Annotated in this window: 39 protein-coding genes and 1 other RNA gene; 25 read left to right on the top strand and 15 right to left on the bottom strand. The window is 44.5% G+C overall.

Features of this window, described 5'->3' with window-relative positions:
- Both JHD69_RS09170 and ffs read right to left on the bottom strand, forming a co-directional pair.
- Window positions 1-603, bottom strand: a 603-nt coding sequence (locus JHD69_RS09170) for a transaldolase family protein (protein ID WP_233165808.1), incomplete at its 3' end; no start/stop codon positions are given.
- 83 nt (window positions 604-686) lie between these two features.
- An RNA gene (ffs, locus tag JHD69_RS09175) (signal recognition particle sRNA small type) lies at window positions 687-786 on the bottom strand.
- A gap of 335 nt (window positions 787-1,121) precedes the next feature.
- On the opposite strand from ffs, the gene gltB reads away from it, so the two are divergent.
- The 6 genes from gltB to JHD69_RS09205 all read left to right on the top strand — a co-directional run bounded on the left by gltB (window position 1,122) and on the right by JHD69_RS09205 (window position 11,717).
- Entirely contained in the window at window positions 1,122-5,630 is a 4,509-nt protein-coding gene (gene gltB / locus JHD69_RS09180) for a glutamate synthase large subunit (RefSeq protein ID WP_199139561.1), read from the top strand.
- Between the two features lie 2 nt (window positions 5,631-5,632).
- Window positions 5,633-7,099 (top strand): glutamate synthase subunit beta, encoded by a 1,467-nt coding sequence (locus tag JHD69_RS09185; protein WP_199139563.1) that lies wholly within the window; start codon window positions 5,633-5,635, stop codon window positions 7,097-7,099.
- 140 nt (window positions 7,100-7,239) lie between these two features.
- Window positions 7,240-7,875, top strand: a complete 636-nt coding sequence (locus tag JHD69_RS09190; RefSeq protein WP_199139565.1) for a hypothetical protein — start codon at window positions 7,240-7,242, stop codon at window positions 7,873-7,875.
- A gap of 113 nt (window positions 7,876-7,988) precedes the next feature.
- Window positions 7,989-8,609, top strand: coding sequence for a (2Fe-2S)-binding protein (locus JHD69_RS09195; RefSeq protein WP_199139567.1), 621 nt, complete (start codon window positions 7,989-7,991; stop codon window positions 8,607-8,609).
- Window positions 8,606-9,589: an FAD binding domain-containing protein gene (locus JHD69_RS09200; RefSeq protein ID WP_199139569.1), complete on the top strand. Its 984-nt coding sequence runs from the start codon at window positions 8,606-8,608 to the stop codon at window positions 9,587-9,589. Before JHD69_RS09195 ends, JHD69_RS09200 begins: the two co-directional genes overlap by 4 nt.
- Before the next feature lies 1 nt (window position 9,590).
- Window positions 9,591-11,717 (top strand): xanthine dehydrogenase family protein molybdopterin-binding subunit, encoded by a 2,127-nt coding sequence (locus tag JHD69_RS09205; RefSeq protein WP_199139571.1) that lies wholly within the window; start codon window positions 9,591-9,593, stop codon window positions 11,715-11,717.
- A 126-nt stretch (window positions 11,718-11,843) separates the two neighbouring features.
- Here JHD69_RS09205 and JHD69_RS09210 read toward each other — a convergent pair whose 3' ends face one another.
- The 4 genes from JHD69_RS09210 to JHD69_RS09225 all read right to left on the bottom strand — a co-directional run bounded on the left by JHD69_RS09210 (window position 11,844) and on the right by JHD69_RS09225 (window position 15,793).
- Complete coding sequence (locus JHD69_RS09210; RefSeq protein WP_199139573.1) at window positions 11,844-13,175, bottom strand: OmpA family protein; 1,332 nt, start codon at window positions 13,173-13,175, stop codon at window positions 11,844-11,846.
- Window positions 13,176-13,375: 200 nt separating this feature from the next.
- The gene (locus JHD69_RS09215; protein WP_199139575.1) at window positions 13,376-14,041 is read right to left on the bottom strand and encodes a YdeI/OmpD-associated family protein; all 666 of its coding nucleotides are present in this window, start codon (window positions 14,039-14,041) and stop codon (window positions 13,376-13,378) included.
- A 3-nt stretch (window positions 14,042-14,044) separates the two neighbouring features.
- A complete protein-coding gene (locus JHD69_RS09220) occupies window positions 14,045-14,575 on the bottom strand; it encodes an RNA methyltransferase (protein ID WP_199139577.1) in 531 nt (176 codons plus the stop codon).
- A gap of 48 nt (window positions 14,576-14,623) precedes the next feature.
- A complete protein-coding gene (locus tag JHD69_RS09225; protein ID WP_199139579.1) occupies window positions 14,624-15,793 on the bottom strand; it encodes a galactokinase in 1,170 nt (389 codons plus the stop codon).
- Between the two features lie 64 nt (window positions 15,794-15,857).
- Between JHD69_RS09225 and JHD69_RS09230 the strand changes: the two genes are divergently transcribed.
- The 5 genes from JHD69_RS09230 (at window position 15,858) to JHD69_RS09250 (ending at window position 20,408) form a co-directional block, all read left to right on the top strand.
- Entirely contained in the window at window positions 15,858-16,901 is a 1,044-nt protein-coding gene (locus tag JHD69_RS09230; RefSeq protein WP_199139581.1) for an aldose epimerase family protein, read from the top strand.
- Window positions 16,902-16,993: 92 nt separating this feature from the next.
- Window positions 16,994-17,383: a DUF1398 domain-containing protein gene (locus JHD69_RS09235; RefSeq protein WP_199139582.1), complete on the top strand. Its 390-nt coding sequence runs from the start codon at window positions 16,994-16,996 to the stop codon at window positions 17,381-17,383.
- Between the two features lie 103 nt (window positions 17,384-17,486).
- Window positions 17,487-18,695 (top strand): glycosyltransferase family 87 protein, encoded by a 1,209-nt coding sequence (locus JHD69_RS09240; protein ID WP_199139584.1) that lies wholly within the window; start codon window positions 17,487-17,489, stop codon window positions 18,693-18,695.
- Window positions 18,688-19,623 carry a glycosyltransferase family 2 protein gene (locus JHD69_RS09245; protein WP_199139586.1) on the top strand — a complete coding sequence of 312 codons (936 nt, stop codon included), beginning with the start codon at window positions 18,688-18,690 and terminating at the stop codon, window positions 19,621-19,623. Before JHD69_RS09240 ends, JHD69_RS09245 begins: the two co-directional genes overlap by 8 nt.
- Window positions 19,623-20,408, top strand: coding sequence for a polysaccharide deacetylase family protein (locus JHD69_RS09250; RefSeq protein ID WP_199139588.1), 786 nt, complete (start codon window positions 19,623-19,625; stop codon window positions 20,406-20,408). Before JHD69_RS09245 ends, JHD69_RS09250 begins: the two co-directional genes overlap by 1 nt.
- On the opposite strand, the gene JHD69_RS09255 is transcribed toward JHD69_RS09250, so the two are convergent.
- From JHD69_RS09255 to ribD, 5 genes are all read right to left on the bottom strand, one after another.
- Window positions 20,392-20,883, bottom strand: a complete 492-nt coding sequence (locus JHD69_RS09255) for a GtrA family protein (protein WP_199139590.1) — start codon at window positions 20,881-20,883, stop codon at window positions 20,392-20,394. The genes JHD69_RS09250 and JHD69_RS09255 overlap by 17 nt on opposite strands.
- Window positions 20,884-21,750: a nucleoside phosphorylase gene (locus JHD69_RS09260; RefSeq protein ID WP_199139593.1), complete on the bottom strand. Its 867-nt coding sequence runs from the start codon at window positions 21,748-21,750 to the stop codon at window positions 20,884-20,886. It lies immediately after the preceding gene.
- A 109-nt stretch (window positions 21,751-21,859) separates the two neighbouring features.
- On the bottom strand, window positions 21,860-22,474 hold the full coding sequence (locus tag JHD69_RS09265) for an IMPACT family protein (protein ID WP_199139595.1): 615 nt from the start codon (window positions 22,472-22,474) through the stop codon (window positions 21,860-21,862).
- Window positions 22,464-23,330, bottom strand: a complete 867-nt coding sequence (locus JHD69_RS09270) for a DMT family transporter (RefSeq protein ID WP_199139597.1) — start codon at window positions 23,328-23,330, stop codon at window positions 22,464-22,466. Before JHD69_RS09270 ends, JHD69_RS09265 begins: the two co-directional genes overlap by 11 nt.
- Before the next feature lie 3 nt (window positions 23,331-23,333).
- On the bottom strand, window positions 23,334-24,380 hold the full coding sequence (gene ribD, locus JHD69_RS09275) for a bifunctional diaminohydroxyphosphoribosylaminopyrimidine deaminase/5-amino-6-(5-phosphoribosylamino)uracil reductase RibD (RefSeq protein ID WP_199139599.1): 1,047 nt from the start codon (window positions 24,378-24,380) through the stop codon (window positions 23,334-23,336).
- A 95-nt stretch (window positions 24,381-24,475) separates the two neighbouring features.
- Here ribD and prmC point away from each other — a divergent pair, with 95 nt between their 5' ends.
- Window positions 24,476-25,339 (top strand): peptide chain release factor N(5)-glutamine methyltransferase, encoded by an 864-nt coding sequence (gene prmC / locus JHD69_RS09280; RefSeq protein WP_199139601.1) that lies wholly within the window; start codon window positions 24,476-24,478, stop codon window positions 25,337-25,339.
- Between the two features lie 9 nt (window positions 25,340-25,348).
- Here the strand turns inward: prmC and xerD are convergent, their stop codons facing one another.
- Window positions 25,349-26,248: a site-specific tyrosine recombinase XerD gene (gene xerD / locus JHD69_RS09285; RefSeq protein ID WP_199139603.1), complete on the bottom strand. Its 900-nt coding sequence runs from the start codon at window positions 26,246-26,248 to the stop codon at window positions 25,349-25,351.
- A gap of 51 nt (window positions 26,249-26,299) precedes the next feature.
- Here xerD and aroQ point away from each other — a divergent pair, with 51 nt between their 5' ends.
- Window positions 26,300-26,716, top strand: a complete 417-nt coding sequence (gene aroQ / locus JHD69_RS09290) for a type II 3-dehydroquinate dehydratase (RefSeq protein WP_199139605.1) — start codon at window positions 26,300-26,302, stop codon at window positions 26,714-26,716.
- 6 nt (window positions 26,717-26,722) lie between these two features.
- The gene (locus JHD69_RS09295; protein WP_199139607.1) at window positions 26,723-27,445 is read left to right on the top strand and encodes a TlpA family protein disulfide reductase; all 723 of its coding nucleotides are present in this window, start codon (window positions 26,723-26,725) and stop codon (window positions 27,443-27,445) included.
- On the opposite strand, the gene JHD69_RS09300 is transcribed toward JHD69_RS09295, so the two are convergent.
- Window positions 27,442-28,473, bottom strand: a complete 1,032-nt coding sequence (locus JHD69_RS09300; protein ID WP_199139609.1) for a glycosyltransferase family 2 protein — start codon at window positions 28,471-28,473, stop codon at window positions 27,442-27,444. The two genes, JHD69_RS09295 and JHD69_RS09300, sit on opposite strands and share 4 nt — an antisense overlap.
- Before the next feature lie 104 nt (window positions 28,474-28,577).
- On the opposite strand from JHD69_RS09300, the gene JHD69_RS09305 reads away from it, so the two are divergent.
- The 11 genes from JHD69_RS09305 (at window position 28,578) to JHD69_RS09355 (ending at window position 44,625) form a co-directional block, all read left to right on the top strand.
- Window positions 28,578-29,186, top strand: coding sequence for a WbqC family protein (locus JHD69_RS09305; RefSeq protein ID WP_199139611.1), 609 nt, complete (start codon window positions 28,578-28,580; stop codon window positions 29,184-29,186).
- Window positions 29,187-29,189: 3 nt separating this feature from the next.
- On the top strand, window positions 29,190-30,311 hold the full coding sequence (gene corA / locus JHD69_RS09310; protein ID WP_199139613.1) for a magnesium/cobalt transporter CorA: 1,122 nt from the start codon (window positions 29,190-29,192) through the stop codon (window positions 30,309-30,311).
- A 364-nt stretch (window positions 30,312-30,675) separates the two neighbouring features.
- Window positions 30,676-32,025, top strand: a complete 1,350-nt coding sequence (gene mgtE, locus JHD69_RS09315) for a magnesium transporter (protein WP_199139615.1) — start codon at window positions 30,676-30,678, stop codon at window positions 32,023-32,025.
- A 13-nt stretch (window positions 32,026-32,038) separates the two neighbouring features.
- On the top strand, window positions 32,039-33,040 hold the full coding sequence (gene bioB, locus JHD69_RS09320; protein ID WP_199139618.1) for a biotin synthase BioB: 1,002 nt from the start codon (window positions 32,039-32,041) through the stop codon (window positions 33,038-33,040).
- 291 nt (window positions 33,041-33,331) lie between these two features.
- A complete protein-coding gene (locus JHD69_RS09325) occupies window positions 33,332-33,886 on the top strand; it encodes an RNA polymerase sigma factor (protein WP_199139620.1) in 555 nt (184 codons plus the stop codon).
- Window positions 33,887-33,981: 95 nt separating this feature from the next.
- Window positions 33,982-35,043 carry a FecR family protein gene (locus JHD69_RS09330; protein WP_199139622.1) on the top strand — a complete coding sequence of 354 codons (1,062 nt, stop codon included), beginning with the start codon at window positions 33,982-33,984 and terminating at the stop codon, window positions 35,041-35,043.
- A 185-nt stretch (window positions 35,044-35,228) separates the two neighbouring features.
- The gene (locus JHD69_RS09335) at window positions 35,229-38,504 is read left to right on the top strand and encodes a SusC/RagA family TonB-linked outer membrane protein (protein WP_233165813.1); all 3,276 of its coding nucleotides are present in this window, start codon (window positions 35,229-35,231) and stop codon (window positions 38,502-38,504) included.
- Between the two features lie 19 nt (window positions 38,505-38,523).
- Entirely contained in the window at window positions 38,524-40,113 is a 1,590-nt protein-coding gene (locus JHD69_RS09340; protein ID WP_233165815.1) for a SusD/RagB family nutrient-binding outer membrane lipoprotein, read from the top strand.
- A 162-nt stretch (window positions 40,114-40,275) separates the two neighbouring features.
- Complete coding sequence (locus tag JHD69_RS09345; RefSeq protein ID WP_199139628.1) at window positions 40,276-42,459, top strand: leucine-rich repeat domain-containing protein; 2,184 nt, start codon at window positions 40,276-40,278, stop codon at window positions 42,457-42,459.
- A complete protein-coding gene (locus JHD69_RS09350) occupies window positions 42,456-43,814 on the top strand; it encodes a hypothetical protein (RefSeq protein WP_199139630.1) in 1,359 nt (452 codons plus the stop codon). Before JHD69_RS09345 ends, JHD69_RS09350 begins: the two co-directional genes overlap by 4 nt.
- The gene (locus tag JHD69_RS09355; protein ID WP_199139632.1) at window positions 43,801-44,625 is read left to right on the top strand and encodes a hypothetical protein; all 825 of its coding nucleotides are present in this window, start codon (window positions 43,801-43,803) and stop codon (window positions 44,623-44,625) included. The genes JHD69_RS09350 and JHD69_RS09355 overlap by 14 nt, the downstream gene beginning before the upstream one ends.
- 1 nt (window position 44,626) lies before the next feature.
- Here the strand turns inward: JHD69_RS09355 and JHD69_RS09360 are convergent, their stop codons facing one another.
- Both JHD69_RS09360 and JHD69_RS09365 read right to left on the bottom strand, forming a co-directional pair.
- A complete protein-coding gene (locus JHD69_RS09360) occupies window positions 44,627-45,037 on the bottom strand; it encodes an organic hydroperoxide resistance protein (RefSeq protein WP_199139634.1) in 411 nt (136 codons plus the stop codon).
- A gap of 67 nt (window positions 45,038-45,104) precedes the next feature.
- A complete protein-coding gene (locus tag JHD69_RS09365; RefSeq protein WP_199139636.1) occupies window positions 45,105-47,261 on the bottom strand; it encodes an FUSC family protein in 2,157 nt (718 codons plus the stop codon).
- Between the last annotated feature and the right edge of the window lie 265 nt (window positions 47,262-47,526).

Below are 47,526 nucleotides of genomic sequence, written 5' to 3' on the forward strand. Positions count from 1 at the left end.
CCCCCCCCCCCCCCCCCCCCCCCCCCCCCCCCCCCCCCCCCCCCCCCCCCCCCCCCCCCCCCCCCCCCCCCCCCCCCCCCCCCCCCCCCCCCCCCCCCCCCCCCCCCCCCCCCCCCCCCCCACCACCCCATGTCGTGGTTCGTCGGCAGCGTCAGATGTGTATAAGAGACAGCCATCGGTAGAAATATCATCTAAACGGCCCAAGAATGGAGAAACATACGTTGCACCGGCTTTAGCCGCCAATAAGGCCTGGCCTGGAGAGAAAATCAAGGTACAGTTGGTTCTGATACCTTTGCCCGAAAAATATTTAATGGCTTTGATACCGTCTTTGATCATCGGTACCTTCACTACGATTTTTGGGTTCAGGGCAGCTAAAGCTTCGCCTTCCTTTACAATGCCTTCAAAATCGGTTGCAATAACTTCGGCGCTTACATTGTCGTCAACAATGTCGCAAATGGTTTTATAGTGCGCAATGACGTTGTCATCGCCAGAAATGCCTTCCTTGGCCATTAAGCTAGGGTTGGTGGTTACACCGTCTAAAATGCCTAAATCCTGTGCTTCTTTAATCTGGTCTAAATTGGCGGTATCGATAAAAAATTTCATAGTACCTGAATCCTGAATAGGAAAAATTTATGATGAGAAGAACCCTGATTTGTGTCGCCCCTTCAGGGGGTTAGGGGTAAAAAAAAGGGCAAGCAACTTTTATCGCACCGCTACAACCTTCTACCCTTGCTTTGTTCCCAACCTGGGGGAGTTCAAAGGGAGCTGATCGTAAAAGACTTGCCCGGCACAAAGGTAGTAAATACAGTCGTTTTTCAAAAAGGAAATGCGTTTATTTTTAAGAAAACAGGTATCTGATTGATTAGTAGTAATTTGAATTTAACGATTTTTTGAAGTCGCTGCCAAAATGTTGTATAGCTACGTATTGCAATTTTATTATGCATAAATATTAAATATGTTATTGCAAATTTGATAAATGAAAACGATTTCGTTAATCAATTTGATAATTAAAACACAATAAATTGAATAATATATATGTAATTCCTAAAAATATTGCTGATAAATTAATTTGATGATGGTTTTTGCTATCTTAGTGTTTCGTATACACTAACTAAAACCAGATGAAAAACTTGAATGAACCACAAGGATTGTATCGTGAAAGCTTTGAGCACGATGCCTGCGGCATAGGCTTCGTTGCCCACGTGAAAGGGCGTAAATCTCATCAGATTATTTCGGATGCGATTACCATTCTTGAAAACCTAGACCACAGGGGTGCTTGCGGCGCCGAACCCAATACGGGCGACGGTGCCGGAATCATGATTCAAGTTCCGCACGAATTCCTTTTCGACGAATGTTTAAAAACCGGCTTCAGCCTGCCGGCCTATGGCGATTACGGCGTAGGGATGCTCTTTTTGCCCAAAGAAATCAGGGCCCGCGAAGAATGCAGAGAAATCATTTACCGCACCGCCGAAAAACTGGGCCTCGAAGTGCTCGGCTTTAGAAAAGTACAGGTAGACACCACCGATATCGGCAACATGGCCCTTTCGGTCGAACCCGAAATTGAACAGGTGTTTGTAGCGCGGCCATACCAAATTGCAGAGGGTGCCGATTTCGAACGCAAGCTGTTTGTGCTCAAAACCTATTTAACCAAAACCATTTACAGTACCGTAGCGGGCAGCAAGCAGGATTTCTATATCGCCTCTTTCTCATCGCGTACCATTATCTATAAAGGTCAGCTTACCTCCTTACAGGTTCGCACGTATTTTACCGAGTTGAGCGATAAGCGCATGGTATCGGCTTTTGGCCTGGTGCATTCGCGCTTTGCCACCAATACTTTCCCATCGTGGCGCTTGGCCCAGCCCTTCAGGTTCATTGCCCACAACGGCGAAATCAATACCTTGCAAGGCAATCTGAACTGGTTCAGGTCGAGCGTAAAATCGTTTACCTCGCCATATTTTACACCAGAAGAACTGAACATGATTTTGCCGGTTATCGACGAAACCCAGTCGGATTCGGGCTGTTTAGACAATGTGGTGGAACTTTTGTTGCACGCAGGCCGTTCGTTGCCACACGTGTTGATGATGCTCATTCCGGAAGCTTGGGATGGCAACGAAGACATGGATCCGATTAAAAAGGCTTTCTACCAGTTCCATGCTTCATTGATGGAGCCCTGGGATGGTCCGGCAGCTATTGCCTTTACCGATGGCAACCTGATTGGCGCTACTTTAGACCGTAACGGCCTACGTCCATCGCGCTATGCCTTAACCAACGACGACCGTGTCATTATGGCTTCTGAGTCTGGAGCTTTAGCCATCGATCAAAGTACCATCATCGAAAAGGGACGTTTAACGCCGGGCAAGATGTTCGTGGTGGATATGCAGCAAGGCCGCATCATCAGCGACGAAGAAATCAAGAAACAGGTATGTGGCCGCAGACCTTATGCCGATTGGATTAACCAATACCAAATCAAATTAGAGGAATTGCCAGAGCCAAGACTCATGTTTACCAATCTATCGCAGGATTCGATTTTCAAGTATCAACAGGTTTTTGGCTATACCCGCGAAGACATCGATCTGCTGCTCAAACCTATGGCTATTGAAGGCAAAGAGGCAATTGGCTCGATGGGTACCGATACGCCTTTGGCCATCTTATCAAAACAGCCTCAGCATCTTTCTTCATATTTCAAGCAGTTGTTTGCTCAAGTAACCAATCCGCCAATAGATCCGATCCGCGAAAAAGTAGTGATGAGCTTGGCCGGGTTTATGGGCAACAATGGCAATTTATTGGAAGAAAACCAGATGCAGTGCCATTGTGTAGGCATCAAGCACCCGATTTTGACCAACTTGGAACTCGAAAAACTCAGGAGTATCGATACCGGATTGTTCCAATCCAAAACCCTCCAAACCTATTTCAGGGCTAACGACAAGCCAGGGTCTATGGCCAAAGCCTTAGATCGCTTGTGCCGTTATGCAGTTGATGCCGTAGAAGATGGCTTCCAGGTAATCGTGCTTTCCGATCGTGCCATTGATTCGGAGCATGCGGCTATTCCATCGTTATTGGCAGTTTCGGCAGTGCACCATCATCTCATCAGAAAAGGCTACCGTGGTGCCGTAGGCATTGTGGTAGAGGCTGGCGACGTTTGGGAAGTTCATCATTTTGCTACCCTGATTGGTTTTGGCGCAACGGCGGTAAATCCGTATCTGGCGTTGGAAACCATCAGCCATTTTGATCAAGAAAGCGGCCTGAAGCCAGAAAAACTGATTTCGAATTATATCTATGCCGTAAATAATGGCCTATTGAAGATTTTCTCTAAAATGGGAATATCAACCTTGCAGTCGTATCACGGTGCACAGATTTTCGAAATATTGGGCATCAACGAGCAAGTCGTGAACACGCATTTTACAGGTGCTGTATCGCGTATTGGCGGTTTAGGTCTGGATGAAATTGCTTACGAGACATTAATCAAACACCGCCGCAGCTTTGGGCCGCAAACCCAGGCCGCAAATTTGCTTTCGGCAGGCGGTACCTACAAATGGAGAAGAAGGGGCGAAAAACACTTGTTCAATCCTGAAACGATCCACTTGTTACAGAACTCGACCCGTAGAAAAGACTACGAAACCTTTAAGAAATACTCCAAACTCATTAACGACCAAACGGCACAGGCTTATACCATCCGTGGTTTGCTGGAATTCAATTACAACCGCTCGTCTGTCCCGTTGGATGAAGTAGAACCAGTAGAATCGATTTTAAAGCGTTTTGCCACAGGAGCGATGTCGTTCGGATCGATTTCCCACGAGGCACACTCAACTTTGGCCATTGCCATGAACCGGATTGGCGGCAAGAGCAATACCGGCGAAGGTGGCGAGGACGAAATTCGTTACCAACGGCTAGAAAACGGCGATTCGATGCGATCGGCCATCAAACAGATTGCTTCCGCACGTTTCGGCGTAACCAGTTATTACTTAACCAATGCCGACGAGTTGCAGATTAAAATGGCGCAAGGTGCCAAACCTGGCGAAGGCGGCCAATTGCCTGGGCATAAAGTAGACGACTGGATTGCAAAAGTTCGTCACGCTACACCTGGGGTAGGTTTGATTTCGCCACCGCCACATCACGATATTTATTCGATTGAAGATTTGGCCCAGCTGATTTTCGACCTGAAAAATGCCAACCGCGCAGCGAGGATCAATGTTAAATTGGTTTCAAAAGCGGGTGTAGGCACCATTGCCGCCGGTGTGGCCAAAGCACATGCCGATGTAATTTTGGTGTCTGGCTACGATGGCGGCACCGGCGCATCGCCTCTAACCTCTATCCAGCACGCGGGTTTGCCTTGGGAGCTTGGCTTGGCCGAAGCCCACCAAACCTTGGTTAAAAACCGCTTGAGAAGCAGGGTCGTATTACAAACCGATGGCCAGTTGAAGACCGGTCGCGATATCGCCATAGCCGCTTTATTGGGCGCTGAAGAATGGGGTGTAGCTACCGCGGCCTTGGTTACATCGGGCTGTATCATGATGCGCAAATGCCACTTGAATACTTGTCCGGTAGGCGTGGCCACACAAGATCCGGATTTGAGGAAATTATTTACCGGCGATCCAGACCATGTAGTCAATTTATTCTATTTTCTGGCCGAAGAACTGCGCGAAATCATGGCCGAATTGGGTTTTAGAACGGTAAACGAAATGATTGGTCAGTCTGATGCCTTACGCATGAGGCCAATTGACAACGCCGATTGGAAGCTGAAATATGTAAACCTGGCGCCAATCCTGTATCAAGAGCCAAATCACGGCGAACCTTTGTACCAAACCGAGCTCCAAGACCATGGCTTAGACCATGTATTGGATCATCAACTGATCGAAAAGGCTCAGCCTGCCATCTTGAACAACGAACCTGTATTTGCCAATTTTGAGGTTAAAAATACCGATAGGGCTATTGGTACCATGCTTTCGAACGAGATTTCGAAAGTGCATCAAAGCGCTGGGCTGGCTCCTGATACCATCAACTTTAAATGTGTAGGTTCTGCCGGACAAAGCTTCGGTGCATTCGCCACTAAGGGCTTAACCTTATTTTTAGAAGGCGAGGGTAACGACTACGTAGGCAAGGGTTTATCGGGTGCCAAATTGGTCATCTATCCATTTGGCAACATCAACTATGTGCCGGAGCAGAACATCATTATCGGAAACGTTGCCTTATATGGCGCAACTTCGGGCGAACTGTATGTGCGTGGGAAAGCGGGCGAGCGTTTTGCGGTTCGCAACTCGGGCGCTACGGCAGTGGTAGAGGGTGTAGGTGATCATGGTTGCGAGTACATGACCGGTGGCGAGGTGTTGGTTATTGGAGATACCGGCAGCAATTTTGCCGCAGGTATGAGCGGGGGCATTGCCTGGATTTACGATACCGCCGGAACTTTCGCCAAGAAATGCAATCCCGAAATGGTCGACTTAGATCCATTGCAAGCGGAGGATGAAGAAAGAATCATCACTTTACTTAAAAATCATATCCGATTAACTAACAGTAGAGTTGCAGAATTTATATTAAGCGATTGGGAAGCGCAGTCGGCACATTTTGTCAAGGTATTTCCTAAAGAGTACAAAGCAGTTTTATTACAACGTCAACAAGTTAAAATCAACTAACCATGGGAAAAGTGACAGGATTTCTTGAATTCGAAAGAGTTTCGCCTTCAAGACAGGAACCGGAGGCACGTATCAAACATTACGATGAGTTTTTGCATGCTTTGCCACCCGAACAGTTGAACAAGCAGGCCGCGCGTTGCATGGATTGTGGAGTGCCTTTTTGCCAATCGGGTTGTCCCTTGGGCAATGTGATACCAGAGTTTAACGATGCCGTTTACCGTGGCGATTGGCTGAATGCGACTGAGATTTTGCTCAGCACCAACAACTTCCCTGAATTTACAGGCAGGATTTGTCCGGCACCTTGCGAAAGCGCTTGCGTATTGGGCATCAATAAACCACCGGTAGCTATCGAGGAAATTGAAAAGCATATTATTGAAATTGCTTTCGAGAAAGGCTACATCAAAGCCAATGCCCCATTAATCAGGACCGGAAAACGCGTAGCTGTTATCGGTTCAGGTCCGGCCGGCTTAGCCGCTGCTGCGCAGCTCAATAAGGTTGGACACGAAGTAGTGGTTTTTGAGCGCGATGATGTACCTGGTGGCTTGCTTCGCTATGGTATCCCTGATTTCAAGTTGCAAAAAGATGTAGTAGAAAGAAGGATCAAGTTGATGGAAGAAGAAGGCATTAGCTTTAAATGCAACGCCAATGTAGGCGAAAACGTAGAACTGAGTACGTTATTGAGAGATTACCAGGCCCTTGTATTGGCTGGTGGCTCTACCATTCCGCGCGATTTGAATTTGCCCGGCAGGGAATTAGAGGGCATTCATTTCGCCATGGATTTTCTCAAACAGCAAAACAAGCGCGTTGGTGGTCGTGAAGTGAACGAAAAGCCACTAATGGCAACTGGAAAAAACGTAATTGTAATTGGTGGTGGCGATACAGGTTCAGATTGTATCGGTACTTCTAACCGTCATGGTGCCAAATCGGTAACCCAATTCGAGATCATGCCTATGCCACCGCAAAGCAGAACCGAACACATGCCTTGGCCACAATATCCGATGCTGTTAAAGGTTACTTCTTCGCATGAGGAGGGGGCCAGCAGGAATTGGGCGGTAAACACCAAAAAGTTCATTGCCGACGAGCAAGGCAGGCTCAAAGCATTGAGCGTGGTGGAAGTAGAGTGGGAGATCGATGCGCTGGGCCGACCAGTAAGCTTTAAGGAAATTGCGGGTACCGAAAAAGAATATCCATGCGAACTGGTTTTATTGGCCATGGGCTTTTTACATCCCCAAAAACAGGGCTTACTCGAAAAACTGGGTGTAGAACTCGATTCCAGGGGCAATGTAAAAGCCGTAGAAGGGCAATACCAAACCAATATTCCGAAGGTTTTTGCTGCAGGCGATATGCGTAGAGGCCAATCTTTAGTGGTTTGGGCCATTTCTGAAGGTCGTGAAACCGCCCGAAAGGTCGACGAATACCTGATGGGGTACAGCAAACTGCCCTCGAAAGATGCGATTGCCTACGCCTAATCAAGAATAGTTTTTCCCAAATTATAATTTTGACCACAGCCAACAGTTTTACTGTAGCTGTGGTTTTTGTTTTTGAAATAGCTTTGGATTGGATTTTATGGAATTTGCGGTTTTAAGTCATCATTTTATTAAACTCAAAAATGCATCTGAAAAAACTACTTTTCTTATTGTTGCTATGCTATTCCCATAGCTTGCTGGGCCAAACCAATTGGCACCAAATAGAAATCGCATTAAGCAAGCAGCGAGATGAACAGCAAATATCCAGCGATGAATATTATGCAAGACTTAAAAGCGAAGCTGGAATTCTTAATGAACTGAATCTGTGGATAAAATCCGAAGATACGGTTGCTACGAAATCTGATACGAGAAAACTTAGCCTTTATTTTCCTGAAAAATTCCAAATTGTCATGCCCAATGGTAATAAGTATGCTCAGGTCTACCTGCAAAACAACACTTCCGATCCACTCAATATCGCCAGGATAGACGCTACCATTGATAAGGTTAGGGAATATTTTTTCATCAACAAAAAATGGGTGCCTTTTAGAAAAAACGGAACATCCACTTGCGGAAATAGCTATTTTGAGAGTAAACTGGCACCTAACAGGCAATTAACCCTGTATTTGGATAATGAAGCATTAACAAAGGGCAAAAATAAAATCAAGTATAAGATTCGGATCAATTTGGGTGATCAGGTCATTGAGTCAAATGTAATTACCCTGCATTTGTACGATAGCCAACTTAAACGCATTACAGAAAGCACCTTAAAAACGAAGTAAGTCGCGGTTTTAGTCCTGTTAAACCTTTAGATTGCTTCTAAATAAGTGCTGTCCATTTTAAACCAAAGTTCTTATTCCGATATTAGGTAATTATCCTTAAACGCTATTCCCTTATGTCAAAAGCAGCTGAGAGCCAAACCGGCGATAGCCGACGCGATTTCTTGAAGAAAACTTCTTTAGCCGCGGCCCTGTCCTTAACGCCAATCACCATTCTTAAGGCCGCCGACCATAAAGTTGACGAACATTTTGCCGAGCTTTTTGAAAAAATACCTTTAAACTTAAAAGTGAACAATAAAGCTTATAACCTCAAGGTCGAACCCAGGGTTACTTTATTAGACCTGTTGAGAGAACAATTGCACCTCACTGGCACCAAAAAAGGTTGCGACCATGGCCAATGTGGTGCCTGCACCGTACACGTGGATGGGCAAAGGATAAATTCGTGCCTCAGTTTGGCAGTAATGAACGAAGGCAAAACCGTAACCACCATCGAAGGCTTGGCTAATGGTGATGAGCTGCATCCCATGCAGGCTGCTTTTATTAAGCACGATGGCTTTCAATGCGGCTATTGTACGCCCGGACAAATCATGAGCGCAGTAGCCTGTGTACGTGAAGGCCACGCCAATTCTAAAGATGAGATCAGAGAGTACATGAGCGGCAACATCTGCCGCTGTGGCGCTTATCCGAATATTGTAGATGCCATACAAGAAGTAAAAGAGAAAGGAGTTAAAGTATGATCAACTTCCAATACCTTCGAACTTCGGTAGTTAAAACGGCTCTGAGCCTGATCAATAAGGATTCGAAAGCTGTTTTTATTGCTGGTGGCACCAACTTGGTCGATTTGATGAAAAGGGGCGTAACGGCGCCCGAAAAGCTCATCGATATTAATCATTTGCCCCTCAAACAAATCAGTTTCACTAATAATTTATTACAAATAGGCGCCTTAACCAGCAATACAGCCTTGGCCGAAGCGCCCATTGTAAAGGAAAAATTCCCTTTGCTAAGTATGGCTCTACAGGCAGGTGCTTCCGCGCAATTGCGCAATGTAGCTACGGTTGGCGGCAATATGATGCAACGTACCCGTTGTGGTTATTTTTATGATACCACCATGCCCTGCAATAAGCGCGAACCTGGAAGCGGTTGTGGTGCCATAGGAGGCTATAATAGAATGCATGCCATCTTTGGCACTTCAGAGCATTGCATCGCTGTACACCCCAGCGATATGTGCGTTGGCTTGGTAGCCTTAGATGCGCAAGTAGTTTTGGCAAGTACAAAAGGAGAGCGAAAAATAAAGTTTGCCGATTTTCACAAACTCGCAGGTAATACCCCAGAAAAAGACAACAACCTCCAAAAAGGAGAGTTAATTCTACGCGTAGAAATCCCTGCCAATAATTTCAACAAGAATTTCCACTACCTCAAAGTGCGCGATCGCTCTTCCTATGCCTTTGCACTGGTTTCTGTAGCCGCCGCATTAGAGATAAAAAACGGCCTTATTAATGAAGCCCGCTTGGCCATGGGCGGTGTAGCGCACAAACCTTGGCGCTTGGCAACAGCAGAAAACTTTCTCAAAGGCAAAGCTGCCAACAAAGCCAATTTCGAACAGGCATCCAAAATAGCCATGGATGGTGCGAAGAGCTTTGGAGAAAACGATTTTAAGCTCACTTTGGCCCCAAATACAATTGTAGAAGCATTAACCTTAGCCCTAGCCAAAGCCTAACATGGAAGATTTATTTTTTATTGACGAAAACGATCGCGTTGACGGCATCGAAAAGGTAACTGGAAAAGCCAAGTACTTTGCCGAATATCAATTGCCTGGCCTGGTTTATGGCGTTTTGGTTACAAGCACCATCACCAAGGGTAAAATTATAGGCATTGAGGCCAAGGCAGCCAACAATGCGCCCGGCGTTTTAGCGGTTTTATCCCATTTGAATAAACCTTCGGTGCCTGCCTATGAGCAAGAGGGTGGTTCGCCGATGAAGATTTTTTATACCGATCAGATCTTTTTCAATGGTCAGCCTATAGCACTTGTCGTTGCCGATACTTTCGAAAGAGCAACCTATGCCGCTTCATTGGTAAAGGTAAGCTATGAAAAAACGCCTTTCAATACCGATTTTGAAGGAAGTATTAAAGACACCAAAGCCAAGAAGCTGCAAGGCCAGGCACCGTATAAACGGGGCGTAGAAAACGCCTACAAAACTGCTGAAGTACAGGTAGAGGCGGTTTATACTTTGCCTGTAGAAACCCATAACCCCATGGAGCTGCACGGCATTATCGCCGATTGGGGCGTTAACGACAACGTAACGGTTTATGCCAAGACGCAGGGCGTAAAATCCACGCAGAATACCATTGCCGGCACTTTTAAAATTCCTGTAGAAAATGTACAGGTCAACTCCCAATTTGTAGGCGGAGGTTTTGGCATGGCACTCAGAACCTGGCCTTTGGAAATTGCGGCCGTGATGGCTTCCAAGCAACTGAAAAAACCTGTAAAACTGGTGATTACCCGCGATCAGATGTTTACTATGGTAGGCAACAGACCCGCTTCTTACCAGAAAATAGGCTTAGGCGCCAACAAAGACGGCAAAATTACCGGCATCACCCATACCGCTTTTGGCCAAGGTGCCACTTATGAGAACTTTACCGAAGGCGTGGTGAACATGACCAAGTTCATGTATGCTTCAGAAAATGTAAATACCAATTATTATGTAGTGCCACTCGATATGGGCGTTCCGATTTGGATGCGGGGTCCGGGCGAAGCTACGGGCGCTTTCGCCTTAGAAAGTGCCATTGATGAAATGGCGTATGCCTTGGACATGGATCCCTTGGATTTCAGGACAAAAAACGATCCCGAAACAGACCCTGCCCAAAATAGGCCATTTTCGAGTAAATATGTAAAGGAGGCTTATAAATTAGGCGCAGCCAAAATTGGCTGGGGCAACCGAAAAAACAAACCGGCAAGCCTAAACGATGGCCCATGGCAAATAGGCTATGGCGTTAGCGTAGGCGTATTTAATGCCTCCAGGGGGCGTGCAAGCGTAAAGGGCATATTGAAAGCCGATGGAACCTTGGTGCTGCAAAGTGCTACCAGCGATATTGGTCCGGGTACCGGAACCGGCATGACTTTAATAGCCAGCAGGCTGATGAGCCTTCCGGTAGATAAAATTACTTTCGAGCTGGGCGATTCGTCGTTGCCACCTGCACCCAGCCAAGGCGGTTCGGCTACGCTTTCTACAGTTGGTGCCGCGGTAAATGACGTATGCGTTTCCTTAAAATCAACGATAGCCGAATTGGCGGCTAATTCAGGCATGGCTGCCACTTCAAACTTTGTAGATGTGCTCAAAAAGAACAATCTGCCAATGATTGAAGTCACCAAACAATCGCAGGGAAGCCCTGAGGCCAAGAACTACTCGATGTATTCTTTCTCTATCCACTTTGTGCAGGTCAAAGTACATCAGGCTACCGGTGTGGTTAAAGTGAGCAAGATCGTTTCGGTTGGCGATTCGGGTAAAATCGTAAGCCCTAAAACAGCCCGAAGCCAAATGGTGGGCGGTGCCGTTGGAGGTATAGGGATGGCTTTAACCGAAGAAGCCATTTTAGATAATCGTTACGGGCGTTACGTAAACAACAACTTTGCCGATTACCATGTGCCGGTCAATGCCGATGTGCCAGATATTGACGTGATTTTTATCGACAAACCCGACCCAATCATCAACCCGATGGGGGCAAAAGGCATGGGCGAAATTGCCTTGATCGGCTTTTCGGCCGCGGTAGCCAATGCCGTGTTCAATGCCACTGGCAAGAGGATCAGAAGCTTGCCCATAACACCTGACAAAATTCTTGCTAGCTAATTCGTTTCCTTAAGAGGGTAGCCTCATCCAAGTTTATCGGAAGGGTTGGAGCGGAAGAAAAGAAAATCCAAAAAAAATCCCGCTAGAAATACCTAGCGGGATTTTATTATTTCAGACTATCTGTGCTTAGTACAAAGTGAACTCAACACGACGGTTGGCTTGACGGCCAGCTGCAGTCTTGTTGGTGGCAATAGGTTGGTCAGGACCATAACCGGTAGCTTCGATACGTGAAGCATTGGCACCTTGACCTACCAAGTAAGCTTTAACAGCTTCTGCTCTGTCTTTAGATAAACGCAAGTTTAGTGCTCTTGAACCGGTATTGTCGGTGTGACCAGCTAATTTCAAGCTGAAATCTTTACTCATTAACAAAGCGGCAACATCGTTTAAGCTTGCATATGATTTTTGACGGATGGTAGATTTACCCAAATCAAATTCCAAGTTTTTAATCGCCTCGGCAACTACTTTACGGTCGGCTTCGGTTACTACAACTTTGGTTTCTTTAATGATTTGAGGTTTTGGAGTGGCCAATGGACAACCAGAACCATCAACAACAGTGCCTGCAGGAGTACCTGGGCATTTATCGAATTTGTTGGCTACGCCATCGCCGTCATCATCGCCCATATCTTTCGCATATTGCTCTCTGTCTCTTTGTGCATTTTGCTCGGCAGTAGACAAAGCTCTTCTCAACTCATCGCTTTCTTCTTTGCTTTGGATGCGTACGCTAGCCAAAGAGCTGTAGTTTTGCAATTGTGGTTTCTCTTTTTTACCCAATGCAAATTCTAAACCGGCGTGGGCATAAGTAAATTTATCGTTTCTTAAACCATTGCTTCCATCGAATTTACCTGATTTTACAAAGTTTACATCATAGCCTAAGTCAAGGTTGATACCTTTGGCTACGCCCACTTTGAAACCGATTCCGGTTGGAATAAACCAGTTTTCCATGTAGCTCTGGTTGTTTTGTACGGCGCCATTGTAGTAATCTGCACCCGACGACATGTAACCAGCACCAGCTTTAACATAAGGGATCAATACAGCATTTTCATCATTGATGTTGATGTTGGCAATGTTATAAACCGCTGTTAAGGCTCCAGACCACTGGATATGCGTTTTGAAGCCAGAGTTGGCAATGTAGGTCGGGTCGCCATTGGCATCAACGCCAAGTTGGCTTCTTAAGCCCTGTACCTTACCAGCCAAGAACTCGGCTTGAATACCCAACGAAGGCAAAATTTGTTTTTTGATGTAACCACCATAACCAATATTTTCTTTTGCAGTTTGGAAATCACGGAATTTTCCATCAAATAGTGTTCTTGGTGTCAATACACCACCATGAACTCCAACAGACCAAGTACGGAAACTTTGGGTGGAGAAGCGATCTGCCGTTGGTGTTTGTGCAAATGCCTGGGTAGATAAGCCAAGCGCTGCAACTAGCATTGTCGATTTGATAATTTTTGTGTTCATGTTTTTCTGTTTTTGTATGTGTTCTTAAAAGTAACTCAACAAGTTTGTTACATCCACTACAGAGAAAAAACCCTGCCAAAAAGCTACAGAACGACATCAACTCGCATGGGTTCAATAAGTTAGGTGGCTTGGTTTGAAATGACTTGCAAACCGCGTTTAGCGTAAAAAAAGATAAATATTGTATACTTTACTAGACAAAGTTAGTTTTTGGCACTGGGATTCTTCAAGCCGATTTCTAGTTTTTCCAAGGCTTTTTCTATGCGCTCTAGCCTGGTTTTTTCCTGCTTGGCCGTTAATATCCAAAGCACGTATTCTTTTTGGTTGGAATAGGAGAGCTGCTCATAAAAAGCCAAGGCTTTCGTGCTTTTTTCCAGTGCATTCTGAAGATCGGCAGGAAGCTTCACCTTTTTATTGGCTACGTCAATGTATTCGCCAAAGGCATTGCCTGTAATTTCCTGATTACCAACACCCGATTTCCTTTGGGCATCGGCAGGTTTGATCCTTAAGGCCGTCCAGGTTTCATTAACAGCGGCCGAAGCGCAGGGGGCCAGGTTAAATACCTTTAAATCATCCCACGATTGCATCAGGTTTAAATCGGTAGCCAAGCCTGATTTGGCTTTGGGATACAAAATCCAGCAGATGGTTTTAGCGCCAATCGCAGCTGCATTTGCCTTTAAAGAATCCATCAGGGCGGTTTTGGTTTGTGCAAAGATCAAGATAGCGTCAAAATCGGCTTGCGGGGCAAAAGATATTTCGATAGCGGCAGGTATAGGATCGAAAATGGCACCGGCATTAGCCGGAGCATTGATAATACTGAGCTTAAATCCTGCTTTTACCTGCAGTTTTTTGAAAAGTGCGTGTTCCATGAGCTACAATCTGAGTTTGGCAAAAAAATCCCAAAGCACTATGCCGGCAGAAATCACAATATTAAAAGAGTGCTTTGTGCCAAATTGTGGTATTTCTATGCAAGAATCAATTTTTTTCATAGCTTCGTCACTTACGCCATTGACTTCGTTCCCAAAAATCAATGCATATTTTTTATTCACATCAGGTTTAAAAACATTGAGCATGGTGCTGTTTTCTGCCTGTTCGATGGCTATAATTTCATAACCATGTGCCTTTAAGCTGCCAATGGCCGTTAAGGTATCTGCAAAATGGATCCAATCGACAGAATCGGTGGCGCCCAAGGCCGTTTTTTCGATTTCGCGATGCGGAGGTTGTGCCGTAATGCCACATAATACTACCTTTTCGATGGCAAAGCCATCTGCCGTTCTGAATACCGAGCCTACGTTGTGCATGCTTCGCACATTATCCAATACTACTACTACAGGCAGTTTTTCCTGTTCCTTGAATTCCTGTACGCCTACACGGTTCAATTCGTCGAGTTTCAGTTTTCGCATGTACAAACTTAGAAAAACCTAGTTGTTTTGAAGAGAATCTACTGGAAATTAATTAACCGGAACAGCCAGGGTTTTTACGCCATCGCCAATGGCATGCACATAAATTGCAGCCGGATAGCCAATTTTAGTGACGTAATCTTCGGTTAAGTGTTTTGCGAAATCCTCTTCATAACCTTTTTTAAGCAAAGCAATGGCACAGCCGCCAAATCCGGCACCGGTCATGCGTGCGCCAATCACATGCTCGTAGGTTTTGCAAAAATCAACCACGGCATCCAGTTCTTTTCCGGTAACTTCATACAGCTCTTTTAGCGATTGGTGCGAAGCATACATCAGGCGGCCAAACTCTTCAAGTTCGCCTGCATTGAGCGCCTTGGCCGCCGAGTGCACACGATCATTTTCCCTGACCACGTGGGTTGCTCTTTTCAATACGGTATCATTCGCAATCAGGTGGCTATGCAAGGCAAATTTTTCGGCATTGAGTTCACACAGGTAATTGATGTTGATTTCTTGCTGCAGTGCCTTCAAAGCTTCCTGGCATTCGGCAACGCGCTCGTTGTATTTCGATTCAGAAAGTTCGCGGGTTTTATTGGTGTTGATGATGGCTAAAATATAGTCGCCAAGCTGACAATCTACTACTTTGTATTTTAAGGTATCGCAATTCAGCACCAAAGCCTTGTTGGCTTCGCCAAAGGCAATGGCAAACTGGTCCATAATACCAGAATTAACGCCTATAAATTCGTTTTCTACTTTTTTGGAAAGCTTAACCAGTTCGAGTTTATCATGGCCCAATTGGTAATAATCGTTCAGGGCATAGGCGGTAAGTACCTCGATAGAAGCCGACGACGAAAGGCCAGAGCCGATAGGAATATTGCCATAATAAAGCAGATCGAGGCCTGTAGTCAGCTTCCAATCCTGATCTTGAAGCTCGTTAATAATTCCTAAAGGATAATTGTACCATTCTCCACCCGTTTTTTCATAGCTGTTTTGCAGGGGAAAGCTGCTTTCGTCTTTAAAGTTTACGCTTTTAAAACGGATCATGCCCTCGTTGTTTGGTGCCAGGAGCAACCAGGTTCCGGCCGTAATGGCACAAGGCATCACCAGGCCTCCGTTATAGTCGATATGTTCGCCAATTAAGTTCACCCGGCCAGGGGCAAAATACGCAGCAGCTGGATCTTGTTGATAATGTTGGTTAAATACTTCGGTTAATTGGTTTTTCATGTTTTAGTTCTTGGTAGAGTTATATTTTAAATTGTATTTTAGCTGAGCACCTAAGATACAACTTATGAAAATAAAGCAAATACACACGGGTAAAATTATTGATGAAAAAGAAGTGATTGCAGTTGAACTGTACAATGACAAAGGCACCCTGGTGAGCATCTATAATTATGGCACCATCATCAGCAAATTTATAGTACAGAACGCCAAAGGCGAAATGCAGGATATTGTGTTGGGCTTTGACCATTTTGACCAGTACGTAAATGACGAATATTTGGCAAACTACCCTTATTTGGGGGCTATTATCGGGCGTTATGCCAATCGCATCAAAAACGGAAAATTCAATATCGATGGTGTCGATTACCAATTGGCCAAAACCAATGGCGAAGATTGCCTGCATGGTGGCTTCAAGGGCTTCGACAAAAAGGTATGGGATATTGTTTCTACGAGCGAAGAACCGAATGCCAGCGTTACATTCCAGTATTTCAGCTTAGATGGCGAAGAGAATTTTCCCGGCGATTTGGCCGTTCAGCTTACTTTCGAATTGACCAACAACAACGAACTGATCTTGACCTACCAGGCCGATACAGACGAAGCTACACCGATTAACCTGACCCATCATAGCTATTTCAACTTGTCGCCCACTTTAGGGCAAGTTACGGAGCACCTGCACCAAATGAATGCCTCCAACTATTTGGAACAAGACAGCAACTATGTAGTAACCGGCAAATTGATACCGGTTGAGGGCACTTATCACGATTTTAGAAAAGGCAAAATCATAGGGCAGAACTGGAATGCCGAAGAAGGCTATGACCAGACTTATGTGTTGGATAAAACCTATGGCGAACTGACATTAGCCAGCAAAACCAGCGAAGCCAACAGCGGACTTACCTTAAGCATTTATACCACCGAACCTGTAGCACATTTGTATACAGCCAAATACCTTAATGTAAAAAACGGAAAAGGAAATCAGGATTATAAGGAGTTTGATGCTTTTTGCGTGGAAACACAGCACCACCCAAATGGCATTAACCTGCCACAGTTTCCTTCAACCTTGCTGAGGCCGGATGAAGTTTATAGCCAAGTTACCATTTATAAAGTTGGTACTTAAATCAAACCATTCGCGTTTTTTGTTGTTGCCTAACTATACTGGCCTTCATGCCGTAATGAATTAACCCCAATTTAACCTCAACCTTTATAAAGATGTTTACCTTAGATGCCATTGAGCAGGCAGCCAGCAAAGTGGCTACCGGCGCCGATTTCCCTCAATTTGCAAAAGCCCTCAAAGCAATGGGCGTACGGAGAAACGATGTTTATGTAATGAATGGCATGGCTATTTATTTTGGCGAAGGAGAGGAGAGCATTGAAAGTGGCCCAGCTTATGAAAACCTGCTGATTGAAGAAGAATCAGACAAAGAAGCCTTGCAGCAAGCTCTGAAAACACATCAGCAAGGCCAAAGCGATTACCAGACCTTCTGCAGGCAAGCTGCTTCAGCCGGTGTAGAAAAGTGGATTATCGACCTGAACGTTGGTACGGTAACGTATTTAGATACGAGTGGCAAGGAACTGGTTACCGAAGAAATCGCGCTTTAAGTAAGTGTTTAAAAATATTTATTGTTTTGTAACAGCAATGTTATTTAAGTTATATATTTGTTAAAATAATGAACAATTATTAACACACCAAATATAACCTATTGTGACGAAATCGCTGATGCAAAGCAATTTGCGCTTAAAGGCAAGTTTATGCAATTTATTCAACAACCAGAACTTTATATTTGCCATCTGGGTAGCATTGGCGTTGGCCGTATCAATCAAACAAGCATTTCAGCCTACCAACAACAACTACCTGATTTTTAAATATGTTTACCTGCATGCGGTAGAAAGATTACCATTATACGATTTCTATTTTAATCAGTACCAGGATTCGAACCATTACGGACCTTTTTTCAGCTTGGTTATTGCTCCTTTTGCACAATTGCCCGACTATTTGGGCATGTTGCTTTGGCAATTGGCCAATATTGGCTTTTTGTTTTTCGCCATTTCGCAACTGCCCATAGGCAAAAACAAGGTGAATTTGGTTTTTTGGATCATTACCCACGAGCTCTTGACAGCCATGTTCGGCCTGCAGTTCAATATTTCCATTACGGCCATTATTGTGCTGGCTTATGTATTTATTGTTCAGGGCAAGAATTTTTGGGCGGCTTTTGTGATTATGCTGGGCACTTTCGTAAAGCTTTACGGCATTGTGGGCTTAGCCTTCTTCTTTTTTGCCAAACAAAAACCCAAATTTATATTGTACTGTATCTTTTGGGCCATAGTGATGTTTGTAGCGCCTATGCTGTTTTTTTCGCCGGCTTACATTCTGCAATGCTACCACGACTGGTTCGTTTCGCTGAGCGAAAAACAACACCTCAACGCCTCGCTCAATTCTATGCAGGATATTTCCGTAATGGGTATGGCTCGTCGGATCAGCGGCCATGCCAGCTTGCCCAACTTGCCTTTTATCTTAGGGGGGCTTTTCCTCTTTGGCCTGCCTTATCTGCGCATCAAATATTATAAAAATGAAGTATTTAGGCTCCTGATTTTAGCCTCTACACTCATTTTTGCGGTCATCTTCAGCAATTCTTCAGAATCACCTACCTATATTGTAGCCTTTACCGGAGTTGCGGTTTGGTTTGTAATACAAGAAAGGCCACTCAAACCGATTGTTATTATTCTATTCATATTTGCCTTTGTATTAACCAGTTTATCACCATCCGATTTGTTTCCAAGGTACCTGAAAGAGACTTACGTAAAGCCGTATTCTCTAAAGGCGTTGCCTTGCATACTCATCTGGCTGGCTATCATCTACCAACTGATAGTAGAGAAATTTAAGTTAAAACCCATACAACACACACATGAATAAACTTGTTTCAATCGTTATCCCGGCCCACAATGAGGAAGAGAACATCATCGTTATTGTAGACAGGATAGAGAAAGTATTCGACACCTTGCCCTACAGGTTCGAAATCCTGGTAGTAGACGACGGGGGTACGGATAAGACACTGGAAGTGATCGAAAACCTGGCTAAGGCAAAAGACAATTTCTTTTACGTTGAGTTTTCGAGAAATTTTGGACATCAGCCCGCATTAAAGGCTGGTTTGGACTATGCCAATGGCGACTGCGTAATTTCGTTGGATGCAGATCTGCAACACCCGCCGGAATTGTTCAGGCAAATGCTCCAAAAGTGGGAAGAAGGCTACGACATTGTATACACCCGCCGAAAGGAAGACAAGACACTGCCGTTTAAGAAGCGTAAAACCTCTTATTATTTCTACAGGCTGCTCAATTCGCTTTCCGACATCGAAATTGAGCCTGGTACGGCCGATTTTAGGCTGTTAGACAAAAAGGCCGTCAAAATTTTCAGGGATTTTAAAGAGAATGATTTGTTTATCAGGGGATTGGTTAAATGGTTAGGATTTAGACAATGTCCGATAGATTATATTCCGGAAGCCCGTTTTGCCGGAGCCAGCAAATACAACGTCAGCAAAATGCGTAAGCTGGCTATACAAGGCGTAACCTCGCTCAGCACCAAGCCTTTGCATACAGCCGCCTATCTGGGATTCTTTTTCTCGCTCATGTCGGTACTTTACGTTCCGTATGTTCTTTATGCATTTTACGTGGGCAAACCAGTTAGTGGCTGGGCATCGCTCATCATGACTGTTGCCTTTTTTGGCGGATTGCAGCTCATCATCCTGGGTATTATCGGCATTTACATTGGCAAAATGTTTATGCAGACCAAAAACAGGCCGAATTACATTATCCGTTCAACTAATATAGAAGGGATACTCTAGTGTTTTTGATCAGTTTTGACATCGAAGAGTTCGATATGGCTTTCGAATATGGAAAATCCATAGCTTTCGAAGCGCAAATCAGTATTTCGGTTGAGGGCTCGCACCAAATCCTCGATCTTTTAAAGAAGCATCAGGTAACGGCTACTTTCTTCTCAACGGCCGTATTTGCTCTACATGCACCCGAAATTATCGAACGTATTAAAAGGGAGGGCCATGAATTGGCCTCCCATAGTTATTACCATTCTAAGTTTGCCACCGAAGACCTGGCCTTGGCCAAACAGCAATTGGAAGAACTCTCGGGCTTGCCTATAGCAGGCTTCCGGATGCCCAGGATGATGCCGGTTGACGAGCAGGAAATTGCCAAAGCGGGCTATTTGTACAACAGTTCCATCAATCCCACTTATTTGCCGGGAAGGTACAATAACTTGGGTGTTTCGAGGACTTATTTTGAGAAAGAAGGCGTATGGCAGCTGCCGGCATCAGTTAGCCCGATGTTTCGTATTCCGCTGTTTTGGCTGTCTTTTCATAATTTCCCGCTTTGGCTATACAAGCATTTGTTGCGCAGGGCCTATCAGAAAGATGGTTATGTAAACATCTACTTTCATCCATGGGAATTTACGTCGTTAAACGATAAGCAGAAATTTGGATTTCCTGGCTATGTAAGTAAAAATTCAGGTCCGCAAATGATTGCAAGAATGGATAAATTATTAGCCTGGGTAAACAAAAAAGGCTATAAAAGTAGTACCATAGCCGATTTTGTCAAGAAAATCAAGCCTCTTTCCTGACCGTTTTGAACGAAAAATAGGTTTGGCAAAAATAGCTGAACAAAGAAAGCACCACGATGATGATTGCCTGTGATGGCGTTGCCCAAAATCCGAAGTAACCTACCAATAAGTGCAAGAGGAAATAATCGAGAAAGATATTGGTTACCGTGAGGCTGGCATAGCGTACAAACTGTACGTGTCCCAATAGGTTGGAGGATTGAAACACTACATATTTATTGAGGCAAAAACCTATTGGAAAGCTAATGGAAAGAGCCAGCAGATAGGCTGCGATGTACCTCGATATGGCAAAGCCCAGTACATAGATCACTTTATCTGTAAAGAGAAAATTGTAGCTGACCGAGAAAACCAGCAGGTTGAGCAGGGCATTGCTGCCACCACAAAAGGCATATCTGAACGTTTGAATCCCAATCAGCCTCCTGAATGGCGGATAAAAGAAGTCGATAAAGCTTAAAATAAAGTCTCTGACCCGTTGCATTTAGGCTAGTCTTTCTAAAACGGTTTTAATGGCTTTCTCTACGATTTTTTCGGGCTGGCTGCTAAACTCAAACTTTACGCGACTAGCCAGAATGGCATTGACCGACAATGCTTGATGTCCGAGTGTTTTGGCCAAGGCATAAATACCTGCTGTTTCCATTTCGAGGTTGGTGATGCGGTGTTTGCCCTGTGCAAAGCTGTTGAGCTGACTGATGAAATCGGGCACTGCATTTTTGGCCCTGACCTGCCTGCCTTGGGGCGCATAAAAGCCTGGAGCGGTAATGGTAATGCCCTGTACCATGTCTTTTCCAATGGTTTGCAGCAGGGTGTCGTTGGCTGCAGTGAGGTAAGGATGAATGCTTCTGATATGCGAAAAATGCGTTTTGATACTTTCCAATAAGCTGTGTTCTTCGCCTGATACCTGATGGATGTAATAATTCATCAAAGCATCGAAACCCAAACCGTATGACGAGACCAGTATGGTGCCCATTGGGATATCGGGCTGGATAGCTCCAGAAGTACCGATCCGGATAATATCCAGTGATTTTAATTCGTCTTTGATGGTTCTGGTTGCAAAATCGATATTAACCAGGGCATCCAATTCGTTAAAAACAATATCGATATTATCGGTTCCGATGCCCGTAGAGATTACCGTTATGCGTTTTTTGCCAATATAACCGGTATGGGTAATAAATTCTCTTTTGCCTTTTTTAAGCTCTATCGAATCAAAATGCTTGCTGATTTCGGGTACACGGTCCAAATCGCCAACGGTAATTACCGTATCGGCAATATCTTCGGGCAATAAATTCAAATGATAAATGCTGCCGTCGGGATTAATGATCAAATCGGCCTCTGATAGTTTTTGCATGTGTTCAATTGTTTATATCGTTCGATTGCAGTATTGCTTGATTTGCGCATGGCTGGTGCTTCGCTTCACCATCATAAACAATATAGCAATTTAACCATAATTTGAAATATTAAATCGTATAGAGATATTTTACTTTTAATCCGTTTACCTTTTCCAGCTTGCCCAGTACCAAATTAAGGTTGGTTTTTCGCACTTCGAAGCGCAATACGCATTTCAGGTCGAAGTTTTGCGCCAATAGTTGCAGTTCTTCTTCTTTCATGATGCGCATCACCGGGTTCATTTCGAGGTAGTCGAATTCGGCTTCGTAAATGTCGTTTACGGTTTGGGTAACGATCTCACTGGCCTGCAAGGCTTCAACCGAGGCCGATTTGTAGGCATTGATCAGGCCAGGAACACCCAATAAAGTGCCCCCAAAATAGCGGACTACTACCATGAGGATATTGGTTACATCGGCCGAAAGCAACGAATTGAGGATCGGACGGCCTGCTGTACCCGAAGGTTCGCCATCATCGTTTAGCTTAAATACATTACGGTCTTGGCCCAAACGAAAAGCCCAACAAAAATGCCTGGCCTTGGCATGCTCGGCCCTCAACTTGCTTAACACGGGCTTCAGCTCGGCTTCGTTTTTAAAAGGGTAGGCATAGGCGATGAATTTGCTGCCTTTGTCGCGAAAAATTCCTTCGGCGGGGCCCTTTATGGTTTGGTAGGTATCATCAAACAGCATGCAGCTTGGATAAAGTAATCAGAATAATAGCGGCCAATGCTAAAACCAGTCCCAGGTAATTGAGCTTGGTTAATCTTTCCTTAAACAATACAATGCCAATAAAGCTTCCGGCTATAATGACACCCATATTCATGGTAGCAAAAACCGTAGATGGATTTGCCGACATGGCTTGATGGGCTTTCAGGTAGAAAAGGATATTGCCAAAATTGAAAAAGCCAAGCACGCAGCCACAAATAAAGTTGACCAGTTGCAGCTTGGTCTTTTTAATCGATGCCAAATACAGGATATAAGCCAAAGACAATACAAAGCAGATGCAGAATATCACAAAAAGCGAAGTGGTAAAGGGCATTACCGTAATTTGGCTTACCAGTTTCAGCAACACGTCTATTACGCCAAAACCCACAAAAACGAGCAACAGGTACAGCCACGATTTTTTCGACGAAACACCTTCAGATTTGCGGTACATGGTAAAGACAATAGCCACAAAGCCGAAAATAAGGCCCACGTATTTCAAGCGGTCAAAACTATCGTTGAATAGGAAATAAGCCGCGCATAGCGAAATAAACAGCGACAAACGCTGGGCAATATCAGTACGGGCCAAGCCGGCCTGCCTAACGGCAATACCTTGAAACAAAAAAATGGAAGGCAGTAAAATACCCAAGGCCGGGAATACCCACGAAATGTGGGCCAAGCTCACATCGCCCAAATTCGGCTTGAAAAATACAGCACTGAGCACAATGGCAAATAAGTAGTTCCAGGTTACGGCCTGCATGACATTAATTTCGTAACGTTTAGCCATTTTGAGCAATACGCCCACGGTAACACTGCAAATAATGCTTAGCGCTAAATAAATCATGTTTTATGAAAGTGTGTAAATTTTAAGTACGTCGGTTCCCATAGCTGTTTCCGAAACCAGTGTTCCGGCAATAGCAGGTGCTAATATACCATTTGGCCACGTGGTTTGCGAAGTAAATATTCTGGCTTCGTCCCAAAGATTGGCTGCGATGAACTGGTTTAGGATCTGTGCGCCCCCCTCGATAATGACCGATTGGATATCCATCAGGTAAAGCTGGAAGGCTATTTTTTGTGCCAAATAAAACGACATATCTTCCATTTGTACAAAATGGACATTGTTTTGCACATCAGTTTTTACCTCGTTAAAAATAATGGCTTTAGAGGCCTCGTCATAAAGATGGTGTGAATTTGGCACCTCCAGGTTTCTATCGATGAGGATACGCACCGGATTTTTGCCAGATACATTTCTGGCCGTTAAACGTGGGTTATCGTTCAGCGCAGTTTGCTTGCCCACCAAAATGGCATCTTCTTCGGTACGCCATACATGGTTTAGCTGGTTGGCCAATGGCCCCGAGATCCAGGCTTGTCCGCCATTTGCTGGCGCGAAATAGCCATTGGCAGTCTGGGCCCATTTGAGGATGATAAACGGACGCTGTGCTTTTATCCTAGTCAAAAAACGACGGTTCAGCTGCTTGCATTGCGCCTCTAAAACACCGGTTTGTACCTGTACACCACCAGCTTTTAGCTTTTCAATCCCCTTGCCGTTTACCCCTGCAAAAGGATCGGCACTGCCAATCACTACTTTTTTGAGCTGATGCTTAACCAAAAGGTCGGCACAGGGTGGCGTTTTGCCAAAATGCGCACAAGGCTCGAGGCTGACATAGGCCGTAGCATTTTTGAGCAGGAGCGGAGCCGAATCGGCGTGGCGCTTAAATACGTCGTTAATGGCATTAACTTCGGCATGGGCTTCGCCAAATTTCTGGTGATAGCCTTCGCCAATGATTTGGTTTTGATGAACAATCACACAGCCCACCATAGGATTAGGACTAACCTGTCCCATACCCATAACAGCCAATTCCAAGCAACGCTGCATGTAAAATTCGTCGTTCATCACTGCAAAAATAGTCGATTGGCCGACAAATCAGTCATTGTTGCCTAATTTATTCTGATTGTATTTTGTAATAACGTTTAGCTATTTTTGCCCGAATGAAGCTTAAAGAACTGGCAATCAAATTTAATTCGGAACTAAGTGCCTTGTACGATGACGCGGAAAGCCAGGCTCTTTTCCTGATGGCTTTAGCGCAATTACTGCACATCAAACACCATGCTTACCTGCTTAGGAAGGAAGAAACATTAACTACCAGCGATTTGGCAAAGTTTGAAGGCTTGTTAGCCGAATTGGTTACTGGCAAGCCCATTCAATACATTTTTGGCGAGGCCCATTTCTTTGGGCTTTCTTTTAAAGTAAATCCTGAAGTGCTTATTCCGAGGCCGGAAACCGAAGAGTTGGTAGATTGGGTTATTCAAACCGTCCATAATTCGCCGTTGGCCAGTGGCCATAAACGCCTGCTCGATATTGGAACCGGAAGTGGCTGCATCGCCATAGCTTTGAAAAAGCACTTGCCTCAATTTGATGTTACGGGATTGGACATGGCGGCATCAAGCTTGGCTATAGCACAGGAAAATGCAGAATTGAACAGGGTTGAAGTGGAGTTTAAGTGGCAAGACATTCTCCAAATGCAGCATACCAAACTGCAGGAGCCTTATGCCATTATTGTAAGCAATCCGCCTTACATTACCCAAACCGAAAAAGAAGGCATGCATCAAAACGTGCTGGCCAATGAGCCGCATCGCGCACTGTTTGTGAGCAACGAAAAACCATTGGTTTTTTACGAAGCCATCGCCAATTTTGCCTTATTGAATTTAGGGCAGGGAGGGTTGCTGTTTTTCGAGATCAATGAGCATTTAGGTCAAGAAACAGTTGATTTACTAAATCATAAAGGATTTAAAAACATTGAATTAAGAAAAGATATGCAAGGCAAGGATCGAATGGTTTGCAGCAGGCTTTAGCTTTTTAATTTACGATCTCGGATGAAACTGCGTGATGACGGTTTTCAGGTAATCGCGGTCTAAGTGGGTATAGATTTCGGTGGTGGTGATGCTGGCATGGCCCAACATTTCTTGTACCGCCCTTAAATCGGCGCCCCCTTCAATTAAATGCGTAGCAAAAGAATGTCTCAGGGTATGCGGACTGATATTTTTACGGATATTGGCCGCCACTGCCAGCGATTTGAGCAACTTGAATACAGAAATCCGCGATAAGCTGCTACCCGAACGGTTCAGGAATACAAAATCCTCATTTCCCTTTTTGATATCCAAATGAACACGGCATTCGTTAATGTAAATTTCCAATAACTTTAAGGCTGTTGACCCAATAGGAACCAAGCGCTCTTTGTCGCCTTTTCCAAGCACCTTGATAAACTCCGTCTGCGGAAAGATATTCGAAATCCGAAGTGAAGTTAACTCGCTCACCCTTAAGCCACAACCATATAGGAGTTCAATAATCGCTTTGCTTCGTATCCCCTCAGGTTTGGAGGCATCTATGCAACCGATCAACTTATTGATTTCGTGTATATTGAGCGTGTCGGGCAGCTTTCTGCTCAGTTTGGGAGCCTCTATCAGTACCGAGGGATCTTCGACGATGATTTCTTCCTGCAGTAGATAGCCAAAAAAAGACTTGATACCCGATATAACCCTGGCCTGGGTAGTGGCTTGCATGCCTAAATCGTTAAGCCAGGTGATAAAGTTCCTCAAATCATCCAGCTGCACTTCTTTTAACAGCAATTCTCGACCAATGGCATCGTAATATTGGCAAAGCTTCTGGATGTCGCCCTGATAGGCTTCTATAGAATTTGCAGCAAGCGAACGCTCTAACCTTAAATAATCGTTAAAACCTTTGAGATAGGGCTGTATGCTCATTCAGATTATGGAGTTTTTTTTATAACATTGCAATGTTACATAATATTAGGCATGAAGATACAAATTATTAATGGCCCCAACCTTAACCTGCTGGGCCTGCGTGAACCAGGAATTTATGGCAGCCAGTCGTTTGACGAATATTTGGAACAGTTGCGCGAGCAATACAGCATCATCGAGATTGCCTATTACCAAAGCAATGTGGAAGGGGAATTGATCAACAAACTGCACGAAGTTGGCTTTTCTTACGATGGCATTATCATTAACGGTGGGGCCTATACCCACACTTCGGTAGCCATTGCCGACGCCATTGCCGGTATTAAAACACCAGTTGTAGAGGTTCATATTTCCAATATCTATGCCCGCGAAGAGTTTCGACATGTTTCTTTAACCGGCAAAAACTGTAAGGGTGTGTTAACCGGTTTTGGTTTAGATGGCTACCGCTTGGCGTTAGAAAGCTTTTTAAAATAACTGCTGATGAAAAAATATTTAATGCTTTTGCTTTTAGGCCTGTCGCTTAAAGGCTTCACACAAGCTCCAAGTCACACAACGAGCAACCGAATTGACCAAAATACGATAGTTAAAGATGGTTCAGGGACAATTTTGCCTTATAAAATCTGGCAAAAACTTGTGCAGAGCGGAGAATACTCATTAAGGCCTGCTAAAAGTGGCAGCCAGGAATATTTAGTGTACCAAATGACTGAAGATGAAAAGGCCAAAGCCTTGGAGCGTCGCAAAGCAATGGCCACCAGTATGGGCAAGCCCAGGGCCAGCGATAGCTTTAACGAAGGGGAGAAATTCAGAGGCGAAAAAATAACTGATATAAACGGCAACAAATTCGATCTGAGAAAGATAGAAGGCAAAATTTATGTCATTAATTTTTGGTTCATCAACTGTCCGCCCTGCAAACAGGAAATACCCGAACTGAACGAATTGGTGAAGCAATACCAAGACAATAAAGACATTGTTTTTTTGGCGATTGCCCTCGATGACAAATACAGTTTGAAACAATTCCTAAAAACTTCGCCTTTCAATTATAACGTAGTTGACGATGGCAGGTACTATGCCACCAAATACGGTGTAACCGCTTATCCAACCCACGTGATTATAGGCAAAGACGGTCTTGTTAAGTTCAGTACCGTCGGTTTGGCGCCCAATACCATACATTGGATCGAAAAAACCATTAAAGAACAGCTTTAAAGTGATGAGTTCTTTAAGTTGAGTTCGCTAAATTTTCTCACTTTGTGCACAAAATAAGCCCAAACGATACTGCCCTTGTAAACCCCTTGATGCTGTTTCAGACCTAATTGCTTAGCACCCCTCTTGCGTGCCGTTTGGCCGAGTTGCCTAAAGAAATGAAAATGGGCCTTGCTAATGGCCAGGGTAAATTTGGGCTTTCCCTTCAAGAGAAACTGTAGCCAAGCAGCTAAATCGTACCATAAACGTATAAAAATACGTCGGTAGGCTTCGGCTTTGGGCAGGTTCTTCTGCATGATCATGAGATTGTTCCTGAAATTGAGATAGGTTTTGAAAGGATTGTTGGCGCTGAGCGTACCGCCTCCCAAATGGTAAACCTCGGCACCGGCACAGCACATTACCTTGTAGCCCAGGTTTTTCAGTCGCCAGCAAAGATCTATTTCTTCCATGTGGGCAAAGAGGTCTACATCCAAGCCGCCTGCTTCTTGCCATACCGATTTTTTGATAAAAAAGGCGGCGCCACTGGCCCAAAAAACTTCAAGATTTTCATCATATTGGCCATGATCTGTTTCTACTTGGTCAAAAATACGACCCCGGCAAAACGGAAATACATGGGCGTCTACAAAGCCGCCTGCCGCACCGGCATATTCGAACTGATCTTTTTGCGTGGCCCATTTGATTTTTGGCTGTGCAGCGCCAATGGTTTGGTCGCTTTGCATGAGGTCTATTACGGGTTTGATCCAGTTTTGAGGTACTTCAACATCCGAATTGAGCAGCACATAGTAATCGGCATTTACGCGCGAAAGGATACGATTATAGCCACCGGCAAAGCCATGGTTCTGCTCGTTGGTGAGCACGGAAACCTGTGGATAATGCTCGCGCACAAAAGCCACCGAATCATCGGTAGAGGCATTGTCGCCAACAATAAGCTGTAAATTGGGGTATTCGGTCTGAACCACACTGGGCAAAAAACGTTCTAAAAGCGCTCGGCCATTCCAGTTAAGAATCACCACAGCTACACTTGGTTCCATATGCTTCAATCTTCTTATCTTGTCTCCAAAAGAACAGGCCGTATGCAAAAAGCCTTTTATAATTGTAAATTTGGGGATTCTAGAATGCAAACATAAATTATCAGATGCAAAGTTCAGCTATATTTCCGCTATTTTATCTTCCCCCGGTTGGTTATTTTTCTGCCTTAAAAGCGCATGATTTCAATTTTGTGCTCGAAAAACAGGAACATTTTCCAAAGCAGACCTATCGCAACAGAGCCAGTATCGCATCGCCTGATGGTACTTTAGACCTTATTATTCCGGTTGTTAAAGGCGCAAAGGTACATACTGCCTTAAAGGACGTAAAAATAAGTTACGATACGCGCTGGCAACGCCTGCACTGGCTCAGTTTGCAAAACTGTTACCGCAGTTCGGCTTATTTCGAGTTTTATGAAGATGGCTTACGTCCATTTTACGAGCGCAAATTTGATTTTTTGTACGATTATAATCTTGAGCTGCTGCAGTGGCTGTGCAAACAACTGAAAATAGAGGCGGCCATTACTGAAAGCCAAAGCTATGAAAAGGAGTGGCCTGGATTGATCGACTACAGGAACCGGATGTCTAAAAAAGAGGTGCCTCTGCAGGAAACAAAAAGCTATTTTCAGGTGTTTAGCGACAGGAACGAATTTATGCCTAACTTGAGCATGGTAGACCTGTTGTTTAGTCAGGGGCCACAAAGCAAGACCTATTTTTAGCCAATGGGAAGAAATACAAAACACAAGTCGCGCAAAAAAAGCCATTACGCCTTGCCAACTCCAGGTTCGAGTCCGGGTTTGATTTACATAGATGAGAATTCGCTTAAGCCTAAAATCTTGCTTTATACCTATAACCAACAAACCTATAAGGTAGAAGAGCTGCACAGCCTCAACGGCATAAAGGCACGTACCGATAACAAGGATTTCAATTTTTGGATCGAAGTGAAAGGTTTCAATTCGGTTGAGCTTTTCGAAACCTTGGCTAGGGAGCTGAACATTAACAAACTGATTTTAGAGGATATTACGCGTACCTACCAAAGGCCGAAATTTGAAGAGTATGATGATTATATTTTTTCGATCAGTCGGATGCTTTGTTTGGATACCGAAGGCGCATTGGAAAATGAACAGGTTTCTTTTATCTTGACCAAAAATGCACTTTTCACTTTCCAAGACCGCTACGAGGATTGCTTAGACCCGGTGCGCAAACGCCTCGACCTGGGCAAAGGAAATATCAGGATAGGAGGCAGCAGCTACTTGATGTATGCGCTGATGGACATGATTGTTGACAATTACTTTTCGGTACTCGGCGTATGGAACGAGGAACTGGATGCGATTGAAGACCGTTTGCTCGACAAGCCCGACAAAACCATCATGTACGATACGCAGCTTATCAAGCGTAACCTCATTACCTTGCGGCGCGTGGTCTGGCCAGAACGTGATAAAATGAACGATATTTTGCGTACCGATAGCCAGTATATAGACGAGCAGATCAAAATGTATTTCCGCGATGCCTACGATCATTGCATCCAGATTATAGACATGGTTGAATCGATGAAGGAGATTGCGGCGAGTAACATCGACATGTACCTTTCCATCATCAGCAACCGCATGAATGAAATTATGAAGGTGTTGACGATCATTTCGTCCATCTTTATTCCTTTGACCTTTATTGCAGGTATCTATGGCATGAACTTTTCTCGTGAAGATCCGGTTACGGGCAAGGTGATGCCGTTAAACATGCCTGAACTTTATTCGGCACATGGCTATGTGTGGGCACTAGTGGTCATGGTAGTGATTGCTATACTGCAAATCATCTATTTCTGGCGAAAGGGTTGGTTCAAGTAATCGATAGTGGATTTACCTTAACTACCACCTAAGATTAACGTTACTATTCCCGGGCGGACTAAGGTGCCTAAGCGATAAAAAGCATGGCAATATAATAAGCTACCTTTGACTAACCACCTAAGAACGCTAAGAGCGCCTGAGTATTAACCTTACTATTTTTAGGCGAAATAAGGTGTCTTGGGCGGTAAAAAATGGCTATTTAATAAATTATAAAGTAACTTAAGATTAAGTCGTACCATTCTTAAATGGTAAAACAAGCTTGATAAGTAAAATTACAGCAATAGATCAATGCGCTTTAAAAGCATGCTAAATGCCCCTTGTCTGCTTTGCAGAAACAAATTATTGCCTATCTTTAAACCCTAGTATGCAATCATTTGAATTGGACAAAACCGACGTTTCCAAGCTCAAGCAGGCTATAGGTGGTGATAACGAGCTGCTTAAGGCTACGCTTGCAGAATACCACGCGTCTGAAATTGCCATTCTATTTGAAAGCATCAGCAAAGAAGACCGCCAAAGGATCATCAATTTGCTCGATGTAGAAACCGCTTCGGAGGTGATTGCAGAAATGCACGAAGAGTCGCACCCCGAGGAGCTTTTGCTGCAGCTGCATCCCGAAAAAAGGATCGAAATTGTAGAGGAGCTTGATTACGACGATGCTACCGACATTATTTCGCAGCTCGAAGAGCACGAACAAAAGGAAATTCTCGAAGACCTAAGCGAGCACGATGCTTCGAGCATCAGGACCTTATTGAGCTACGACGAAGAAACCGCGGGTGGTTTGATGAACACCCAGGTTATTCGCATTAACCTCAACCTGACCAAAAAAGACGCGATTGACGAAATTATCCGCCAAAGCGAAGAAATGGAAGAGTTTTATACCGTAAACGTGGTAGACGATGAAAATACCTTTAAGGGCGTAGTTTCGCTAAAAGACATCATCAAGGCCAAGGGCAATGCCAAGATTACCGAAATGGTCAATGCAGATGCCGTTTATGTAAAAGCAGAAACTGACCAGGAGGAGGTAGCGAGGCTGATTTCACAGTACAACCTAACCAGCATTCCCGTAGTAGACGATCACATGAAGCTTTTGGGTCGCGTAACCTTCGACGATGTAATCGATGTTTTGGAAGATGAGAATACCGAAGACATCTTGAAGATTTCGGGTGTATCTGAAGATGAGGAACTGAGCGGTAACTGGATCGAGGCCGTAAAATCGCGTCTGCCTTGGCTCATCATCAATTTAGGTACCGCCTTTTTGGCATCGGCGGTAATCAGGCATTTTGATCCTACCATCGACCTCATTCCGCTTTTATCAGCCTACATGACCATTATTGCCGGTATGGGCGGCAATGCCGCTACACAGGCGCTTGCAGTAACCGTAAGGCGTATTTCGCTTTACGACCTGACCGATAACCAAGCCTATCGTGCTGTTTTAAAAGAGTTTACCGTTGGTTTGATCAATGGAGCGGTTAACGGATTGATTGTATTGGTTTTTGCCTATTTCTTTGATCACAGCTTGATGCTGGGTGTCGTGATTTTCTTGGCCATGACAGGAAATATGATCATTGCCGGAATCACCGGCTCGGGCATTCCCTTAATTTTAAAACGCATTGGAATCGATCCAGCCATTGCCTCTTCAATAATTATTACGACTTTTACCGATGTTTTCGGATTTTTACTTTTATTAGGATTAGCAAGCAAATTATTACTCTAAATATTACCTATATATGCAAGGATTAAGACACGATTGGACGAAAGAAGAAATAGCTGAGATTTATCATAAACCTTTTTTAGACCTGGTTTTCGAAGCGGCCAGCGTCCACCGTCAGAATAAAGACTACTCGGAAGTGCAAATCAGCTCGCTGATCTCTATCAAAACCGGAGGTTGTGCCGAAGACTGCTCTTATTGCCCACAGGCAGCCAGATACAACACAGGTGTGGATGTACATGCCCTGATGAAACTTACGGATGTGGTAACGGCCGCGGTTAAGGCCAAAGAAGGGGGCGCCTCGCGCTTATGTATGGGCGCAGCCTGGCGCGAAGTAAGGGACAACCGCGATTTCGACCGTGTAATAGAAATGGTGAAAGCCGTAAACGACATGGACATGGAGGTTTGCTGTACCTTGGGCATGCTTACCGAAAGTCAGGCTCAACGCTTGGCCGACGCAGGTTTATATGCCTACAACCATAATTTAGACACCTCGGAAGAGGATTATAAACGCATCATCTCTACCAGAACTTACGATGATCGTTTAAACACCATTAAAAACGTACGCAAAGCCAAATTAACGGTATGCAGCGGTGGTATTATTGGTTTAGGCGAAACTACCGAAGACCGTATTGCCATGTTGCAAACTTTGGCCAATATGGAAAAACATCCAGAATCGGTGCCGGTTAACGCTTTGGTACCCGTAAAAGGAACCCCATTAGAAGATCAGCCGCGCGTACCAATCTGGGATATGGTGAGGATGATTGCCACCGCACGCATCGTGATGCCAAAATCGGTTGTTCGCCTTTCGGCTGGAAGGAACGAGATGAGCATTTTAGAACAGGCTTTCTGTTTTATGGCTGGCGCCAATTCAATTTTTGCCGGTGATAAATTGTTAACTACGCCAAATCCGGCTTTTAACGAGGATATGGCCATGTTCGAATTGTTAGGATTAAAAACCAGAGAGGCCTTTAAAAACGGCCGACCAGACAATACCCAGAAAAAAGAAGTATTTGCGTAATTCCTAACTTTTTAATCGAGAACAAAAAGCCAGTTTAACCACTGGCTTTTTTGGTGAATAAGAGTTAAACATTTGATTCCAGTAAAGCCTTTCCTTAATTCGTTAATGCTTCAACCAATGCTTTAACATGGAGGCTTTTAGGGCCATTAAGATCAAGTGAACGCTTGCATTTCTGAATGTTTAACAAGTAAAGCAGTCATTTTGCTGGCATAGAAGTATTTAGCCCCAAGCAATTTTTATGTTACTAATCTTGCCGATTTTAGTTAATATTGTGTTAACTAAATCAGCCCGATGGACAATAAATTAGCGCATCACCTGTTATGGGAACGGTTACGTTCTGGCGATAAAGATGCCTTTTTTGACTTGTACAAAGCACTGTATTATCCATTGGTCAATTTCGGCATTCGTGTATGTGCCGATGCGGATATGGCGGGAGAAGCCACGGATATGGTTTTTACCACAATTTGGGAAAAGCACGCTTCCCTAAGTCGCGTAGACAATATAGAGGCCTATTTGCGTACTTTTTTAAAACGCAAATTGCTGCGCATCATGGAACGCAAGCGTAAAATTAACGATGCCTTATTCAATGCTGGCGAAGATGGCGATTGGATGGAAATGAGCTATGAAGAGTTTATCGTAAAAGTGCAGACCGACGAACTTATCAAGCACCAGTTGAAAAATGCATTGGCCAAACTTACTTTCAGGCAAAAACAACTGATCCATCTTAAATTTTTTGATGGCCTGAGCTACGAAGACATTGCCACCCAAAGCAACCAGACCGTTAAAACAGCCTATAATACCATTTATGATGCGCTTAAAATCCTGCGAAAAGAGCTAAAAGCGTAGAGAAAGACCTGCGAATTTTCCTCATGTTAAAAAAGTTAAATTTCTCTTAGGAAAAAACACCACTTTTCGGCACTGTTATATAAACGACGATAACAATGATCGATAGAAGTCAATTCAATGCAGAAGATTTTCTTGTAGACAGCACTTTTCAGCAATATTGTGCCGGAACAGACAAGCTTTGCATCGAATATTGGGAAAAATACACCAAAGCCCACCCGGCCCAAGCCCAAACCATTGCCGAAGCCAAGAGGCTTTATGTTATTCTGAGCGGTAACAAACGTGCGCTGAATCAACAAGTAGAGGCTTTGGAAACTCAAATTAACCCAGAAATTAAACCAGTTAAGCTCAGGAAATTGCTTTGGCTCAAGGTAGCTGCTGCCATTGTGCTGATTGCTGGCGGCAGCTATTTTTACCTTAGGCCAAGCTCAGGTTCCCTAAACAAGCAAACCGCAACGGCCAGGATTTTCACCACCTGCAGTGGCGAACGCAAAAAAATTACCTTGCCCGATGGTTCTACCGTGTTGCTCAATGCCAAAAGTTCTTTGTCTATTGGTGCCGAGTTTAACCAGAAATACCGTGAAGTGGTTTTGAAAGGCGAAGCGTATTTTGATGTGATACACAACAAAAACAAGCCTTTTAAAGTGTATACCACCGATTTCAACATCAACGTGTTGGGTACAGCCTTCAATGTCAAAGCTTACCCCGACGAAATCAGCTCTGAAGCTACGCTTATCCGTGGCCTCATCACGATGGAAGCCTTAAATGGACAGGGTGGCATCATTACTTTAAAGCCGAGCCAAAAAGTAACCGTTTACAGAACCCTTCCAGCAAAAGAAAAAGCAAAGGTGCTGAAACCGATGGCGCCACACCCCGAAATTACCATCAATCATTATACATTGATTAAAGACAGCACCATTGTTGAAACCGCCTGGACCCAAAACCGCATCGAAATTTACGATCAGGATTTTGACCAAATCAAGGCTGTGCTCGAAAAATGGTACAATATCGAAATCAGGTTTAAGAGCCCAGAAGTAGAAAAATACCGCTTTACGGCAACATTTAGTCACGAAACATTGAACCAAGCCCTAGAGGCTTTACAAAAAGTAGAATATTTTAAATATGAAATCAAGGGAAACCAGGTAATCATTTCCAAATAGAATAAAAAAAGGACGGTGTTGGCGCACCGCCCTTATGAATTCTTTTTGATTAAATCGATGGCAGTTTATGCGGAAACAGATCGCTGCCAAAAACTTATGCAACCAAAAAAAACAAAAATATGATTATTTATTACTTACCGCAAGAGCGTTCCCGCTATAAAGCGCTCCTTAAATTCATTATGCTAATGAAATTAACCTGTATAGTGGTTTTCATTACTTGCCTTAATGTTTCTGCATCGGTTTTTTCGCAAGAGAAAATAACGCTCGATGTAAAGAAGACAAAGCTGGCCAAGGTATTACAGATCATCGAACAGCAGAGCAACTACCATTTTGTGTACAGCTCGTCGTACGTGCCTGTGAACAGGATGATCAGTATTACCGTAACCAATACGCCGGTAACCGATGTATTGGCCACGGTTTTAGGCAAAACGAATTTAAAATATTCCATCTCGGCAGGTGGCTTGGTCATCATTAGCCGAAACAAGGACATCCCCATAACCGGAACCGTAAAAGATGCCAATGGCGGTGCGTTGCCAGGGGCATCGGTAAGGGTAAAAGGAACCACTACGGGGGTTTCTACCGATGTGAACGGCAAATTTGCACTGAATGTTCCCGAAAATGCCACCTTGGTCGTTTCGTATGCCGGTTTCCAATCAAAGGAAATCGTGCTGGGCACACAAACCAACATCGACGTGGTATTGGCAGAAGATACCAAGCAATTGGCCGAAGTGGTAGTAACTGCATTGGGCATTAAAAGAGAGCGTAGGGCCTTGGGCTATTCGGTAACTCAAATTGGTGGCGAAACCTTAACCCAAGCCCGAGAAAACAACGTGGCCAATTCGCTGGTAGGCAAAGTGGCTGGTTTAGACATCAGTTCTAGTACCGGTGGTGCGGGTTCGGCCACCAGTGTAACCATCAGGGGTGTTTCCAGCCTAAACCAAACTAGTCAGCCTTTGTACGTAATTAACGGTGTACCGATGGAAAACAAGCCGGTTGGGATCAACAATCTTAATCCTTCGGGTAACAATGGTACGCAATACGACAATTCTCCCGATTTGGGCGATGCGATTGGAAACTTAAACCCCGACGACATCGAAAGTATTTCGGTACTCAAAGGAGCTGCAGCTTCTGCATTGTATGGCTATAGAGCCAAAGCAGGGGTCATCCTGATTACTACCAAAAGTGGCAAGGGCAATAACATCGAGTTTAACAGCAATTACGTGGCCGAGCAAGTAATGGACCGCACCAATTGGCAATATGTATATGGGCAGGGCGCCAACGGTGTAAAACCGTCGACCCAATTGGATGCTGGTACCACTGGCGGTTCGAGTTGGGGCGCAAGGCTCGATGGCAGCAGTGTGATCCAGTTTGATGGGGTAAGCCGACCTTACGTTGCCCAAAAAGATAACGTGAGCAATTTTTATCGCACGGGAGGCAGTTTTACCAATACCTTGGCTTTCAACAAGTCGTTTACTGGAGGCGTAATGCGTATTTCGGCCAGTAACCTCAACAATAATTCTGTAGTGCCCAATTCTGGCTTAAACAGGCAGAGTTTTAACTTGGCCGGAACAGTTGATGCCATTAAAAACCTGACGATTGACGCACGCTTCAACTATATTCTCGAACAAGCCAAAAACAGGCCCATGGTTTCTGACGGAGCTGGCAATGCCAACTACAATGCTACTTTTTTGCCCACAAGTGTTGATATCAACAACTTAAAGCCCGGCAAAAAGCCCGATGGCAACGAACTTTCTTACAACACCAGCAACAATTATGCAACCAACCCCTGGTTTGCCGCCTACGAGTTCATCCATAACACCAAAAGAGAACGTTTATTGAGCTCTTTTAATGCCAGATACACTTTTGACAACGGATTGTTCCTGCAAGGCCGGGTAGGTCGCGATGCTTATAACGACCAGTATACTGCGGTTACGCCTTCAGGTACGGCTTATAACCCTTTGGGAGGCATGACCGAGCAACAAACCAAATTTGCCGACGTGAATGCCGACGCCTTGATAGGCAAAAGCTTTAAGGTAAACGATTTCTCGATTACGCCAAACGTAGGCGCCAGCTTTAGGCGTACCAAAATTACGCAAACCACCAATCAGGGTGGGGAATTTGCCATATTTGGTGTTTACAAACTCACCAATACCAAAACCAAGGCGCTCAACTATACCCAAAGCGACCAGGAAGTACAATCAGTTTACGGCACCTTGGAGCTGGCTTACAAAGATATCCTGTATCTAACCGGAAGTGGCCGTAGCGACTGGTTCTCTACTTTGGCTACGCCCGGAAAAGACAATAAGCTGAGCGTATTCTATCCATCGGTAAGCGGTTCGTTTGTATTTACCGAGCTTTGGAAACCATCGTTTTTAAGCTTCGGTAAAATAAGGGCTGGCTATGCTATTGTTGGCCAGGCCACAGACCCTTTCCAAACTCAGCTTTACTACAATTTGCGTAGCGAAACCATCAATGGTAAACCAATTGGCAATATTGTAAATCCTTACATTCCGAATTCAAGCTTAAAGGCTTCTAAGGCCAACGAATTGGAAATAGGTACCGAAATGCGTTTCTTGAACGACCGTTTGAACCTCGATGTTACCTGGTACAACAAAAAATCCAAAGACGAAATCATCAATGTAACCACATCAACGGTTACAGGTTATAGCGGTGCGGTTCTAAACTCTGGCGAGTTGAGGAACAGGGGTATTGAAGCATTGGTATCGGGTGTAGTTTTAAAGAACAAGGATTTCAGCTGGACTTCCACTTTAAACGGCTCGTATAACGACAACAAAGTACTTACCTTAGCTCCTGGAACTGTATCGCAGCCTATTGCTACTTCGAGAACCGGGGTGGGTTTCTTGCAAAACCTGGCTGGCAAAGCCGCTGCCCAAGTAATGGCCTACGACTTTAAGTACGATGCCAGTGGCAATATTGTTAAAGACGTAAACGGTGCACCAGAAAGGGGCGATCTCAAGGCTTACGGTTCCGCCTTTAACAAGTACACCGCAGGCTGGAACAACGAATTCGCGTATAAAAGATTTAACCTTTCGTTTTTAATAGATGGCAAATGGGGTGGCAAAATATTCTCGGCCACCGATTACTATGGCTATGTTTTTGGCTTGCATCAGGCTACACTCGAAAACCGGGATGCCTTGGGCGTAAATGCGGCTACTTATTATAGTACCTATGCCAACAACGTTTCTAAACAGTTTGTACAGGACGCCAGTTTCATCAAGTTTAGGCAACTGATGATCGGCTATAGCTTTCCAGCCAAAATGTTCAACAATAAAATTAAAGGCTTAAACCTAAGTTTTGTAGGGCGTAACCTGTTTATCTTGATGAAGAGAACAGACAATATCGATCCCGAATCGAGTTATAATGCCACTTTCCCAGGCTTGGAATTGGGCGGGGTACCGCCGGTGCGCACCTATGGCCTAAATTTAAGTGTTAAGTTATAATCCTTTAAAAAAATTGAAAATGAAAACGATCAGAAAATCATATCTAGTACTTTCAGTGTTTGGATTAGCCTTAACCGCAAGCTGTACCAAAGACTTTCAAGAAATCAATACCGACCCTGTTTCGGTTGGACAAGATAAATACGACCCTAACTACCTATTGTCTACCGCCCAATTAACCTATACCGGAAGCACCGATTTTGCCTACGAAACCTGGAGGGGCAACCTCATCTATGCCTCAACCATGATGCAGGGCCTTTCATCGGTAATCAGCTATTGGGCAGGCGATAAGTACATGCTCAACGAAGGCTACACCGCGGCCTATTGGGAAAAAGCCTATCCAGATCAGGTTAAATACATTGTAGATCTAGTCGAATCGACCAAAACAAAGCCTCAGTACAACAATGTTTACCAAGTTGGCAGGATTTGGAAAGCGCTTATTTTCGAGAGGCTAACCGATTTGTATGGCGATATCCCTTATTTCGATGCCGGACGCGGCTATTATAACGGTAACCTTTACCCCAAATACGATAGTCAGCAGGCTATTTATGCCGACCTGTTAAAGGAGTTGGACGAGGCCAGCTCGGCACTAACTACCGGTGGAGGTGCCGTCAGTGGCGATTTGATTTATGGTGGCGATATCAACAAATGGAAACGTTTTGGCTACAGCCTGATGCTGCGCATGGCGATGCGATTGAGCAAAGCCGATGCAACAATGGCCCAAAACTACATCAACAAAGCCATTGGCAAAACCATGACCAGCAACGACGATAACGCCTTTGTACACCATGATGCCTCTGGTGGACGTGTAACCAAAAACAGAAATAGCCAAGTCTTGCTGGGGGATGGCGGTCAGGAAAACTTTTACGTAAGGTGGAGCAATACCTTCGTTAATTACCTAAAAAGCAATGCCGATCCTCGATTAGGCAAAGTAGCGGTAACCAAGCTGTATCTTACCGATGGCGACAAAAGCATTAAAGGTCAAAACCCAGCCTACGATGCCACGCCAGCCAACCAAAAGGGAATGCCAAACGGCAAAGACCTGAGTGGCATTGCCGGTAGGGATGTACGTCAAGATCCTTCGTTTACCGCTTTTATCGACTATTCTTCTCCACATCCAGGCATGATTAAGGAAGATGGCAATACCTTTATCTTAACTTATGCCGAAACCGAACTGATGTGGGCCGAAGCGGCGCAACGCTACGGCATCAATGGTCCGGCAGCCACACATTACAATGCAGGCGTAACCGCCGCCATCACTTTCTTGTCGCAGTACGATGCGGCCATGGCCGTAAGCGCTGGCGATGCAGCTGCTTATTTAACAGCACATCCTTATGTAGCAGCCAACGGGCTCGAAATGATTGCCACGCAATATTGGGCGCATACCATTACCATGCTCGATTTTTACGAAACCTGGTCTAACTGGCGCAGAACCGGTTTGCCAGCCCTTGTACCAATTGTTTACCCAAATACCAATACTGGTGGCTCCATTCCACGCCGTTTTCCTTATCCTTTATCAGAAGGCGTATCTAATGCGGCCAATTACCGTAGCGCCTCTGCGGCTGTTCCAGGTGGTGATAAGCTGGTGGGGAAAGTTTGGTGGGACAAATAACTCTAGCTCATCATCCGTAAATAAAAAGGCCGGTTGCAATTGCTCCGGCCTTTTTTATGGCCTAAAGGCACATACTTACTTTTAGGTATTTTGCACATTCGATTTCGCAGGTGCTTTTGCATTAGCTAATTTGGTTCATTATTAATCAATTGACGCGCAGTTATGGAAATCCTAAAACGTCTTTCGCCTACCTTTTTAAGGTTAATTGCCTTCGTATTTGTCCTAACGCTCTGTGTGGCCGTGCAGCCTGGTGCTGCACAGCAGGCCACCAAAAAAAAGCCCGCTAAAACTACAGGTACAAAAAGCAAAACCAGCAAGATAAAGACAATCGCAAAACCTGCACCGGCTAAACCCATGGAGGCAGAAGAGGAAGAAGAACCCATGCCCGAACCAGAACCTCCGGTGGTGGCCAGGCCGCCTAGCTATGTAGACTATGAGCAGAAGGAGCGTTTTGTTACGATTGCCAAAGCCTTGCCTGTGGCCGAACAAGTAGAATACCTCGACCTAAGCAAGCAACTGCTGAAGGTACTGCCTCCAGAAATCAAAAAATTTCAAAACGTAGTCCTGATTAATCTTAAACACAATCCTTTAAAGAAGTTCCCTGTCGAACTGTTAGAGCTCCCATCGCTTAAATACCTGCTATTAGACAGTACAGGTTTATCCAGTATCAAGCTCAGCGACGAAGAAATGGCCAAAGCCAAACAGTCGAATATCACTTTTATTTCGCTCAACGGCAATAAATTTGGCAGGTTTCCGGTACAATTGCTACAATTGGCCAAGCTGAACGAATTGAGTTTAGCGAATAACCAGATTTCGAGTTGCGCTTTCGAAAAAGGCTACGACCCGAGTACAAATGCACTGGAAATCATTTCGCTTCAAGACAACAGGCTGAGCGAAATGCCACTTAGCCTAGGCCAATTGCCGGCATTAACCAAGTTAAACCTGGCAGGAAACGACATCCGGTCGCTCGAGAAGCTGAGCGGCTATAAAAACCTCAAAAACCTTAGGTTGAACGATAACCCCATTAAGGAGGTACCAGCCTCTTTTTACAATCTTTCCCAATTGGAAGAGCTCAACATCGACCAAACCAAAATTACCGCTTTACCCGATTCTATCGGACGTTTAGCCAAGCTTCGCGCCCTGACCATTCCGGCAACTTTCCTAAAATTTCCTAAAGACTTTGGTGAGCTTAAGCTCTTGTACGAACTGTACCTCACATACCAGAAGCCCATTAGCATGAGCAATGCCGAAGCCAATACCAAAAGGCTAACCGAATTTCCAACGGCAGTATTGCAATGCCAGCGGTTAAAAACACTGGTTATTGCTGGATTAGAACTCAATCAAATCCCTACAGAAATAGCGCAGCTTAAGCGTTTGGAAACCATCGACTTTAGCAACAGCAACCTTACAGCCGTACCTTCGTCGCTCTTTACCTTGCCCAGTCTCAAAACACTGAACCTCAGTGGCAACAAGATAAAAGACATTCGCATTACCGCTGGCCAGCTTACGTCGGTAACCATGCTCAACCTGCAGAATTCGCCGGTTAACGGGCAATCGCTGATCAACTTGCGCAGGAACCTGCCGCAGGCAAAAATGAATTATTTTGATGTCGATTTTGGCCTCAATTTTACCAGTTTCCCCTTGCCCTATAAATCGAGGGCGCAGTTTAGAAACCTGTATGCGGCCTGCGACAAAAACGATCCAAATGCCTTTTTCGAATTGGGTCGTTTCTTTGAAGTAAACCAAGACTATGGCCTGGCAGAGAAATCCTATAGGGCAGTTACCGATAATCCAGCGTTTACGGGGACTGGAAAAGCAATGACTTGTTTGCTTAAAATAGCCGAAATATACGACGATATTAAAAACGAAAAAAACTATGTTTCGCCTTATAAACGCAAACTATACGCCAATTATACCGATTACTCAACAACGGCTGCACAAAATAAGGCCCATACCATTTATGTACAGATCAGCGATACAGAGGCTAAAGACGCCATAGCCAAACAGGCACAGAAAAAGGCCAGGGCACGCCTGAACATGATGTGCAACGAAATGGCCGATAACCTCCAAAAGATTTACGAATACAACAATAGCGAAATCGAACGGCTGATAGGAGGGTCTGGCAATATGCAAAACGTATCGGCATTGGGCAGCAAACTCATGAACGATAGTGCCGTGCAAGGCAGTCAAACAGGCACTTTGCTTGGTGCTGCTACCAATATTTTTGGCAAGGTATCCTCAAGCGTAAAAGACGATAAAGCCGATCGGCTCAAAGCTGACAACCAGCGTTTAAAAAATGAAATTGCCAACCTGAGGTCTACTGCCACCAAATACATGTCGCTATGAGAAAATTGCTTTTGATGAGTTTATTATGGCCAATGTTTGCCCTGGCGCAAGAGGTAGATAGGGCAAGTTACCAAAAGCGGTTTGACGATTGCAATGCCGAAAAAGCAAGTTTAACCCAAAAGCTCATGGCCATGAGGCAGGATAAGAAAACCTCTTTAGAAGAGTTTCGCCAAGGCCTTTTTTGTAGCGATTGCAAGCGCAGCAAAACGGAAGTTGAAAAACAAGACCGCATCGATTTTCAAAGCCATATTGCGGCAGGAGCCAAAAGCGGCAGGAGGGTAGTGGCCGCAACGGCAGAGCAGATAGCTAAAAAAGAGCAGGAATATAACAATAAAATCAGTCAGCTCGAAAATAGCGTGGATGGCAAAAGGTTAGATTGCGAGCGCATAAATGCCCAATACCTGAGCGCTACCAAACAAGCCCAACAAAGGCAGCAGGATTTAGCGGAAGCCGACCAGAAAAAGCAGCAGCAAATGGCTACCGTCAATGCCAATGCTGCCGCAAACGAAAAACAAAAGCAACAAGCCTTGGCTCAGCAGCAGGCATTAGCCGAATTGGAACGTCAACGCCTGCTGCAACAGCAAAAAGACAACCTGCTGGCCGCCAACCAGGCACAGCTCAATAATGAAATGGCTGATAACAATGCCAATACCCAATCAAAGCTAGACCAGCACCGCGCCAACAATACCCTTGATGATGTACCCCAAGACAACTACAAGAGCGATGCAAGAGAAGTAGTAAAAAATACCAACAGCAGAACTTTGGCCGAGGCTGCTTTTGAAAAGGTCCAGCCGTCGCCCTATCTCAAAAATGGCTTGGAAAGTTTTACCAATTACATTAAAGAAAGGGGTAAGCGCCTGAAAGAGAAATGGGTAGATTACGAAGTAGCCAACGTGGCTACCATTTTTGGCATCACACCTTCAAAAGATGAAGAAGAAGCGGCATTGAGCAGGGAGTTTAACGGATTAAAGGATGACCTCAATCCCAAGAACTTTAAAGACAGGATCATTGGCAAAATCGAAGAGAAATCCAGACAGTTCGCCACGAAATACCTGCAGGATTTCGTAGACAAAGACCCTGTACTTAAAAAGTACACCAGCATATTCGAACAATCGAGGGCTGAAGTCAAAAAGTACGACGCCATTACCCTAACCGAATACCATAAGGAGATCAGGGGACACGTTGGAAAGTTATTTGACGCCTTTGACGCCAGCGATACCAGCGAGATAGAGGCGATAGATAAAGAGTTTTGGCAAACTTTGCCTAAAAAAACCTTTGGTTTGCTGCGTCACTATGTAATGCAGAAAAAAAGTCCGGTTGAAGACATTAAAATTATCGTAAATGGCAACAATTAAATGGGGCAACATTTGTTTGCTTTTGGTCTTCCTGCTCGGCTTTAAGGTAAAGGCCCAAAATATAGATGTAAAAGAACTGATCAACATCAACAAGCCCTTTGAGCAGAGTCTGTTTCCCAAAGTTAGCCATGCCATCCATAATTTTGCGGTTATCGATCCCGGCCTGTCGGTTGTGCCAATTGCGGGAGGCATTTACATTGCGGGCTGGAAAAAATGGTTTTTGGCCCCATCGGCTAAGAGCATTGTTCATGCCATCGATTACCTGCCCAATGATACTTCGGTATACCTGATCGCCGAAAAAGAGGGGAAGAAAATGTTGTTGCAGCTAAATGGGGCCGCAACAAACAATACTCCGGTATTATTGGCATATCTACCTGGTGGCAGCTACAATATCAGATGTGTAAATAAGAACCTGATGTATATTATGGGCAGGCAAGACAAGCTTTGGAAGGTTTGGAAGTACAACGGCAAGGAATTGCAGCTCTTCTTTGAAAGCGAAATAGCCATTAACGATATGGCCACCACCACAACAGCTGTAGTCATGGCCATTGGCCACACGGTGGTTTATTATGGACCTAAAGTATCAAGAGAAGTAATTAAGCTCGATCTCAAAATAGACGGCATAGCCATAGCTGCCGATGGAACCCTGTTTGTTTCTACAGAAAAAGGTATTCTTCATTACCTTTCGCCAGAATACATTAGCGATGCCGATATTGTAACCAGTTACATTCATGGCAAATTGAGGGTCTTTAAAAATACCCTGTACGTATTATGGCGCGAGCAGAACCAGGTCTTGGAATTAGGGCTTTAAACTATACTGCAGTAACCCTTGTTTCGATATTGCCTCTGGTTGCTCTCGAATAAGGGCATGCCCGATGCGCCTTGTCTGCCAGTTGCTGTGCTTCTTCATGGCTGATGCCTGGCACATGAACATCTAAATCGGCAGAGAGCACAAAAGCATTGCCGTCTTTGTTAAAGGAAACATGCACATTGACATGGGCTTCGCTTACATCAATGCCATCATGCACCGCCACACTCCCTAAAGCCCCTAAATAACAGGCACCCCAGGCCGCCGCAAAAAGTTGTTCTGGATTGCTTGCCCCACCTTGACCACCCATTTCTTTGGGCTTCCTTAAATCAAAATCTAAAATGCCATCACTCGATTTAATGTGGCCATCTCTACCGCCTATAGCCGTAACAGATGCCGTATATAATTTTTCCATATCATTTCGTATTAATCCCTTAATTAACAAAATGGATATGAACTTGTTTGAAAATGAATGTTTGCTGCTAGATTTTGATCTTTTCGCTCAACTTAAAAATATCGTAGGCTACCTTCTGAATCAAATCAAACTGTTCTTCAATAATCATCGTCTGATTTTCTCCGGGCGGGCCTTCTTCGTGCTTACGCCTGATTAGTGGTACGTTGCTGGGCTCTTCCTTATGGATTTTGAGATTGGTTGCCGAATGATTGAGCAGGTAAACCGTATTATCTATCATGGGCCTCAGTTCTTCAAAATTAAGGTGCACAAAAGCATGTTCCTTTTTGTACAGCGATAAGGTAGCCGTATACGATGACAGCAAATGGTTTAGTACGGTAAACTGATGCAGTTCCTGGATGTACAGTTGCTTGCTTTTGGGTTCCGAAAACATCCGCTGAAACAACGACGATAAATTTGAAGAACTTACATAAACCCCTTTTCGGGCCAATTTGTAGTTGGTCAGGTTAGGGCTTTCCTCGAAATAAAGAAGCGTAACCTGCTCGAAATATTTGGTGTTGGCCGCTATAATTTCAATCATCGCTTCCTTTAGCTTCTCGTGTTCCCAGTTGGGGAATAAAGAGTAGCTGGCCAAAAGTGCAATTCCAGAACCAATCAGTGTGTCATAAATTCGTTCCCTGGCAATAGATAAGCTACCCATGCCTAAGAAATCGAAAAGCACGAGAATGTAAGGGGTCATGAACAGCACGCTCACCACATAGTTTTTGCGCTGAAAGCTGTAAGACCCGATCATGCAGATCAGCAAAATCACAAAAAGCGTATGCTTATCGTGAATATACACCAAAATGCCCATCCCGATAAAAGCGCCTACCACGGTTCCGATCAAACGCTGGTAGTTTCTTTCCTTGGTTAAGCTAAAGCCAGGTTTCGAAATCACCAGTATGGTCAATAAAATCCAGTAGCTATGGGCAAAATCGAGACTTTTGGCCACCACAAATCCAATCAGCATAACAATGGCCACACGCAGCGAGTGCCTAAAGGTTGAGGAGCTGAAGGTGAGGTTGTCCAGCAAAAGCTTGGCATCAAAGCTTTGGCGCGTTACAAATTTTTCTACGTCTATTTCGCGCTTGGTCAGTTTTTTCTTCTCGCTTTTGTTGAAATAACTGTTGATGGTTTTAACGCGGCCCACAATATTTTCGATGTTGACTTCAATATTTTTCAAGGCAATCAAGCCCAAAGTATTGTATTTCTGCTCGCTATTGCTTTCCATTTCGGTAATTGCGGCCTTCAGCTTAGCCACATCTTCTACCAGACGATGGGCGAGGGAAGGCGTGCCGCCGCTTTTAAGCGCAAAGGCAATCTCGTCTAACGAAACCGCGATTTTATTGATTACCCTTTCGTACCTGGGCAAAATGCCGGCCGAATCGAACTGCTCGTGCAACTGCTTGTAATTGTAGTAGGTAGACATGACCTGTTCAAACAGGTCGACCATATCTACAAAAACCAAGAGGAGAAACCTGCCTTCCGGCGTCGATTCCCTTACAAATTCGCGGGTTTTAAAAAGTACTTCGCGAACTTCTTCCTGTTTTTCGTGCACATCAACCTGTAGCTGGAGCAATTCGGCATAGTTCTTCTCGTAATTGGTATTCTGGTGATAGAATTTGGCCTTTGCCCTTAAAAATTCGGCCACTTCCAGAATCGAATCGCTCAAAGTTTGCTGTACCAGTCGATAGGGGCGTATACGGTACATAAAATAACTGAGCAATGTGTACCAAATGCTTCCGGCAAAGACCAACATGGCATAAAAAATTACCTGTTGCCAAGGCCTCACGTCGTCTATGCTCAATACCATGATCAGCAAAACCGAGGTACCCACAGAAGCTGCCCTGGCGCCGTACAAAAAAAACATGGAAAAGATAAAGCTGCAAATAACCAGTAAAGTACCCGTAAAATAAACGCTCTTGTTGGTTAAGCCCACCACAATAGAAATCACAAACAAGAGTAGCGTGGTAACCAGCATGGCGTTGCGGCGATGCACAATGGGTCCGGGAGAGTCAACTACGCTAATGCACAAAGCCCCCAGCGATAGGGTCATGCCATATTGCAACATCCCGAACTGTGCCAAAACAAGCGAGGGACAGAGCACTCCAAAAGTGATACGCAAACCGTCGGCGAAATAAGTACTGAGTAAAAAATCCTGTATGTTTCTAACGGGTTGCTGGAGCATGATACAAATTTACAGATTTGGCCTTAAAGGCTCGGTCTTTTTGGTATATAAAATTCCAAGAGTTGGCGCGCTTCGACTAAAAATAAGCAGAATTCCGATTCAAAAAAATACGTTTTGAGCAAGATTTTGTGAAAAACACAGGAAATCAGATTGTTAATAACAATGTGCTGATTTGCAATAATAAAGCAAATAAGGCTGTCTCTTATACACATCTCCGAGCCCACGAGACAGTACTCATGATCTCGTATGACGTCTTGTGGTTGTA

This window comes from Pedobacter sp. ASV12, from assembly GCF_016429155.1.
Taxonomy (GTDB): domain Bacteria; phylum Bacteroidota; class Bacteroidia; order Sphingobacteriales; family Sphingobacteriaceae; genus Pedobacter.

Coding starts and splice junctions, on each gene's coding strand:
- aroQ (WP_199139605.1), top strand. CDS start 26,300: ATGAAGATACAAATTATTAATGGCCCCAACCTTAACCTGCTGGGCCTG.
- JHD69_RS09190 (WP_199139565.1), top strand. CDS start 7,240: ATGCATCTGAAAAAACTACTTTTCTTATTGTTGCTATGCTATTCCCAT.
- JHD69_RS09220 (WP_199139577.1), bottom strand. CDS start 14,575: ATGCGAAAACTGAAACTCGACGAATTGAACCGTGTAGGCGTACAGGAA.
- JHD69_RS09260 (WP_199139593.1), bottom strand. CDS start 21,750: ATGCAAAAACTATCAGAGGCCGATTTGATCATTAATCCCGACGGCAGC.
- JHD69_RS09360 (WP_199139634.1), bottom strand. CDS start 45,037: ATGGAAAAATTATATACGGCATCTGTTACGGCTATAGGCGGTAGAGAT.
- JHD69_RS09235 (WP_199139582.1), top strand. CDS start 16,994: ATGTTTACCTTAGATGCCATTGAGCAGGCAGCCAGCAAAGTGGCTACC.
- bioB (WP_199139618.1), top strand. CDS start 32,039: ATGCAAGGATTAAGACACGATTGGACGAAAGAAGAAATAGCTGAGATT.
- JHD69_RS09340 (WP_233165815.1), top strand. CDS start 38,524: ATGAAAACGATCAGAAAATCATATCTAGTACTTTCAGTGTTTGGATTA.
- corA (WP_199139613.1), top strand. CDS start 29,190: ATGGGAAGAAATACAAAACACAAGTCGCGCAAAAAAAGCCATTACGCC.
- JHD69_RS09245 (WP_199139586.1), top strand. CDS start 18,688: ATGAATAAACTTGTTTCAATCGTTATCCCGGCCCACAATGAGGAAGAG.
- mgtE (WP_199139615.1), top strand. CDS start 30,676: ATGCAATCATTTGAATTGGACAAAACCGACGTTTCCAAGCTCAAGCAG.
- JHD69_RS09255 (WP_199139590.1), bottom strand. CDS start 20,883: ATGCAACGGGTCAGAGACTTTATTTTAAGCTTTATCGACTTCTTTTAT.
- JHD69_RS09345 (WP_199139628.1), top strand. CDS start 40,276: ATGGAAATCCTAAAACGTCTTTCGCCTACCTTTTTAAGGTTAATTGCC.
- JHD69_RS09205 (WP_199139571.1), top strand. CDS start 9,591: ATGGAAGATTTATTTTTTATTGACGAAAACGATCGCGTTGACGGCATC.
- JHD69_RS09195 (WP_199139567.1), top strand. CDS start 7,989: ATGTCAAAAGCAGCTGAGAGCCAAACCGGCGATAGCCGACGCGATTTC.
- ribD (WP_199139599.1), bottom strand. CDS start 24,380: ATGAACGACGAATTTTACATGCAGCGTTGCTTGGAATTGGCTGTTATG.
- JHD69_RS09365 (WP_199139636.1), bottom strand. CDS start 47,261: ATGCTCCAGCAACCCGTTAGAAACATACAGGATTTTTTACTCAGTACT.
- JHD69_RS09355 (WP_199139632.1), top strand. CDS start 43,801: ATGGCAACAATTAAATGGGGCAACATTTGTTTGCTTTTGGTCTTCCTG.
- JHD69_RS09305 (WP_199139611.1), top strand. CDS start 28,578: ATGCAAAGTTCAGCTATATTTCCGCTATTTTATCTTCCCCCGGTTGGT.
- JHD69_RS09230 (WP_199139581.1), top strand. CDS start 15,858: ATGAAAATAAAGCAAATACACACGGGTAAAATTATTGATGAAAAAGAA.
- JHD69_RS09350 (WP_199139630.1), top strand. CDS start 42,456: ATGAGAAAATTGCTTTTGATGAGTTTATTATGGCCAATGTTTGCCCTG.
- gltB (WP_199139561.1), top strand. CDS start 1,122: ATGAAAAACTTGAATGAACCACAAGGATTGTATCGTGAAAGCTTTGAG.
- prmC (WP_199139601.1), top strand. CDS start 24,476: ATGAAGCTTAAAGAACTGGCAATCAAATTTAATTCGGAACTAAGTGCC.
- JHD69_RS09185 (WP_199139563.1), top strand. CDS start 5,633: ATGGGAAAAGTGACAGGATTTCTTGAATTCGAAAGAGTTTCGCCTTCA.
- JHD69_RS09210 (WP_199139573.1), bottom strand. CDS start 13,175: ATGAACACAAAAATTATCAAATCGACAATGCTAGTTGCAGCGCTTGGC.
- JHD69_RS09215 (WP_199139575.1), bottom strand. CDS start 14,041: ATGGAACACGCACTTTTCAAAAAACTGCAGGTAAAAGCAGGATTTAAG.
- JHD69_RS09225 (WP_199139579.1), bottom strand. CDS start 15,793: ATGAAAAACCAATTAACCGAAGTATTTAACCAACATTATCAACAAGAT.
- JHD69_RS09330 (WP_199139622.1), top strand. CDS start 33,982: ATGATCGATAGAAGTCAATTCAATGCAGAAGATTTTCTTGTAGACAGC.
- JHD69_RS09335 (WP_233165813.1), top strand. CDS start 35,229: ATGAAATTAACCTGTATAGTGGTTTTCATTACTTGCCTTAATGTTTCT.
- xerD (WP_199139603.1), bottom strand. CDS start 26,248: ATGAGCATACAGCCCTATCTCAAAGGTTTTAACGATTATTTAAGGTTA.
- JHD69_RS09295 (WP_199139607.1), top strand. CDS start 26,723: ATGAAAAAATATTTAATGCTTTTGCTTTTAGGCCTGTCGCTTAAAGGC.
- JHD69_RS09270 (WP_199139597.1), bottom strand. CDS start 23,330: ATGATTTATTTAGCGCTAAGCATTATTTGCAGTGTTACCGTGGGCGTA.
- JHD69_RS09300 (WP_199139609.1), bottom strand. CDS start 28,473: ATGGAACCAAGTGTAGCTGTGGTGATTCTTAACTGGAATGGCCGAGCG.
- JHD69_RS09265 (WP_199139595.1), bottom strand. CDS start 22,474: ATGCTGTTTGATGATACCTACCAAACCATAAAGGGCCCCGCCGAAGGA.
- JHD69_RS09200 (WP_199139569.1), top strand. CDS start 8,606: ATGATCAACTTCCAATACCTTCGAACTTCGGTAGTTAAAACGGCTCTG.
- JHD69_RS09325 (WP_199139620.1), top strand. CDS start 33,332: ATGGACAATAAATTAGCGCATCACCTGTTATGGGAACGGTTACGTTCT.